General features: G+C 62.1%; 42 protein-coding genes and 1 pseudogene. 21 read left to right on the forward strand and 22 right to left on the reverse strand.

Annotated features, from left to right (window positions below):
- Together GOEFS_RS23440 and GOEFS_RS11595 are read left to right on the forward strand one after the other, a co-directional pair.
- Positions 1-418 (forward strand): annotated as a pseudogene (locus GOEFS_RS23440) (oxygenase MpaB family protein); the annotation flags it as partial.
- A gap of 111 nt (positions 419-529) precedes the next feature.
- Positions 530-1,756, forward strand: coding sequence for an alpha/beta hydrolase family protein (locus tag GOEFS_RS11595; RefSeq protein WP_007318099.1), 1,227 nt, complete (start codon positions 530-532; stop codon positions 1,754-1,756).
- A 3-nt stretch (positions 1,757-1,759) separates the two neighbouring features.
- On the opposite strand, the gene GOEFS_RS11600 is transcribed toward GOEFS_RS11595, so the two are convergent.
- Positions 1,760-2,134 (reverse strand): DUF5997 family protein, encoded by a 375-nt coding sequence (locus GOEFS_RS11600; protein ID WP_007318100.1) that lies wholly within the window; start codon positions 2,132-2,134, stop codon positions 1,760-1,762.
- A 33-nt stretch (positions 2,135-2,167) separates the two neighbouring features.
- Here GOEFS_RS11600 and GOEFS_RS11605 point away from each other — a divergent pair, with 33 nt between their 5' ends.
- From GOEFS_RS11605 to GOEFS_RS11625, 5 genes are all read left to right on the forward strand, one after another.
- Positions 2,168-2,887, forward strand: a complete 720-nt coding sequence (locus GOEFS_RS11605; RefSeq protein WP_007318101.1) for a LysR substrate-binding domain-containing protein — start codon at positions 2,168-2,170, stop codon at positions 2,885-2,887.
- A 68-nt stretch (positions 2,888-2,955) separates the two neighbouring features.
- Positions 2,956-4,413 carry a decaprenylphosphoryl-beta-D-ribose oxidase gene (gene dprE1, locus GOEFS_RS11610; protein ID WP_007318102.1) on the forward strand — a complete coding sequence of 486 codons (1,458 nt, stop codon included), beginning with the start codon at positions 2,956-2,958 and terminating at the stop codon, positions 4,411-4,413.
- Between the two features lie 30 nt (positions 4,414-4,443).
- Positions 4,444-5,205 (forward strand): decaprenylphospho-beta-D-erythro-pentofuranosid-2-ulose 2-reductase, encoded by a 762-nt coding sequence (dprE2, locus tag GOEFS_RS11615; RefSeq protein ID WP_007318103.1) that lies wholly within the window; start codon positions 4,444-4,446, stop codon positions 5,203-5,205.
- Between the two features lie 127 nt (positions 5,206-5,332).
- A complete protein-coding gene (locus tag GOEFS_RS11620; RefSeq protein WP_138917983.1) occupies positions 5,333-7,264 on the forward strand; it encodes a galactan 5-O-arabinofuranosyltransferase in 1,932 nt (643 codons plus the stop codon).
- Complete coding sequence (locus GOEFS_RS11625) at positions 7,261-8,049, forward strand: MBL fold metallo-hydrolase (RefSeq protein WP_007318105.1); 789 nt, start codon at positions 7,261-7,263, stop codon at positions 8,047-8,049. Before GOEFS_RS11620 ends, GOEFS_RS11625 begins: the two co-directional genes overlap by 4 nt.
- A gap of 11 nt (positions 8,050-8,060) precedes the next feature.
- Here the strand turns inward: GOEFS_RS11625 and aroQ are convergent, their stop codons facing one another.
- Positions 8,061-8,549 (reverse strand): type II 3-dehydroquinate dehydratase, encoded by a 489-nt coding sequence (aroQ, locus tag GOEFS_RS11630; RefSeq protein ID WP_007318106.1) that lies wholly within the window; start codon positions 8,547-8,549, stop codon positions 8,061-8,063.
- 23 nt (positions 8,550-8,572) lie between these two features.
- On the opposite strand from aroQ, the gene GOEFS_RS11635 reads away from it, so the two are divergent.
- Together GOEFS_RS11635 and GOEFS_RS11640 are read left to right on the forward strand one after the other, a co-directional pair.
- Positions 8,573-11,965: an arabinosyltransferase domain-containing protein gene (locus GOEFS_RS11635; protein ID WP_007318107.1), complete on the forward strand. Its 3,393-nt coding sequence runs from the start codon at positions 8,573-8,575 to the stop codon at positions 11,963-11,965.
- 9 nt (positions 11,966-11,974) lie between these two features.
- Entirely contained in the window at positions 11,975-12,619 is a 645-nt protein-coding gene (locus tag GOEFS_RS11640) for a hypothetical protein (protein ID WP_007318108.1), read from the forward strand.
- A 4-nt stretch (positions 12,620-12,623) separates the two neighbouring features.
- Here the strand turns inward: GOEFS_RS11640 and GOEFS_RS11645 are convergent, their stop codons facing one another.
- Positions 12,624-13,064, reverse strand: coding sequence for a nitroreductase/quinone reductase family protein (locus GOEFS_RS11645; protein ID WP_007318109.1), 441 nt, complete (start codon positions 13,062-13,064; stop codon positions 12,624-12,626).
- A 60-nt stretch (positions 13,065-13,124) separates the two neighbouring features.
- The gene (locus GOEFS_RS11650; RefSeq protein ID WP_007318110.1) at positions 13,125-14,186 is read right to left on the reverse strand and encodes a zinc-dependent dehydrogenase; all 1,062 of its coding nucleotides are present in this window, start codon (positions 14,184-14,186) and stop codon (positions 13,125-13,127) included.
- A gap of 175 nt (positions 14,187-14,361) precedes the next feature.
- Between GOEFS_RS11650 and GOEFS_RS11655 the strand changes: the two genes are divergently transcribed.
- A complete protein-coding gene (locus tag GOEFS_RS11655; RefSeq protein ID WP_040525002.1) occupies positions 14,362-16,359 on the forward strand; it encodes a PTS mannitol transporter subunit IICBA in 1,998 nt (665 codons plus the stop codon).
- 28 nt (positions 16,360-16,387) lie between these two features.
- On the opposite strand, the gene GOEFS_RS23445 is transcribed toward GOEFS_RS11655, so the two are convergent.
- Positions 16,388-16,789, reverse strand: coding sequence for a DUF2550 family protein (locus tag GOEFS_RS23445; RefSeq protein ID WP_007318112.1), 402 nt, complete (start codon positions 16,787-16,789; stop codon positions 16,388-16,390).
- A gap of 150 nt (positions 16,790-16,939) precedes the next feature.
- On the opposite strand from GOEFS_RS23445, the gene GOEFS_RS22890 reads away from it, so the two are divergent.
- The 3 genes from GOEFS_RS22890 (at position 16,940) to GOEFS_RS11675 (ending at position 19,305) form a co-directional block, all read left to right on the forward strand.
- Positions 16,940-18,214, forward strand: a complete 1,275-nt coding sequence (locus GOEFS_RS22890) for a hypothetical protein (protein WP_007318113.1) — start codon at positions 16,940-16,942, stop codon at positions 18,212-18,214.
- 103 nt (positions 18,215-18,317) lie between these two features.
- Positions 18,318-18,509 (forward strand): hypothetical protein, encoded by a 192-nt coding sequence (locus GOEFS_RS11670; protein WP_007318114.1) that lies wholly within the window; start codon positions 18,318-18,320, stop codon positions 18,507-18,509.
- A 37-nt stretch (positions 18,510-18,546) separates the two neighbouring features.
- On the forward strand, positions 18,547-19,305 hold the full coding sequence (locus GOEFS_RS11675; RefSeq protein WP_007318115.1) for a DeoR/GlpR family DNA-binding transcription regulator: 759 nt from the start codon (positions 18,547-18,549) through the stop codon (positions 19,303-19,305).
- A gap of 18 nt (positions 19,306-19,323) precedes the next feature.
- On the opposite strand, the gene GOEFS_RS11680 is transcribed toward GOEFS_RS11675, so the two are convergent.
- Positions 19,324-19,815, reverse strand: a complete 492-nt coding sequence (locus tag GOEFS_RS11680) for a hypothetical protein (RefSeq protein WP_007318116.1) — start codon at positions 19,813-19,815, stop codon at positions 19,324-19,326.
- Positions 19,816-19,936: 121 nt separating this feature from the next.
- Between GOEFS_RS11680 and GOEFS_RS11685 the strand changes: the two genes are divergently transcribed.
- Genes GOEFS_RS11685 through GOEFS_RS11695 form a run of 3 tightly spaced genes read left to right on the forward strand, consistent with a single transcriptional unit; the run spans position 19,937 to position 27,397 of the window.
- A complete protein-coding gene (locus tag GOEFS_RS11685) occupies positions 19,937-23,227 on the forward strand; it encodes an arabinosyltransferase domain-containing protein (protein WP_007318117.1) in 3,291 nt (1,096 codons plus the stop codon).
- Positions 23,224-26,514 (forward strand): arabinosyltransferase domain-containing protein, encoded by a 3,291-nt coding sequence (locus GOEFS_RS11690; RefSeq protein ID WP_007318118.1) that lies wholly within the window; start codon positions 23,224-23,226, stop codon positions 26,512-26,514. The genes GOEFS_RS11685 and GOEFS_RS11690 overlap by 4 nt, the downstream gene beginning before the upstream one ends.
- Before the next feature lie 4 nt (positions 26,515-26,518).
- Positions 26,519-27,397 carry an LLM class flavin-dependent oxidoreductase gene (locus tag GOEFS_RS11695; protein ID WP_007318119.1) on the forward strand — a complete coding sequence of 293 codons (879 nt, stop codon included), beginning with the start codon at positions 26,519-26,521 and terminating at the stop codon, positions 27,395-27,397.
- A 31-nt stretch (positions 27,398-27,428) separates the two neighbouring features.
- Here GOEFS_RS11695 and GOEFS_RS11700 read toward each other — a convergent pair whose 3' ends face one another.
- Both GOEFS_RS11700 and GOEFS_RS11705 read right to left on the reverse strand, forming a co-directional pair.
- A complete protein-coding gene (locus GOEFS_RS11700) occupies positions 27,429-28,088 on the reverse strand; it encodes a hypothetical protein (RefSeq protein WP_007318120.1) in 660 nt (219 codons plus the stop codon).
- 201 nt (positions 28,089-28,289) lie between these two features.
- Positions 28,290-28,772, reverse strand: coding sequence for a DUF2231 domain-containing protein (locus tag GOEFS_RS11705; protein WP_007318121.1), 483 nt, complete (start codon positions 28,770-28,772; stop codon positions 28,290-28,292).
- Between the two features lie 79 nt (positions 28,773-28,851).
- Here GOEFS_RS11705 and GOEFS_RS11710 point away from each other — a divergent pair, with 79 nt between their 5' ends.
- The 3 genes from GOEFS_RS11710 to GOEFS_RS11725 all read left to right on the forward strand — a co-directional run bounded on the left by GOEFS_RS11710 (position 28,852) and on the right by GOEFS_RS11725 (position 32,123).
- Positions 28,852-29,562, forward strand: a complete 711-nt coding sequence (locus GOEFS_RS11710) for a VIT1/CCC1 transporter family protein (protein WP_007318122.1) — start codon at positions 28,852-28,854, stop codon at positions 29,560-29,562.
- 13 nt (positions 29,563-29,575) lie between these two features.
- Positions 29,576-30,019, forward strand: coding sequence for an NUDIX hydrolase (locus GOEFS_RS22895; protein ID WP_083837310.1), 444 nt, complete (start codon positions 29,576-29,578; stop codon positions 30,017-30,019).
- A 583-nt stretch (positions 30,020-30,602) separates the two neighbouring features.
- Positions 30,603-32,123, forward strand: coding sequence for an HNH endonuclease signature motif containing protein (locus tag GOEFS_RS11725; RefSeq protein WP_170323165.1), 1,521 nt, complete (start codon positions 30,603-30,605; stop codon positions 32,121-32,123).
- 99 nt (positions 32,124-32,222) lie between these two features.
- Here GOEFS_RS11725 and GOEFS_RS11730 read toward each other — a convergent pair whose 3' ends face one another.
- The 14 genes from GOEFS_RS11730 to GOEFS_RS11795 all read right to left on the reverse strand — a co-directional run bounded on the left by GOEFS_RS11730 (position 32,223) and on the right by GOEFS_RS11795 (position 54,342).
- Positions 32,223-33,773, reverse strand: coding sequence for an acyl-CoA carboxylase subunit beta (locus tag GOEFS_RS11730; protein ID WP_007318126.1), 1,551 nt, complete (start codon positions 33,771-33,773; stop codon positions 32,223-32,225).
- Between the two features lie 4 nt (positions 33,774-33,777).
- Entirely contained in the window at positions 33,778-38,964 is a 5,187-nt protein-coding gene (gene pks13 / locus GOEFS_RS11735) for a polyketide synthase Pks13 (RefSeq protein WP_007318127.1), read from the reverse strand.
- Between the two features lie 11 nt (positions 38,965-38,975).
- On the reverse strand, positions 38,976-40,883 hold the full coding sequence (fadD32, locus tag GOEFS_RS11740) for a long-chain-fatty-acid--AMP ligase FadD32 (protein WP_007318128.1): 1,908 nt from the start codon (positions 40,881-40,883) through the stop codon (positions 38,976-38,978).
- A 170-nt stretch (positions 40,884-41,053) separates the two neighbouring features.
- Positions 41,054-42,025, reverse strand: coding sequence for an LLM class F420-dependent oxidoreductase (locus tag GOEFS_RS11745; protein WP_007318129.1), 972 nt, complete (start codon positions 42,023-42,025; stop codon positions 41,054-41,056).
- Positions 42,026-42,157: 132 nt separating this feature from the next.
- Complete coding sequence (locus GOEFS_RS11750; protein WP_007318130.1) at positions 42,158-43,159, reverse strand: cutinase family protein; 1,002 nt, start codon at positions 43,157-43,159, stop codon at positions 42,158-42,160.
- Between the two features lie 16 nt (positions 43,160-43,175).
- Entirely contained in the window at positions 43,176-43,715 is a 540-nt protein-coding gene (locus tag GOEFS_RS11755; protein WP_040524994.1) for a DUF732 domain-containing protein, read from the reverse strand.
- A gap of 157 nt (positions 43,716-43,872) precedes the next feature.
- Positions 43,873-45,309, reverse strand: a complete 1,437-nt coding sequence (locus GOEFS_RS11760) for an alpha/beta hydrolase-fold protein (RefSeq protein ID WP_373278204.1) — start codon at positions 45,307-45,309, stop codon at positions 43,873-43,875.
- 194 nt (positions 45,310-45,503) lie between these two features.
- Positions 45,504-46,490: an alpha/beta hydrolase gene (locus GOEFS_RS11765; protein WP_040524995.1), complete on the reverse strand. Its 987-nt coding sequence runs from the start codon at positions 46,488-46,490 to the stop codon at positions 45,504-45,506.
- A 254-nt stretch (positions 46,491-46,744) separates the two neighbouring features.
- Positions 46,745-48,757 (reverse strand): arabinofuranosyltransferase AftB family protein, encoded by a 2,013-nt coding sequence (locus GOEFS_RS11770; RefSeq protein ID WP_007318135.1) that lies wholly within the window; start codon positions 48,755-48,757, stop codon positions 46,745-46,747.
- Positions 48,744-49,667 carry a decaprenyl-phosphate phosphoribosyltransferase gene (locus tag GOEFS_RS11775; RefSeq protein ID WP_007318136.1) on the reverse strand — a complete coding sequence of 308 codons (924 nt, stop codon included), beginning with the start codon at positions 49,665-49,667 and terminating at the stop codon, positions 48,744-48,746. The genes GOEFS_RS11770 and GOEFS_RS11775 overlap by 14 nt, the downstream gene beginning before the upstream one ends.
- Positions 49,664-50,302 carry a phosphatase PAP2 family protein gene (locus GOEFS_RS11780; protein WP_007318137.1) on the reverse strand — a complete coding sequence of 213 codons (639 nt, stop codon included), beginning with the start codon at positions 50,300-50,302 and terminating at the stop codon, positions 49,664-49,666. The genes GOEFS_RS11775 and GOEFS_RS11780 overlap by 4 nt, the downstream gene beginning before the upstream one ends.
- Positions 50,283-52,220 (reverse strand): glycosyltransferase, encoded by a 1,938-nt coding sequence (locus GOEFS_RS11785; protein WP_007318138.1) that lies wholly within the window; start codon positions 52,218-52,220, stop codon positions 50,283-50,285. Before GOEFS_RS11785 ends, GOEFS_RS11780 begins: the two co-directional genes overlap by 20 nt.
- 3 nt (positions 52,221-52,223) lie before the next feature.
- On the reverse strand, positions 52,224-53,426 hold the full coding sequence (gene glf, locus GOEFS_RS11790; RefSeq protein WP_007318139.1) for a UDP-galactopyranose mutase: 1,203 nt from the start codon (positions 53,424-53,426) through the stop codon (positions 52,224-52,226).
- Positions 53,427-53,490: 64 nt separating this feature from the next.
- Complete coding sequence (locus GOEFS_RS11795; protein WP_007318140.1) at positions 53,491-54,342, reverse strand: alpha/beta fold hydrolase; 852 nt, start codon at positions 54,340-54,342, stop codon at positions 53,491-53,493.
- A 65-nt stretch (positions 54,343-54,407) separates the two neighbouring features.
- Here GOEFS_RS11795 and GOEFS_RS11800 point away from each other — a divergent pair, with 65 nt between their 5' ends.
- Both GOEFS_RS11800 and GOEFS_RS11805 read left to right on the forward strand, forming a co-directional pair.
- Positions 54,408-54,845 (forward strand): MarR family winged helix-turn-helix transcriptional regulator, encoded by a 438-nt coding sequence (locus GOEFS_RS11800; RefSeq protein WP_007318141.1) that lies wholly within the window; start codon positions 54,408-54,410, stop codon positions 54,843-54,845.
- Between the two features lie 176 nt (positions 54,846-55,021).
- A complete protein-coding gene (locus GOEFS_RS11805) occupies positions 55,022-56,224 on the forward strand; it encodes a DUF222 domain-containing protein (RefSeq protein WP_170323166.1) in 1,203 nt (400 codons plus the stop codon).
- Positions 56,225-56,989 lie beyond the last annotated feature (765 nt).

Below are 56,989 nucleotides of genomic sequence, written 5' to 3' on the forward strand. Positions count from 1 at the left end.
TGGCGGTTTCCGCGACTCGATCCGAGTGCTGGCACATACCTCGGCAGCATTGTCGACACCCGACGAGACGTCGCCGCAATTGGCACGACCGATGGTCGAGGACCCGCTGAGCTGGAACTATCGGCATTTTCCACAGCTACGTCGTCGGATCGCGCGATCACAGCACCTGTCGATGAGCGCATTCTTCCTCGGCTCACGAGCGATGGCGCAACTCGGCCTGCCGACCCGGGTGCTGCCCTGGTACCCGATGCTGCGCATCCCGGTCAACACGATCCGTTCCGCGGCAGCCCTATTGCCGGGCGGTCGGCTGCGAGCGAGTCGAGTGGGCCGACGCAGCCAGGAACGCTTCATGGTGACGATGCTCGAAGCACCCGCGACGATCGGCGAGTCGACGCAGTTGGCGCACCACGCCGCATAGCTGTCCCGCCGGGGCGTGAAAATCGTCCGAATAGTTGGTCACCAAGGGCAGTTTGCCCTCGCCGGGGTCCTATTCGGACGATTTTCCCGCCGGGGTTTAAGCTCACCAATCGTGAGTGTTGTTAGTTCGCGTCATTTCTTCCGGCTCGGCGCGCTCGGCGTCGTCGTCCTAAGCGCAACCGTCGCCGTCGCACTGACCACGGCGGTCGCCAACGCCGAAAAACTTCCACCGACCGGCACACCGCAGTGGTCGGGTATGGATGTCCGCCACTACGACGGTCCGGTGCCAGCCAAAGCCGGCACTTTGATCAACCACGTGCCACTGCCCACCCGACTGTCGGTGCCGGCCGCGGGGTCGGCCTACCGCATCCACTACTCGACGCCGAACCAACACGGCGCGATGGCCACCAGCACGGGAATTGTGTTGCTACCCAAGGGAAAAGCGCCGTCGGGAGGATGGCCGGTCCTCGCCTGGGCGCACGGTACCGTGGGGCTCGGCGACGACTGCACGCCGTCGGCGCAACCACGAACCCAACGCGACTCCGACTACCTCTCCCACTGGCTGCGTCGCGGCTACGCCATCGTCGGGACCGACTACGTTGGGCTCGGTACGCCGGGCCTGATGAGTTATCTCAACGGTCGATCAGAAGCTCATTCCATCGTCGATTCGGTGAAAGCGCTTGGGCAGCTTGATGTTCCAGTGGCCAAACGGTGGGCCATCGTCGGGCAATCACAGGGCGCCGGCGCCGCGCTGAACGGTGCGCGCTATGCCACTGAGCTGTCGCGGGGAACCGGGCTCGACTACCGCGGCGTCGTCGCCACCGGCACTCCCGCCAACATCGAGCAGATCATCGCACTCGGCTCGCCGACGTTCCCGCCGGTCACGTTGCCGGCCGGGCTCAACACTTACGCGGCGTACATCATGGCCGGCTTCATCGACGCCCGTCCAGATCTGCACCCCGAACAGGTACTTACGCCGTACGGCAAGCGGATAGTCGCCCAGGCCCGCGAACTCTGCTACCCCGAGATGAGCGAACTCATGGACGGCAAACAACTCACCAAACTGTTCGCGCGACCGATCACGTCGATCCCCGGTGTCCGCCAAGCGCTCGCGGACTACATGGGCACGCCGGCCAGCGGCTATGACCGACCCATCTTCCTCGGCCAGGGCCTGCGTGACATCGACGTCCCGGCGCCGTCGGCGCTATCTCTCTACGCGCAGATGAAGGCGAACAACCAACCCGTCGAACTACACGTCTACCCCAGCCAGGACCACTCCGGCACCGTTTACGCGTCGATGGCGGATTCGACACCGTTCCTCGGTCGAATCCTGCACTGACACTTAGTCTTCCGACGCAGCCTTACGTTTACGGTCCTCTTCGCGTACTCGCTTCGCGGTCTCCCGTTCGTGGGCGAGCCAGTCCGGCATCTGATCCAGGAGCGTCTTGATCTGCTCGGTCGTCAGTGCGTCGGTGATTTCGTTGCGGGCCAGCGCGGTCACCGAAATGCCCAACTTGGCGGCGACCAAGTTCTTGGGGTGCGGACCGTTGCGACGCAACTCCTGCAACCACTCCGGTGGTTCCAATTCCAGGGCGGCGAGTTCTTCGCGAGTGATCGCATTCGCCTGGAAATCCGGCGGGGTGGCCGGCAGGTACACATCTAGCTTCTTGGCCGCGGTGAGCGGCTTCATCGCTTGCGGTGAGGGCTGCGAACTCATCGCACCAGCGTATCCGGCGGTACGGTAACGGTCGTGACCGCGCCCGCACCTCAGCCATTCCGGCTCGCCTACGTTCCAGGCGTCACGCCGACGAAATGGGTGCGGGTCTGGTCGGAGCGACGCAGCGAACCGATCGAATTGGTGGCCTGCGACAACACTGATCAGGCGCTCACACAGCTATCCGACGGCGGTGCGCACGCCGCCCTGGTCCGCGAGCCTCCGACATCGGCCGGGCTGACAGCCATCCCGCTGTACTCAGAGACGACCGTCGCCGTCGTCGAGAAGGAGCACGTCTTCACGGCGGTCACCGAAGTGACCCGTGCCGACCTTGCCGACGAACCGCTGCTAATTCCGCTCGACGATCCGTTGACCTGGTCCGACCGACCCGGAGTGCCCGTTGCCCACCAGCCGCCGACGGTGGGCGATGCGATCCAATTGGTAGCCGCTGGCACTGGATTGCTGCTGGTCCCGCAGTCACTCGCCCGCCTCCATCACCGCCGCGACGTCACCTTTCGTCCGGTCGACAACGCACCTAAAACACCCGTAGCGCTGGTATGGCTGCATACGTCCCCGCAGGTGGAAGAGTTCGTCGGCATCGTGCGCGGTCGTCGACCGAACTCATCACGTGGTCTTACCGAACCCCAACCGAAACGCACCGCGCGCCAAAAGACGCTGGCCAAACAGGCGGCCCGAGAAGCGGCCGGAAAGCACCCACCGTCGCCGCGAAAGCCGCGCCGACCACGCGGTCGATAGGGTCGCGATAGTCACATCGCGCAAGACCACACCCGGTTCTCAGGTACCCACAGGTATTCTCAAGCCCGATGTCTACCACCGAACAGACCCCCGACGCTCCGCTCGACGCCGCGTCCGACCTCCCCATCGAGACACGCCGACTGGTCGGCTGGTCGCGCACCACACCCATCGATGGACAGGTTCTGGAGACCAACGATGTCGAGGTCATCGCGAAAGCAGTCGCCCGCGTCGCAGACGATAATGCCGATAAGCCGACCTACCTTCAGCGCGGCGTGATCGCGCGTGGCCTGGGCCGCTCCTACAACGAGTCCGCGCAGAACAGCGGTGGCCTCACCATCGATATGACGCGGATCAATCGCATCCACAACATCGACGGCGAGACCGGGATCGTCGACGTCGACGCCGGCGTCAGCCTCGATCAGTTGATGCAGGTCGCGCTGCCTTTCGGCCTGTGGGTCCCGGTGCTGCCGGGTACTCGTCAGGTCACCATCGGCGGCGCCATCGCACACGATATCCACGGCAAGAACCACCACAGCCAGGGCAGTTTCGGCAACCACGTCACCGAGCTGACGCTGCTGGTCGCCGACGGACGCATCCTGACGCTCAAGCCGGGCGGCAGCTCCGACGACGCCAACGGCGAATTGTTCTGGGCAACGGTCGCGGGTATCGGCCTGACCGGCATCATCCTGCGCGCCAAGATCCAGATGAAGCGCACCGAGAGTGCCTATTTCATCGCTGACACCGCGCAGACTCACACTCTTCAGGAAACCCTCGACCTGCATCTGGACGACGGTTTCGAGGACGGCTACGAGTACGCGTCGGGTTGGTTCGACACCATCAGCGCACCACCGAAGCTCGGCCGGGGTACCTTCTCGCGCGGCAATCTGGCCAAGGTCGACGAGCTGCCGGAGAAGTACCGCAAGGATCCGCTGAGCTTCAACAACAAGCCGTTGATCACCTTCCCCGACGTCTTCCCGCGTGGACTCGCCAACAAACTGAGCTTCTCGATCGTCGGCGAGGCGTACTACCGAATCGGCCCGCCCAGCGAGGGCAAGGTCAAAAATCTCGCGCAGTTCTATCACATGCTCGACGTATTCGGTGACTGGAACAACGCCTACGGTCGCGGCGGCGGCTTCGCGCAGTACCAATTCATCGTGCCGACCGGCAACGAAGATGAGTTCACTCGCCTGATCGAGGATATTCAGGCATCGGGTCACGTCAGCTTCCTCAACGTGATCAAGCTGTTCGGCGACGGCAATAAGGCGCCGCTGAGTTTCCCGTTCAAGGGCTGGAATGTTTGCCTCGATTTCCCGATCAAGAGCGGGCTCGGACCGTTCCTCAATGAACTCGACGCTCGCGTGATGTCGATGGGCGGACGGCTCTACACCGCGAAGGATTCGCGGACGTCGGCGGCCAACTTCCACAAGATGTACCCGCAGATCGACTCGTGGATCGCGACTCGCCGCGGCATCGACCCGACCGGGGTGTTCATGTCCGACATGGGCCGCCGCCTCGAACTGAACTGACCTGACTTCCCACGTAAGGACTTTGACGACATGATCAACGCCGTAGGCGTACCGCAATCCATCCTCGTGCTCGGTGGCAGCTCCGAGATCGGCCTGGCGATCACCACCGAGTACCTGTCGCAGGGCGCTTCGCGCGTCGTGCTCGCGACTGTACCGGGTGACCCGGCCGCTGCCGCCGCAGTCGAGAAGATGAAGGCTGCCGGTGCGGTCACCGTCGAGCAGATCGACTTCGACGCCCTCGACACCGATTCGCACGGTGCTGTCATCGACAAGGCATTCGCCGGCGGTGACATCGACGTCGCCATCGTTGCCTTCGGTATCCAGGGCGACGACGAACAAGCCTGGCAGGATCAGAAGCTGGCCGTTCTGGAGGCGAAGATCAATTACACCGCGGCGGTTTCCGTTGGTGTGTTGGTCGGCGAGAAGTTCCGGGCACAGGGTCATGGCCAGATCATCGCGATGAGTTCGGTTGCCGGAGAACGAGTGCGCCGCAGCAACTTTGTCTACGGGTCGACCAAAGCCGGCCTGGACGGTTTCTACCTCGGACTCGGAGAAGCCTTGCGGCCCTTCGGTTCTCGTGTTCTTGTTGTACGTCCCGGTCAGGTCCGCACGCGGCTGTCAGCACATGTCAAAGAGGCTCCGCTCACGGTCGAGAAGGAAGTCGTGGCGAAACTCGCCGTCAACGCGGCGGCCAAGGGTAAGGAAATCGTCTGGGTCCCCGGACCGTTCCGCTACATCATGATGGTGCTGCGGCATATCCCGCGGCCGATCTTCCGGAAACTGCCGGTCTAACCCGAGCTATCCCACGCTTAAACCGGGGTTCGCGACAATTATTGTCGTGAGCCCCGGTTTTTCTGTGGGGTAGGAAGTCGCGCGGGCGGGGCTTCGCGAGACATGCCCGTGCACTAACCTCGACCCGGTGACGGCAACGCAGAAACCCGCTCCGGTGTCCACCCGATCGCGCCTCATCGATGCCGCCGGACTGATCGTCGCCGTCGTAGTTGGGGCAATCGTCGCTTACGTCGCGTTACTCGTCATTGGCAAGGTCGGCTGGCCCGCCTTCAATTCGTCCAATGTCACCCGAGCGCTGACCACGGTCGGACAGGCAGCGGCGATCGCGGTGCTGGTCGTCGCCGTCATCGCCTATCGTCTCCGGCGCTGGACGCCGGCGCTGCCTGTACTTTCCGCGGCCGGAATGGCCGGATTGGTGACGATCACCCTTGGCATGCCGCTCGGCGCGACGAAGCTCTACCTCGGCGGGCTGTCGGTCGATCAGCAATTCCGCACCGAGTACCTGACCCGGCTCACTGACTCACCCCATCTGGCGGATATGACCTACCACGGTCTGGCCCCGTATTACCCAGCCGGCTGGTTCTGGATGGGCGGACGCTTCGCCCAACTCGACGGCCTGCCAGGTTGGGAGGCGTACAAACCCTGGTCGATTCTGTCGATCGCGGTAGCCGCGGCTTTGGCGACCGCACTGTGGAACCGGATGATCGGCACCGATCGCGGAATCGCCGTCTCGCTTGCCGTCACCGTCGTGACGCTGATGTACGCCGCACCCGAGCCGTACGGCGCGGTCCTGATTCTGCTGGGTGTGCCGATGCTCGTAGTATTCGTCCACGCCTTGCGCGGCCCCGCGACATCGTGGCCCGCGGTGATCGCGTCCGGTCTCTTCATCGGCCTCTCCGCCACCTTCTACACGCTATTCACCGGACTCCTCGCTGGCATCACCATCCTGTTGACCCTGTGGTTCCTGATAGCCGGATGGCTGGCCACGTCGAATAAGGCGATGCCCGACGCCGATATTCGGGCGTTGCGTCGGAAGCTGGTTACCGGAGTCGTGGGACGTCTGGTCGTCATGGGCGCTATTGCCGGCGTCATAGCGCTACTAGCCTGGGCGCCTTACCTTTCCGACCGACTGTCAGCCACGGCGGCCAGTGGCGGTTCAGCCGAGCACTATCTCCCCGAATCCGGCTCGCTCTTCCCGATGCCGATGTTCGATTTTTCTCTCGTCGGCGTCCTGACATTGATCGGTCTGGTGTGGGTACTGCTGCGATTCCGGCAGCGCACCATCGCCCTGGCTTTCGCGGCCGCGATCGTCGGCGTGTACGTGGTAGTCGCACTCTCGCTACTGCGCACCGCGACCGGCAGCACCCTACTGTCTTTCCGACTGGGCCCGGTGCTCATCGCAATCCTTTCCGCCGCAGGCATATTCGGCGTCGCGGAGCTGGCACGCGCCGCGGTCGGTAAATTCGGCGATGTGCGCTTTGTCGTCGGCGCGCTTGGCGCGATCGTCGCCGTCGCGATGGCGCAGAGTGTGCCCGGCATGCTTAGCTCCGACGTCACCACCGCTTACACCGACACCGACGGCACCGGGGTGCGCGCCGATAAGAAGCCGGCCGGCGCGGAATCGTACTTCCCCAAGATTCATCAGATAATTCGTGAGCAGACCGGCAAACCCGCTGACAAGACGATCGTGCTCACCGCCGACTACGGCTTCCTCTCCCTTTACCCCTACTGGGGATTCCAGGGTTTGACATCGCACTACGCCAACCCACTTGCCGAATTCGACAAGCGCGCCAAGACAATTGAGCGCTGGTCGACGATCACCACCCCGGACGAGATGATCGCCGCGCTCGACAAGTCCCCGTGGACCGCACCGACAGTCTTCCTATTCCGTTACAGCGCCGATGGCTACACGCTCAAACTCGCCGAAGACGTCTACCCCAACGATCCCAACGTCCGCCGGTATACGGTGACGTATCAAAAGTCTGCCTTCGCCGATCCACGTTTCCGGGTTACCGAGGTAGGACCGTTCATACTCGTCGTCAGGGAGGGACACACATGAACCCGAAGGACTCCGCATCACCAGGCTCACGGTGCCAGATCACCAGCATCGAATCTGATTCCGGTACAGCACATTTCGTGTACACCGAGGTCTCCAACTGGACGATCCTGCAATCCGGCGACGATCTGACACTGATCGACGGCGGCTATCCCGGACAGGCCGGCCTGGTCGTCGAATCCATCCGGAAGATCGGCGGACGACCGGAAGCGATCGTCGGCGCGCTACTCACTCACGCGCATGTCGACCATATCGGCGGGTTGGCGAAACTCGCCCCCAAGTACGGATTCCCGGTCTATGCGGACGAACTCGAAGTAGGACACGCACGCCGCGACTACCTTCAGCAAGCGACTCCAGCCGACGTCGTACCGCTGGCGATGCACGGCCGTGGACTGCGCTGGCTGTCGAAGATCATCCCCCTTGGCGCGCTCAGCAAGACCGGAGTGACTGCGACACAAGCGTTTCCGGCGGCGGCGAATCCGCCCGCGCTAGATTTACCTGGTCGACCCGCTCCCGTGCCCGCACACGGACATACCAACGGGCACAGCGGGTTTCTGGTCGCCGACGGCGACGCACTCGTCTCCGGTGACGCACTCGTCAGCGCCCATATGACGTCGCCGCTGACCGGCCCCCAATGCCTATCCAAACACTTTCAGCACGACGTCGAAGCCAATCGCGCTGCGGTGCAATCCTTTACGTCTCTCGACGCGCAGATTCTGATGCCGGGGCACGGACCGCTCCTTCGGACGAGTGTGGCGCAAGCGGCGCGAGAAGCGTTGGCGCGGTAGGCGCTAGGTAACTATCGAAGTCGATCCCCTTCGTCACCACCCGCCAGCACCTCCGTCAAGAACTGAATAGCGTAGTCGTACCCCGCCACCCCCAGGCCGGCGATGGTTCCGACCGCGATCGGCGACACATAGGAGTGGTGGCGAAACGGCTCGCGCTTGGCGACATTGCTGATATGCACTTCGACGATCGGCACCTCGGGGATCAGCAGCGCATCGGCCAGCGCCACGGAGGTGTGGGTCCAGCCGCCCGGATTGATCACTATTCCGCTGACCGCACCGCGCGCCTGGTGGATCCAGTCGATCATCTGCCCCTCGTCGTTGGTCTGGGCGGCCCGCAGACCAAAGCCTCGTTCAGCGGCCCGACGTTCGGCCGATTCGACGATCTGCGCCAGCGTCGTCGAGCCGTAGACCTCCGGCTGTCGGGTACCCAGGGTATTGAGGTTGGGTCCGTTCAGCAGAAGGATCGGTAGCGGCTCGGTGGCAGCAGAATCAGCGGTCATCTGATCACCTTAAGTCAGGTGCGATGGCGCAACCGATACCATTTCCCCTTGTGCCACCCCTGACAGCGAGAGCCAACACCGTAGGACGTGCCAAGCTAGTCGCCATCATCACGGGGTTACTCGGCCTCTTTATGGCATTGGCCACTCCACTCATGCCGGTATCGCAGACCACCGCCGAGCTGTCCTGGCCGCAAAACGGGATGATCCGCGGCGTCGAGGCCCCCCTGGTCAGCTACGTGCCCATCGACATGACCGCGTCGATTCCCTGCTCCGCGGTGAATCAGTTGGCCACTGGCTCCGCCGCCAGCGACTCGAAATCCGTCCTTCTGTCGACTCTGCCGAAACAAGCCGAGAAATCCTCTGACCGCGGCCTGTTCATCCGCACCACCGGCACCTCTGCCGATGCCCCCGACGCCCGATCTGTCGAAGTGGTCATCCGCAACACGCCCCTGGTCTCGGCGACCTTCGCCCAACTGCGCGCCCAGCCATGCACTCGCATCGACGTGAAAGCCAGCGCCGACGAGGTTCGCGCCGAATTTGTGGGGATGCGCACCGACGACGGCAAACCACTCGTGGGCAGCACCGTCGGTCGGGAGTCCGAACACTACGATTCCGACCAGCGGCCCCAGGTGACCGGCATCTTCACCGACCTGTCCGGACCGTCGAGTTCGCTCGCCGGACTAACCGCGCATGTCACCATCGATTCGCGCTACAACACCGCACCGACGATCCTGAAGTGGCTCGTCCTGATCGTCGGCGTGCTGGCCACCCTGCTGTCGTTGGCCTCGCTGGCGGTCTTGGACTCAACGGACGGCCGCAAACACCGTCGCATCTTCCCCGCACGCTGGTGGCGCCTGAACCCGCGTGACTACGCCGTCCTCGGCGCTCTGCTGATTTGGCATTTCATCGGCCCGAACACCTCCGACGACGGCTACCTGTTGACGATGTCGCGGGTGGCCCCCGACAGCGGCTACACCGCGAACTACTTCCGTTGGTTCGGAGCGCCCGAAGCACCGTTCGGTTGGTATTACCAAATATTCGGCTGGCTTTCGCATATCAGTCTGGCCAGCCCCTGGCTTCGACTACCCGCTTTGCTGTGCGGAATGATCTGCTGGCTGATCGTCAGCCATGAGGTACTGCCAAGGCTTGGCCGCGCTGCTGGTCGCGCATCGGTCGGCTGGACGTCGGCCTTCGTATTCCTCGCTATGTGGTTCCCGTTCAACAACGGTCTTCGCCCCGAGCCGATTATCTGTCTCGGCGCGTTGCTTACCTGGTGCTCGGTGGAACGCGCGATCGCGACCGGGCGACTGCTGCCGGCCGCACTCGCCTGCCTCATCGGTGCGTTTAGCCTCGCAGCGGGGCCGACCGGCCTCCTCGCCGTGGCCGCGCTCGTCGCCGGTGCCCGGCCGATGATCCTCTCAATTATCAAACGCGCCAAGGTAATCCATGGTGCGAGCGGTGGATCTATCTGGACGTCGTATCTCGCTTTGCTGGCCCCCATTCTCGCGGCGGGCACGTTCGTTATTTTCGTCGTATTCCAGAATTTGACTCTCACGTCCTTCCTGGACGCGTCGGCGATGAAGACAGCTCTCGGACCGTCGCTGCACTGGTATAACGAAATCGACCGCTACTCTTCGCTTTTCGCGTTCTCCGCCGACGGCTCCATCGCACGTCGATTTGCCGTGTTGGCCATGCTGCTGTCATTGGTCGCGTCGGGTCTGGTGATGATCCGACGTTCACGCATTCCGGGTACGGCACTGGGACCGTCGCGGCGAATCGTCGGAATCACGTTCGCCTCCTTGCTCTTTCTGATGTTCACGCCAACCAAGTGGACACATCACTTCGGCGTCTTCGCGGGTCTGGGTGCGGCGCTGGCCGCCATCGCCGCGGTCGCGATGGGGCACAGCGTGCTGCATTCACGACGCAATCGCACGATTTTCGCGGCGCTCACACTCTTCATCGCGGGACTCGCGTTCACCGCGCCCAATTCGTTCTATTACTCGTCGGCGTGGGGAATGCCTTGGGGCGTAGAACAAGTCGTGCTCGGCGTCAACCTGGCGAACCTATTCTTGTACGCCGCATTGCTTCTGCTGCTCCTCGCGCTGTGGTTCCACTTCCGCGAACCATTCACCGGACGCGACCCAGCCGACGTCGAATCCGGTCGGCCCGACGCCGAACCCGGTAGGCGCCACGCGCTCTGGACCACTTTGCGCAGTGCTCCGCTCGCTTATGTCGCGGCGGCGATCGTGCTGTTCGAAATGGTCACCGCATTATTCGCCGGTATCCAGCAGAGCAATTCCTATTCGGTGCCGCGGACAAACCTCGAAGCCTTGACGGGCAAGGAATGCGGCATGGCTGACAAGGTCTACGTCGAAACCGATCCGAGTAACTATCTGTTGTCACCGGTCGACAAGACGCTGCCCGACCCTCTGTTCGGGCCCAAAACTGGTGGATCGTCCAAGTCGTCGGGCTTTAGTGCCAACGGACTCCCCGAAGAACTCAGCGCTACCGCGTCGGCCGGCTCCCTCGGAGTGCTAGCCGGTGCGGCACAAGCCGATCCGGATATCTTGAACGCCAACACGGCCAACACCGGTGGTGGCGAAATCGCCAAGCCAGGAATCAATGGTTCGGTGGCGCAGCTCCCGTTCCTTCTCGATCCGGCGCGGACTCCGGTGCTGGGCAGCTATTCGGAGGATGCGCAGATGCCGGCGTATCTGACGACAGGCTGGTATGCCCTTCCGAAAGATTTTCGCTCGCATCAGTTGCTGACGTTCTCGGTGGCCGGCTGGTTCAACACACCCGACCTACAGCTGGAATACACCACCGGCACCGTCGGAGCGAACACTCGGGACGGTGACCTGACCAAGGCGGGCACGATTGACATGATCGATCCCGGCCCGCGACCGTCGTGGCGCAATGTACGGCTGACCACCGATCAGATCCCGGCTGACGCTACCGCCGTACGCATCGTGGCGAAGGACGAGAACCTGTCGAAGGATCAATTCATGGCGGTGACTCCGCCACGGCTACCCGACCTGCGCTCGCTGGAAGACGTTGTGGGACGGACAGATCCGGTCCACATCGACTGGACGTCGGGGCTGGTGTTCCCGTGTCAGCGCCCCTTCAACCACCACAACGGTGTGGCCGAGATTCCGAAGTGGCGGATCAAGCCGGGCGCCGATCTCGCGGCTGCGGTCTCCGCGTGGCAGGCAGCCGACGGCGGCGGCCCGATCGGTTGGCTTGAGGTGTCGCAACAGGCTGATTCGCTGGCCACGTACTTGATCGGCGACCTCGGCCGCGATTGGGGATCGTTGGAGAAATACACCCCGTACGGAGACGTCGGCACGCTGGCCGAAATCACCACCGGCACCGCGACGCGCAGCGGGCTGTGGGCCCCAGCACCGATCCGGTACTAGTCTCGGCACATGAGCTACGACCTCTGGCTGATACCCGAGCAGCACTGTGACACCGCGACATCCGCGCGTGATTACGCGCTTGCACAAGATGAGGCCAACGAGCCGGGAACCGACGTCGCCGAGGGCCTGGCCGCGGCAATCAGCGCGCTGGACGCACCCCTCGAGGAGGAGGCGGGGTTTCTGTCCCTGTTCCCGCTCGACGGTACCGGCGGCGCTGTCTTTGTTCCGTCGCCGTGGTCAGCTATCCAGCAAGCCCGCGATATCGTTGTGCCACAGGCATTTTCCGTCGGCTACGGCGTCTACGATCCGCAGCTCGACATTGTGCTCGATCCACGCGAGGCACGCGCCGGCCACCTGATGACCTCGAACGAGGGCACCTTCCCCACTCTTACCCGCGGGCTTGTCGAACACTTCGCACGCGCGATGAAGGTCAAGGATTTCGTGATCATCGAGACCGCCGACGAGGTCTATATACAGTCCCAGCGAACCGACGTCGGGGCATACGACCTCGAATACCGGGACGGATCGTCAGACCGTCATTTCGGCACCGAGGTCGCGAGCCCGGACGATGTGGTCGAGGCGATGCTCGAATGGCTGGCAGGCAATGTAGCTGCCTACCAACGACATTCGTGGCGCAAACTCGACTTGGGGTAGCTGACTACCGCGGCGTGCAGATCACCACCGGGATGTCCCGTTTGGTGTTGAGCTGATAACCCGCGTACATGCGGTACGCCTTGACAATCTGCGGCCAAAGCACCGCCTTCTCGTCGGCCGACGCGGTGCGCGCGGTCATCGGCCGGGTGTCTTTACCGATGGTCACCTCGACGTCGGGATTGACGGCCAAGTTCTTGTACCAGTCCGGGTGATCGGAGTGGCCGCCCTTCGACGCCACGACAACCAACCGATCGGGCGCATACAGCGGCGCGGTCAGCATGGTGCTGCGCCGAAGTTGGGATTTACGTCCGATCGTGTGCAACTCGAGCGTCTGCATTCGCGCCAACCGCTTGGGAAAGCGGCCGCCGGTCAGCTTGAGCACAATTCGATGCCCGGTCTCGAGCATCCACGCGCCGATTTCGATCGCGAAGTCGGGTATACGCATATCTTAGCCTCCTGAGGGTCTAACTGTCTGGGTCAGTATCCCTCACGAGGTCGCCGAGGGCTAGCCGGGCTCGACGGTGACCTTGATCGCCGAGCCCTCCTTCACCACCGCGAACGCTTCGAGCGCGTCATCGAGCGGGATATGCCGGGTGATGAGATCTTTCACCGGGACCTGGCCGGTGGAGATGTACTCCAGGGCGCGCTTGTTGTGTTCGGGCGCCGAGCCATTGGCGCCGTGGATATGCAACTGGCGGTAGTGAACGATATTCGAATCGCAGGTGATGGTCGGATCAGTTTTGGGCAACCCGCCGAAGAAGGAGATCCGGCCGTTTCGGGCGGCCATCGAAATCGCCTGCTCCTGAGCAACATTCGCGGCCGTCGCGGTGATGATTACGTCCGCGCCACGACCATCGGTCAGTTCCATGACGCGTTCGATCACATCGACTTTGGATCCGTCGATGATTTCGTCGGGAGACACGGCATCGGCCGACATCTGCAAGCGGCCGGCGTTGACATCCACCAGATAGACGGGCCCCGCTTTGTGGACGCCCCGCGCGATGCGAATATGCATACATCCGATGGGACCGGCGCCGAAAACCACGACCGTATCCCCCTCTTCGATTCCGAGTAGTTCCTGTGCGTTGATGGCACACGCGAACGGTTCGGCGGCAGATGCCTCGTCGAAACCGACATTGTCTGGGACACGGTTCAGACCGTCAACTTTGAGTACCTGCCGCGGGACGATCATGTACTCCGCGAACCCACCGTCGTACTGGTAGCCAATCGACGTCTGGTTCTGACAGACAGCCATCCAGCCCTTCCGGCATTCGTGACAGTCCCCGCAGGGCACCGCCGCGATCACCTGGACACGGTCACCAACCTGCCAGTTCGCCCCGAAGGTGCCGTTGACATCGGCGCCGATTTCGACGATCTCTCCGGCAACCTCGTGTCCGAGCGTGCGCGGCGGCGTGAGGTTCTGGTGGCCGTTCCCGTAGATCTTGACGTCGGTGCCGCATGTCGAACAGTTGCGGACCCGAATCTTGACCTCGTCGCGGCCGCATGTCGGTTCGGGTACATCTTCGAGGCGAACGTCCTCGGGTGCGTAGAACCGTAGTGCCTTCATAGTGATGTGCCTCTCATAGACGGATGCTGATGTGTGCACTCTATCGGTCATTCGGGCATAAATCCACTCCGATATGTGCCCATTTATAGCCGATTGCTTGCATTCCTGACCGTTTATGTGTCTACTTGAGTATGTGACCGGCATCACGGTCGTGGTTCAAGCGGAGGTAGCTCTCATGTCCGGAGTAGACAATCCGACGTCGCGCGGCGGTCTGCGCGTACGCGTCCAGAAGTTCGGCACGGCATTGTCGAATATGGTCATGCCCAATATCGGCGCGTTCATCGCGTGGGGCCTGCTGACCGCACTATTCATCGAGTCGGGCTGGTTGACCGGCATCTTTACCGGCTTGGACGATCCCAACGGGTGGGTCGCGAAGATCGGCGGTTGGGGTGCATACGACGGCGCCGGCATCGTGACGCCGATGATCACCTACCTGTTGCCCATCCTCATCGGATACTCCGGCGGGCGAATGGTCCACGGCAATCGCGGTGCCGTCGTCGGCGCGATCGCGACCGTCGGCGTCATCACCGGCTCTGACGTTCCGATGTTCATGGGTGCGATGATCATGGGTCCGCTCGGCGGCTGGCTGATGAAGAAGCTCGACGATCTGTGGTCAGGGAAAATCAAGCCGGGCTTCGAGATGCTGGTGGACAACTTCTCCGCTGGAATCCTCGGCCTCTTGCTTGCCATCGTGGGCTTCTTCGGCGTCGGGCCGATCGTTTCGGGATTCACCCGCGCGGCGGGCAACGCTGTCGACTTCCTCGTCAACCACGACCTTCTGCCGCTGACGTCGATCTTCATCGAACCGGCGAAAGTGCTGTTCCTCAACAACGCGATCAACCACGGCGTACTGACTCCACTGGGTACCGCGCAAGCCGCCGAAACCGGCAAATCCATCCTGTTCCTATTAGAGACCAATCCGGGCCCCGGTTTGGGAATCCTGTTGGCGTACACCTTCTTCGGCAAGGGCCCAGCGCGCGCGTCGGCACCCGGAGCCGCCATCATCCAGTTCTTCGGCGGCATCCACGAGATCTACTTCCCCTATGTCCTGATGAAGCCGCGACTGATCCTCGCCGCGATCCTCGGCGGCATGACCGGCGTTTTCATCAACGTGCTCTTCGGCTCCGGGTTGCGCGCACCGGCCGCGCCAGGATCGATTATCGCGATCTACGCGCAGACGCCGGCTGACAGTTTCCTCGGCGTGACGCTGTCGGTGATCGGGGCAACCGCGGTATCGCTGCTCACCGCGACCTTCCTATTGAAGATCGACCACTCCGAAGAGATGCCGGATCTCGCGGCGGCCACCGCCGGGATGGAGGCGATGAAGGGTAAGAAGTCCAGTGTGTCGGCAATGCTGACCGGCGACGGTTCACGTGGCCCGATCACCGATATCGTCTTCGCCTGCGACGCCGGGATGGGATCGTCGGCAATGGGCGCCTCGGTGTTGCGGCGCAAGATTCAGAAGGCCGGCTACGGCGATGTCACCGTGGTGAACCAGGCGATCTCCAACCTCGAAGACACTCACGATCTCATCGTCACGCATAAGGACCTCACCGACCGAGCGCGCCAATCCACGCCGTCGGCGTTGCACATCTCGGTGGATGACTTCATGTCCAGTCCACGATATGACGAGATCGTCGAACTACTCGGCAAGACGAACTCCCCGGGTTCTGAATCGGCTGCACCACAAGAGGATTCAGGATCTACTCCGCCGTCGACCGGTGGTGGCGTCGCCACCGCGACGGCTCCCGCGCAGCAGGCACTCGCCCTGGAATCTATCGTGCTGCACGGCACGGCGACTACCCGCGATGCTGCCATCGACGAGGCCGGGCGACTACTTGTGGAGTGCGGAGCGGTCGAGGAATCGTATGTCGCGGCGATGCATGAGCGGGAGAAGTCGGTGGCCACCTTTATGGGCAATGGCCTGGCGATCCCACATGGCACCAACGAGGCCAAGAGCGCGATCGTCCGCACCGGCTTGTCCTTCGTCCGCTACGACAACCCGATCGACTGGAAGGGTAAGCCGGCCGAGTTCGTTATCGGTATCGCCGGGGCGGGAAAGGACCACCTCGCGTTACTGAACAAGATTGCCAAGGCCTTCCTCAAGGCCGAGGACGTAGATCGGTTGCGTGCCGCGCAGACGGCAGACGAGATTCGCGACATCCTCTCCTGAGAGCGACGTATCGGCTTGTGCGTGCGTGTTACCGATTTCGAGAGTCCAGCCACGACTGCAACTCCGTGGCTGTACCAGGTTCCAATGCCAACTCGAACCCTAACGATCCCGAGCGCATACTTACGACAACGACCTCAATACCGGCGTGGAACATCGCCTGCTCGGTCTCACTCGCCTCGCGTCGACCAACCATCTCAAGCGAGAGTCGGTCGTAGGCCTGCCGGTTTCCATCAGTGTCATACAACTCGGCACGCTTTTCGGCTAAGGCGATCGCGCCGGGCTTCCAGCCCTCGTCTTGATCGACAGGCAGAGACCGAAATAGCACTGCGGCACTGCCGCGGATCCTGCGGATGCGGCGAATCACCATTGGCGCTAGGAGCGGCACGCAAATGACCAATCCAATGGCAAATACCAGCAGCGTAAGCAGCACATGGCCTCCTCGATAGACATCAGCCCTCCCCGATCGTCCCTTAGATCTTGAGCAGGTTGTAGTTCGCGTGAATGACGGACATGCCGCTGGCGCGTTTACGATAGCGAAATATAGGATGAGAGAGGACGTCGACTCAGAGAGATTTCGAGCATGAGACGATTTAATACCGAATATTCCGCACGCGATCAATGCTATGCGCTCGGAACCGAGTCCCCGACGAAGCAGTTCTATCTTGCCATTCCCGTCAGCACCGCAAGCGTAGAATACAACGAGTATTACACTCTGTCCGAAGGCGAATACCGACACTTTATGGACAGCCGTGAGGCGGCAATCACATTTGCGGACGAGTGCCGGATCCGTGAGCATGATGATCGATTAATCATCAAACCGGGAAGCAATCGTGGTGCACCAATCTGGCCGATTCGGCCGACTCGCGGGGGGGCGGTCAAGAATCATATAAACGCGGCCGAAGGTCATTCGTACACTTCAAACACTTCGTCAGTTTCCATTGTCCGCACCGGCCCCAAGTCGAACACGCCGCAAATCACCGACGCGGCACTCCTCACGATTGGACTGGTCGCCGGACTAATTCTCTATCTGATGAGCGTCGAATGGTGGTACTTAGTTGTTCTGATCGTTCTTGGCCTCGGTATCCTGCAGGGCATTTCACTGATTCGAGCCAGATCGGCAATCGGAGAGCCGCTGATTACTGTCGGCTCTCCGGGAATCCAATCGAAGGATTTTTTGCTGCCGTGGGACCGAGTAGTTGCGATGGAGTTCACCTTTACCAAGACTGAATACTTGCGCAACGACCCCACTAAGACCAAGGCCACTGATCGCGCCGTCAACTCTCTAGTTGTGACCTCGAAAGACCGCGACGACAACGGCCGCCCTCTTCAGTACGGCACCACCCTCCGTGGCAACTATTCTGACAACTACAACGAATTTCGCGACGCCGCCCAGCACTTTTCCCCTCGGATCCAGTTCAGAACCGAGATTGTCAGCGCTGACTACGCTGTCCATACCGGCCAGGTGGAAAAATTGTTGGAAGAACTGAAGCAAAGCGGACAGATCGTCATTCGAGATCGACGCTCCCGCCCTACGGGCGTAGCACTGAGCGCCGACGGTTTCACCAATGAAGGTTCAACTATCCGTTGGACGGATGCCTCGGCCGTTATCGCTTACACGTACGTGCACACCACCCAGACAAGTCTCGGCGACGCGACTTCGCGAAAGCCACGCCTGTCCATTCTGCAGACGAAGCAGGATTCGTCCGGAAAGCTCATTCCGTTCCGATTCGGGTTTCTCGGGTTCGATTACGTCAGCTACGGATCCGATTGGTTGCCCACGATCGAAGAACTCGCGGTAGTCGTGGAGCGGGTTGCGCCCCACATTCGATTCGTTGACCAGCGAACGAGCGGTTGAAGACCAGCGTGTCATTCGTTCAATGCAGCGCGCGCCTATAGCGGGCTATAATTGCCTTTGGTTCAGTAACGCGCGGCCGACAACAAACACGTGAGGGAGCGGCATGGACAGGGCAAGAGCTGAAAAAGTCAACCGGGGCATCAACTGGGTCTACATCGTGGTGGGGGTGATCGCTGGTGTCGCGCTTCTAGCCATGGGCAGCTACCTGTGGGGCGTAATCGCGTTCGCCGCGGGTGGCCTCTTGTTTCTGTTCAACCAGCGCAGCCTGAAGAGGACCAACACCACTGGGGAGTAGCGCGCTCAAACGCCCCTGCCGAGTAGCGTGATCTTCCGTGGATTCCGAGACGCGGCAACGTCAGATCGTCGAGTTCGCCCGAACTCGTGGGCGGGTCGAGGTGATCTCACTGGCCGACGAGTTGGATGTCGCGAGTGAGACGATCCGTCGGGATCTCAAAGCGCTCGCAACACGACGTCTACTCAAACGGGTACACGGCGGCGCGGTTCCGCTGGAGACAGCCGCATTCGAATCCGGTCTCGAATACCGCAGTCAGGTGGATCTGGCGCAGAAGCATCGGATCGCGGCGGCGGCCGCCGACCAGTTGCACGGCGCCGAAACGGTCTATCTCGACGAGGGATTCACACCACGCCTGATCGCCGAACAACTAGCCGATCAGCAACTGACAGTGGTCACGTCATCGCTACTCGCCGCCGAGGCACTGGCGCACAGCTCGACGGTGACAGTACTCATGCTCGGCGGACGGCTGCGCGGACGGACCCTCGCCACGGTCGACAACTGGGCGGTGGAACGACTGAGCGGACTCGTCGTCGATGTCGCCTATCTCGGTACCAACGCGATATCCCTGGACCACGGACTCACTACGTCAGACCCAGCGGTCGCCGCGATAAAAGGCACAGCCGTTCGAGTTGCGCACCGATCGATCCTGGTTGCCGCGCATTCGAAATTCGGACAGAACAATTTCTGCCGGTTCGCAGAGCTGGCCGATATCGAAACGATTGTCACCGGCTCCGAACTCGATGCCCAGATCGCGGCGAAATACGAGGCGACGGGTCCGTCGGTGCTGCGAGTGTGACGCGGCTTCGGCGGGTACTTACCGAAGCTGATAGCCATCCGATGACACGGTGAACGAGTGGGCACCAGATTCACATGTGACTCCGCGAACGACGTCCACGGTGCAGGAGACTCCGCCGGCGGTGAGCGTGGCACCGTAGGGCAAAACCTTGACCGATGCCGGATCGGACGAACTGACACTGGTGTCGCTGTAGAAGGTCAGTGCTCCTGGTTTCGCCGTCGACACCGAAACACCGTTTGGATGAATGGATTGGACTCCGCCGCCCTGGACCGACGGCGCATTCGCGGATATCGGTCCCTTACATCCCGCCCAGGCCGGTTGACCGGCAGAAGTGACGATCGCACAGCGCCACTGGCTTGACGGTGACACGAAGTAGTAGGAGCCCCCTTGCTGATAGGCATCGGCAGCGGGTGCGGCGCTCGCCGGCGCCGTGACCGATAGGCCAGCGAGAGCGGAAAAGGAAGTTAGCACCATGGCACCGAATACGCCGCGGCGAAGATTTGTAGTCATGCGGTAGTCCTCGCGGCAACCACGCCGAACGTCGATGGGCATAACTCCCCATCGACACTCCCACTTGCACACGCCGAATTCGCCCCTCGCACCAATTGCCATAACATCTACTGGCGTGCCCGTGACCTCGCAGACCCCCGTCTCCGCGCATACCGCCCGTCTCGTCGCGGTGATTGCTGGCGTCCTCGGCGTCATCCTCTGCGGGCTGACGCCACTGCTGCCGGTCAAGGCCACTGACGCGTCGTTCAGCTGGCCTAACACTGCGCAAGTCAACGCGACCACGTCTTCGGTGACTGCGCCGCTAGTCGCGCAGACACCGAAGTCGATGCAAATTCAACTCCCGTGCCGGGTACTCGCAAACCTTCCCGCTGACGCGAACACCATCGTGGCGACGATGCCAGCCAAAGCGACGCGCGCCGCGGCATCGATGTTGACGGTCAAGGCCGACCGATCGTCGGTTACGGTCACCACTCGCAACTCGGTCGTCGTGGCCGCCTCCCGCGCCGAAATAGCCTCTGGGCGTTGCGATGAACTGAGAATCTGGTCGAACGCAACCGGCGTCGGTGCCCAGTTCGTCGGTCTGGGGCCAGCGACGGTGCTGCCGTCGGACAAGCGCCCGCAGGTCGACGGCATCTTCAGCGACCTCACCGGACCGCAGGCAACGGCAGCGGCTGCGGCTGGCTTGCGGGCACAAATCGCCATCGACAATCGCTACGAAACCAGTCCGAGCATCCTGAAACTCTTGGTGATGATCCTCGGTGCGCTGTGCGTCGCGGCCTCGCTGGTCGCGCTCTACCTGCTCGACCGCATCGGTGGCTATCACCGCACCGTCGGGAATTCCCGTGCCCTGTTCTGGCGCAGCTTGAAGCCCCGCGCCACCGACCTGGTTGTCACCGCGGTACTGCTCCTCTGGGCGCTCATCGGTGCCGGGTCACCCGACGACGGTTACATCCTGAACATGGGCCGGGTCGCCGCCGACGCCGGATATCTGCCCAACTATTACCGCTACTATGGCATCGCCGAAACCCCATTCGACTGGTACTACAGCTTCTTGGCGCACTGGTCGTCGATCTCACCGTCGATCCTCTGGATGCATATCCCGTCCCTGTTGGCCGGCTTGGCATCGTGGTTCATTCTCACTCGAATCCTGTTGCCGCGCTTGGGCCCAGCGGTCCGCGGTAGTGTCTGGGCGCAGTGGGCAGCGGCAGCCACCTTCGTCGCCTTCTGGCTGCCATTCTGCAGTGGTCTGCGTTCCGAAGGCATCATCGTGCTGGGCTCATTGGTTACGTGGTGGGCCGTCGAACAAGCAATCGGCACCCGTCGCCTGTTGCCCGCCGCATGTGCGGCGATCGCCGCCGCCTTCACCTTCGCCCTTGCGCCCCACGGCATTATCGGCGGCGCGATCTTGTTGGTGGCCGCCCGTCCCATGCTGCGAGTCCTTATTCGACGTCGTAGCGAGGGCGGCCTGCTGCCACTGATCGCGCCGTTGGCCGCCGCTGGCTCCGTTGTCCTGCTCGTCGTATTCCGGGACCAAACGCTCGCGACGGTCGCAGAGGCCGTCAAGATCCGCTACCAGACCGGCCCGGCGATCATGTGGTACCAGGAGTATTTGCGCTACTACTTCATTGCCGTCACTACGCCGGACGGCGGACTACCCCGCCGCGTTCCGGTGCTGCTGCTATTGGCCGCGGTATTCGTGACGGTCGCGGTTATCTTGCGGCGCAGCAGGATTCGCGGTGTCGACAATGGTCCCACCTGGCGGCTGATCGGCGGGATCGGCGTCACCCTGGTGTTGCTGGCGTTCACCCCGACCAAGTGGACCATCCAATTCGGCATCTTCGCCGGACTGGCCGCGGCCGTCGCGGCAACAGCGACGCTCGCAATCGCCCAGACCGCGGCGACCTCGACGCGCAATATCACCGTATTCATCTCCGGGCTGTTCTTCGCCTTGGCCGCGGCGATGGCGGGCAAGAATGCCTGGCCATATGGATACAACCTGGGGATCGCGTGGTTCGACCGCGCGCCGGTATTCGCGGGCATCGCCATCTCGACGATCTTCCTTATCCTCGCGGTCGCGACCGGCGCCCTTGCCGCGTGGCAACATTTGCGGCAAGACTACGTCGAGAACCGAGGCCTTGCCCATGCGGCAGAAGCCAAAGCTAACCGACGTCGACTTGCACTGGCGTCGTCGCCCATTGCCGCGATTGCCGCGGTGATGGTCCTCGCCGAGGTGCTGGTGTTTATGAAGGCAGCCGTTACCCGCTACCCCACCTTCACTGTGTTCAGCGAGAATGTGAATACCCTGCGCGGCAAGCCCTGCGCACTCGCAGATCAAGTACTTGCCGAGCCAGATGCCAACACTGGCATGCTAATTCCCACTGGAAACCGAACCCCGTCACAGGCGCTTGCCGGCCGTGAGTCGATTGGTTTCTCTCCCAACGCTATTCCACTCGATTTGTATCCGGAGCCCGGTAGCGCACGGCCCGGCCAGATGAACGTCTCGGCGAGTTTCGCCAAACCGTTCGCGGTCGTCGGCGCACCGAGCGCGGGAACGACCGGCGGCGTGGGACCCACGACGGTCAATGGTTCGCATATGGCCTTGCCTTTCGGCCTGAACCCCAAGACGACGCCGGTACTCGGCAGTTATGGCTTTGGCGGCGAGGCCCGGCTGACGACCGATTGGTATCAGCTGCCCGAGCGCGCTAGTTCGCCACTGTTGGTGTTCAGCGCGGCGGGCGCCATCTCTACAATCGATGCCGAAGGTGCAGTGCAGTTTGGGCGCTCGGTGCGAATACAGTTCGGACGCCCCAGCGCCACAGGGGAATTCGAGGCACTCGGCCCAGGCGCGATTCCTATCGACCCGGGACCTGTCATCCCGAATATGCCGTGGCGCAACCTGCGGGTGCCGATGACAGCGGTACCGCCGGCAGCGACGGTGGCGCGAATCGTAGTGGTGGACAACAACTTGGGACCCAAACAGTTCGTCGCGGTCACTCCACTGCGCGCACCTCGGTTGGTTACCGTGCAAGAACTCGTGGGCAGCACCGCGCCGACACTCATCGATTTCACCGTCGCCAGCCATTTCCCCTGCCAACGGCCGCTGGGGATCACCCACGGTGTCGCCGAGATTCCCCGGTGGCGAATCCTGGGCGACTTCGTCACTACGACTTCTCAGTCGAAAACCTGGCAGGCAGCGGTCGACGGCGGTCTGTTGAGCATCTCTGAGTCGACGACATCGGCTTCGACGGTGCCGACATATCTGTCGCGGGACTGGCATCAGGATTGGGGCGCGCTCGAACGGCTGACGCCGCTAGTGAGCGAGGCGGTTCCAGCGAAAATTCAGACCGCACAACGTAGTCAGTGGGGCTGGTCGCGTACCGGCTCGATAAGGGTGGAGCCGGATACCGAATGACCACGAGCAAATTCGCGAAATGGGCCGCTGCCGTCTGCGGCGTCCTCGGCGTATTGATGGCGGTGCTCAGTCCGCTGTTGCCGGTCGACCGCACCACATCAGAACTCAACTGGCCGCAGGCCCGAGGCATCAACGACGTTGCCGCCCCGCTAGTTTCCTTCGTGCCGCTTACCGTTGACGTGTCTGTACCGTGTGCCCTGGCCAAGGATCTCCCCAGCGATGGAGGCGTGCTTCTCTCCACGATTCCGGCTGACGGGAAGCAGGCCAGCGCGCGCGGACTATTCATTCGCGCCACCGGTGATGCTCTAGTTGTGATCGACCGCGACGTTGTCATCTTGACCACCAAGCGAGCCGCAGCGCAGTCGAATCCCAACTGCCGCATAGTATTTACCGGAAACGGTGACGGCGTACACGCGCGATTCGACGGGATCGACGCACAACAGCCAGCAGCCGGCGAGGCGCTACGATTCGACCTGCCGGACCCTGACATGCGACCCCAGATCGTCGGCGTCTACACCGACCTGCCGTCGTCGGCGAACGCGACTGCCCTATCGCTCCACGCCGACATCGACACCCGATTCGCCACCACTCCATCGACCCTGAAATTCTGGGCGATCGTCTTCGGCATCCTGATGACCGTGCTGTCGCTGGTCGCACTGGGGATTATCGACGCCCGAGATGGCCGGGGACACAAGCGAATCCTGCCCGTCGGGTGGTGGCGCCCGAGGCCCCTCGATGCCGTGGTGTTCGCGATCCTCGCTTTCTGGTGGATCGCCGGCACCAATACCTCCGACGACGGCTACAACTTCACCGTCGGACGGATCACCGGTAACGCTGGCTATGCAGACAACTACTTCCGGTACTTCGGCGTCCCCCAGGATCCCTTCGGCTGGCATTTCCAGGTCATCTCCGCGATGAGCGAGGTGAGCCTCGCCGCACCCTGGATGCGCCTGCCCGCCTTCGCACTTGGTCTGCTCGGCTGGTGGCTCATCAGCCGCGAAGTCGTGCCGCGGCTGGGTCGCACCGTCCGCAACAGCACGCCGGCGATGTGGTCGGCGGCGTTCGTCTTTCTCGCGATCTGGTTGCCGTACAACAACGGATTACGTCCCGAACCCGCCGAAGCGGTTGGCGCATTGCTCACCTGGTGCTGTGTCGAACGCGCCATCGCCACCCGCCGCCTGCTCCCCTATGCTCTCGCCGCGCTGACCGCGGCATTCACGCTGGCGCTCGCACCGGGTGGTTTGATGGCCGCGGCCGCGCTACTCGCGGGGGTGCGTCCGATCATCAAAACCATTGTGTCGCGGCGCAAGCGGGACGGCCTCCTGCCGATGCTCGCACCTATCGCGGCCGCTGGCTTCGCGGTGCTCTATCAAATCGGCGCGGATCAGAGCGTCATGCCGCTCGTCGATGCGTACAAGGTGGCCGCCGACGTAGGCCCAACCTTGGAGTGGTGGGAAGAGCCCGTTCGTTACTACTACCTGATTTTGCCGACCGCCGACGGAACAGTGGCCCGACGCTTCGGCATCCTGGCGATGATCCTGTGCCTGTTCGTGGTGATGTTCCGACTCATGCGGCGCGAGCACCCCAATGCCATTGCGCGCGCACCGATTTGGCGTCTCATTGCGGTGACTCTAGGCACGATGTTCTTTATCTCGTTCACGCCAACCAAGTGGACTCATCACTTCGGGGTGTACGCGGGTATCGCGGGCGGTCTGGCAGCGGCAGCCGGAGCGATGATGTCACCGATCATCTTGCGGTCCCGCCGCAATCGCACCTTCTTCGCGTCGGCGATGCTGACGATCACCGGCCTCGCCTTTGCCGGCCCCAACGGCTGGTGGTTCGTCGGCAGCTACGGCATCCCGTGGTGGGATCGTCCGCCGGCGGTAGCCGGTCTGCAATTCAGCTGGATCTTCTTGGCACTGGCGGTAATCACCGCCTTCGTCGGATTGTGGTACCACTTCCGCGACGACTACACCGACGAGCAGACCCGCAGCGTTGGTTCGTCCCGGCTCTCGCGCCTGAAGATCGCGCCGCTCCCGGTCCTATCAGCATTCGTCGTGATATTCATGGTCGTGTCCTTCGCCAAGGCGGCCTACGTACAACGCGATAGCTGGTCGTGGCTCAATTCGAATGCCCGTGCGCTGCAAGGCAATGAGTGTGCGCTGGCGAATGACGTCATGGTCGACGCCGACCCCAACGTATCGATGTTGCGCCCAGCGCGCGTCGATGCCACCACACCATCGATCGCGGCGGCCCTCGCCGGCAAGAATTCGACCGGTTTCACGCCAGAGGGTGTGCCAACCAAGTTGTCCATCGACGCAACCGAGAGTGATGACTCATCGGACTCGTCGTCCGCTAGTTCCACCAGCGGTGGCGGCACCGAGCCTGCCGACGCTAACGACGACTCATCTGATTCGGCCAGCGGCGACGCGGCCGGTGGACGCGGCGAGAAAGGCGTCAACGGCTCAACGGTGCGTCTACCGTTCGGCCTGACTCCAGCCACAACCCCCGTACTGGGCAGCAATGGATCACCAAGCGGCACAGGGTCATTCACTTCCGACTGGTATCAGATGCCGTTCTCGACGTCGAAACTCGATCCCGACGCACCACTACTCACGGTGGCAGCGGCTGGTTCCGTTGACGCCGTCGACGGCATTGGCGTTCGTCATCCCGGCCAGCAGGTGACCGTGCAATTCGGTCGTCGCGGCGCAAACGGCACTATTACGCCGTTGCGTCAGATGACTCCGATCGACATCGCCAAGACAGAGATCTGGCGCGATCTGCGCTTCCCACTAGCCGACGCACCGAAGGGTGCCGACGTGGTGCGGATCATCGCGAAGGACACCTCGGGCGCGCCCACCCAGTGGGTTGCGGTAACGCCGCCCCGCATCGCGAAGCTGCGTACCCTCAACGATGTTGTGGGACAAACTGACCCGGTATTCATCGACTGGCTGCCCGGCATGGTCTTTCCGTGCCAACAGCCGATGGTCGTCCGCAACGGCGTGCTCGAGGTGCCCAAGTGGCGCATCCTGCCCGACGCCGAGGCTACTGAGAAGAACAGTCAGACGTGGATGGCCGGCAAATCCGGTGGCCCCCTTGGGATTACCGAAGCAATGCTGATCCCCACCATCGTGCCGTCGTACCTGCGCAATAATTGGGGTCGCGACTGGGGCAGCCTACAGAGTTTTACCGAGATAGCCCCGGCACCACCGGCCAAGCTGACGTTGGGCACCACACGCGAATCGGGCCTATGGGATTTGGGACCGATGCGATCGACGGGATACTGAACCGATGCGACTAAGTACCGCAATCCTGCCGGTCTTCGGCGCCGCCGAAACCCGTGAGCGTTGGAGAGAGGCCGAGGAGCTCGGTTTCGCGAGCGCTTACACCTACGACCATCAGACGTGGCGGATGTTTCGCGACAAGCCTTGGTATGACGCTCTTTTGACCCTTGCGCTCGGCGCGGCGGTCACCTCCGATATTCGGCTTGGCACCCTGGTGACAACTCCCAACTTCCGGCATCCGGTGACCCTTGCCAAAGATCTGATGACGCTCGATGCGATCTGCGACGGTCGCCTCACCCTCGGACTCGGCGCTGGCACACCGTCATTCGACGCCGAAGTTCTTGGCGACCCGCCGCTGACCCCCCGTCGTCGACACGATCGCTTCGAAGAATTCACTCGTGGACTCGCCGAGCTACTGACCAACGACGTGACCTCCTTCAACGGCGAGTGGTACACCGCGGTGGAAGCCCGCACCATACCGGGATGCATTCAGCGCCCGCGTATTCCATTCGCCATCGCCGGCGGTGGCCCGCGCGGGATGAAGCTAACAGCCGACCTCGGCGCGGCATGGGTCTGCGACCTGGCGGTCTTTGACGCTGACTACGAGGTGCCGACGGAATTGGTGAATCAACTTGCCCGCCTGGGTGATACCTTGCGCGCCGCCGGCCGCGCACCGGAGTCACTGGAGCGAATCCTGTTGGTGGGCGCGAATTCGCCCGCGTTCGCGCAGGACGTGGATTCGTTGATCGGTGCGGCCGCAGAATATGCCGCGGCGGGTTTCACCGAGTTGGTCATTCACGCGCCCATCCACGACGTCGGTCTGGGCACGCGACCGTCGGTCTATGGAGCAGCGAGCGACATCGCGAAGGCGATCGCCGAGTTCTGATCCCAAGTGGGGCTTCGTCAACGATGGATCGTCATCGTGCCCCGAGCACTCGGGCGATGATCGCGGGTCGGGCCTGGTAGTCGCTCCATAGATACGCCATACGGTCCCGAGTCCACGCCTGACCTGAAAGTTTGTCGTAGGTAGACGGCATCTTCACTCCACTCGGAGCATAGGCGCTGAGACCATTGGCCACTGATGTGTACACCGCCCGCCACAGGTGATCGGAGAAGGCGATGACACCGGCGCGGTCGCTTCGTATTGTCTCTGCTCTCGCCTTGGCGACCACGGCTGCCACCCCGTCAGTCGACAGATATTCCAACGTGCCATCCGGCTTGACTCGCGATGTGATCACAATGATGTTCTCCGCGCCGTATTTCTCTGTGAGAACATCAGCAATAGGTTTCTGCGCGTAGATCGGGATGTTCCGCGTGCCACGCACTCTGATCAAAGTGTCAGCAAGTGCCTCATTGACCGGACCGGGCAATCCTTCGGCGCGATCCGGATCGGCACCTTCGGGCAACCGATTACCGAACGCATAGCCGACCAGAAGGGTGAAAGTATCAACTTTCGCGGTCGGCACCCGGCACAGATCGAATGGGGTGGTCGGCTTCGCCGCGGCGGGAGCGGCGACGGCAGATAGTGAGATAAACGCCGTGGCAAGCGTCAGAACAACGATGAGTAACTTCTTCACGGCTCCCCATTCTGCAATTTGTCGCGTCCGCGCGCCAGTTTGAGAGGTATCCGACAGTATTCAATTTTATTGTGCGACAGTCTATTTGAAGCTCATGAGGATTACCGACACTGTTCGCGGGATCCGAATCGCAAAGATTCGCTGGGACTCCCGTCTTTCACCACCTGCCGGGTGTACCGAGACCAGGCAACCGAACGCGCATCACCGACGTCCCCAAACCGATTCCGCGCCAAGCTCTCCGACGCTGACGACAATCGCAATCGACCCGAGTGCCACAATCACCGTCACGATCCCGACGATGACAGTCGTCCACCGCAACACTCCGGCACCGAGATATCGGTCACGCGCGTCGGCAACTCGCGGCGAGGTGAGCAGCCACCACAGCGCGGCCAGTCCGAACAGTGGGCCGACCCATAGGATCACCATGTCGCCGTAGTGAATATGGTTGGCAAGCGTCTCGCTCGGTTCGGCTCCAAGGGATTTCTCTAGTGCCTCACCCGCGCTCGTGGCGATTGGGACCGCGATGAGCGCCAGCAGCGTGAGGATCGCGGGCGTGGGGCCAAGCCACGCGCGGGCGCGGGGCCACAACACCGAGACAATGACGGTAAGCGCGGCGACGGGGACCGCGATTACGACGATATGCACAAGCAGCGGGTGCGCGGGCAGGCCGTTGATGGTGTCCATGAATCGAGCCTAGGTTGCCACGCGCCGCGTCACCGGATATTGCCCAGATGTTCCGCGGATACGCGGCTATGGTGGCCACATGTCCACGGGCGCACACGAAGACGAACCGCATACCGGAACACTGGCAAATCGGCTCAATTGGTTGAGAGCGGGCGTCCTCGGCGCTAACGACGGCATCGTGTCCACCGCTGGCATCGTGGTCGGCGTCGCAGCTGCGACGACAACACGACAGCCGGTTTTCATGGCTGGTATCGCTGGGCTCGCCGCAGGCGCGGTATCGATGGCGCTGGGCGAGTACGTCTCGGTGAGTACGCAGCGCGACACTGAACGGTCGCTGCTGGAGAAGGAACGTCAAGAACTGCGCGAGCAACCACGAGAAGAGTTGGATGAACTCACCGGACTCTACGAAGCGAAGGGGCTGAGCCCAGCCACTGCCCGCCAAGTCGCCGAAGAATTGACCGCGCACAACGCATTTGAGGCGCATGTCGACGCCGAGTTGGGTTTCGACCCCCACGAGTTGACCAATCCGTGGCAGGCCGCGGCGTCGTCGGCCGTGTCCTTTACCGTCGGAGCGCTTCTTCCGCTAATCGCGATCCTCGTACCGCCCGTGTCGGCTCGAGTTCCGGTGACGTTCGTTGCCGTTCTGGTAGCGCTAGCCCTGACCGGGGCGATTAGTGCCCGCCTGGGCGGCTCGCCTATGAGTAGGCCTATCGCGCGCGTGGTTATCGGCGGCGCGATCGCGATGTTGGTCACCTTCGGCCTGGGACACCTGACGAATGGGATTACGTGAGCGGGTGAAGTGAATGTCCAAGCAACCTGAAGTACTGGTGCGAGGCATCATCGAAGACCGTGAAGGTCGCATCCTCCTCGTCCGGCATGACAGTCGTCAATGGTGGTTCTTTCCCGGCGGTCACCTTGAGCGCGGTGAGAGCATCGCCGAATGCCTGCGGCGAGAACTGCGCGAGGAAGCTGAACTCGACGTGCACCCAACCGGATTGAGCGCGGTCATCGAACATCGCTATCGAGAAGGCGGTGAAGATCGTGTGGAGCTAAATATCCTCCTCAGAGCACGGTCGGCAAGCGCCATCGGCACCGTCGAGAAAAGACTCGCGTACCGGTGGGTCTCGGTTGCTGAACTCGAAGGTGTCGAAGTACTCCCGGAGACCTTGAAGCAGGTCGCGCTGACGGCCAACCATTCCGTCGTGACCGCCATACTCGACGGACTAGACACCGACCTGCCGTTCTGAACGGGGCCGCAGGCCGCGATAGTTGGCATCTCACCAGGGGCTCGATACACGCGCGTCTCGCTTCGCTCGGCGAGCGCACTCGACCACCTGAAATTGCCGAGCCACCAACGCTGGTCGAGTACCCGGCGAGGCGCCAGCCGAGCCGGGTGTATCGAGACCACGCAACCCAAACCCACAGCAGCGCAACGAGTTACGTCCCACTTCACAATGGTGTTCACGAAAGAAGACGGTGACTGGTTCTTCTGCGGGTTCACGTTTTGAATGCCGCCGACTCGATTGTCAGTCCCGAATGCCGTTGACTTGGTGAGTTATTGGGGTATAATCGAACGTAGTAACGATCAAGGCCATGAACGCAGGTGGCCGCTCGAATGTGGGAAGCACTGTTGATTAGACGCGTTGGCGTCTGGATATCTGTTGACTTGTTCTGTTCTCGCGTTTTGGAGTCGTCGTTATGTTTCGGTCTACCTCATCACCGTCGCCGCGGTCGACGCGATCACGCTATGCGTGGGCTACCGCTGATCCTGCAGTGATCGGGGTGGACTTCGATGCAGCACCAGTTGGGAATTCGGATCTGGTGGACCATGTGAATGATCTTCTTGATGTGATCACCACCTGCCGAGCCGGCCAATCAATGTTGCTGTGGCAGCAATACCGAGCACTAGCAGCGATGCACGACCAACTCACCCCAGGCACCGGCGATGCCGATGCCCGCCTCATCGCTGAACACAATCAAGTCGCCGCACGGTATGCGGTAACTGGATCCATCTCCCAAGCTGCGGCGATGCGGCAACTGAACGAAGCCCTGGCGATGGTCTACCGGTTGCCGTTGGTCGGTGAACGATTGCGCGACGGCGTGATCGCGCCCTGGCAATTCTCCCGCATCGTGACCCGCTCGGATTTGATTGATGGACAGGGTTACCGAAGTGAGGTCGATGCCGAAGTCGCCAACCAGCTCGACCGGAAAGGATCCTGGTCCGCCAGACGCCTCGACGCCCTAGTAGATTCAGCGATCTTCCGCCACGACCCCGACGCCATCAGACAACGCCACCACACCGCCAACCAACACCGCAACGCATCCGTCGATCCTTTGGCCGATGGGATGGCCGAACTACGCGTCACCACCACCGCAGAGGACGCACGAGTCGCGTTAGCCGCCATCAACCAGTTGATCACACATGTGTGCTGCCCCAACGACCCCCGCCGACGTGGTGCGCAACGCTCCGACGCCATCATCGCCCGACTCAACGGCCTGCCCTTTGAATGCGACTGCACTCCAACCGAAACCGGCATCGCCTGCACCGGACAACCCGACACCATCGAACTCTCCCACGCCAACGTCCAGATCGCGTTGCACGTCATCACCGAACAGACAACACTCGCCGACAATGACAACGACGGTATGGGTTACATCGACGGACACGGCATCATCACCAGCGAACACGTCCGCAACATCGCCGCACGACCCGACTGCCACCAAACGACGATGCCACCCAAACCCGTACAACCACAATCGAATTCGGGCAAACCTAACCTTCCAATGCCGTGCCTGCCCTCAAACCCCTACCGATTCAGCACCGCCTTCGACACCTACATCCGCGCCCGAGACCTGGGGTGCACCATGCCCGGGTGTGACCGCTCTGCCTGGACAACGCAGTTAGATCACTGCCGCGAATACAACACCAATGATCCCGCCGCCGGCGGGCGCACCGAAGCAGCAAACATCCACGCACTATGCGTGTTTCACCACTTGTTGAAGACCGGCGAACACGGCTGGCTCGACGATATGACCGCAGACACCAACGGCCACACCCACTACCAGGTACGCACACCCGAAGGCATCTGGATCACCGGACCCACCTTCACCGGCACCGACATCTTCGAAACACTCAGCACCATCCGATTCGCCGACCCACCACCCGCGCGGGCCAACAATGCGACACCACGACAACAACGCACCATCGACAAACACCAACGCCGACAACACGAACGCGAACAAAACCGCCAGGCACGGGAAGCAGCCGAACAGGCGGCACCCACCATCAGATCCGTTGGGCGTCAGCCACATACAGAGACGTCAGACACCGACGGCGACCCACCCTTCTAACACCACCAGTTGTTGTCGCCATCCGAGATCACCTCACCACGGTCTCGATACACGCGCGTCTCGCTTCGCTCGGCGAGCGCACTCGACCACCAACGACGATCAGACAGGCATCAGGAAATGCTTGCGGCTGGTCCGCAAGACATGCTTATCACGTAACTGCGCCAACGCTTTTCGTAGTTGGAGCCTCGTCTGCGACGGCTCGATGACCGCGTCGATATAACCACGCTCGGCCGCCAGATAGGGGGTCGCCATCATGACGTTGTAGAAGTCGATGAAGTCGCGGCGTACCTTGTCCGCGTCGGCCGCCGACATTCCTTCTGTCTGACGTCGCGTCAGTACTGCGGCAGCCGACTCCGCACCCATCACCGCGATCTTGGCGCTCGGCCACGCGAAGTTGATGTCTGCGCCGAGTTGTTTGGAACCCATCACCGCGTATGCGCCGCCATATGCCTTGCGCAGCACCACCGTTATCTTCGGAACGTCGGCTTCGACATAGGCGTAGAGGAATTTTCCCGACCGCCGAATGGTGCCCTTCTGCTCCTCGACCAATCCAGGCAAAATGCCGGGCGTATCCACGAGGAACACCAGCGGCACATTGAAAGCGTCGCAAATACGCACAAACCGCGTCGCCTTCTCCGACGAATCGGTATCGATCGTCCCGGCCATCACATTCGGCTGATTGGCCACGACGCCGACACTTCGGCCATCGATCCGTGCGAAGCCGGTCAAGATATTCGGCGCGAAAAGTTCGGCCACCTCATGGAAGGCACCATCGTCGAAGAGTCGAATGATGATGTCGCGCATGTCATATCCGGCGTTGTCGTTATCCGGCATAAATGTATCGAGGGACAGATCCGATTCGGTGACCTCAGGCTCCAACCCAGGATTGACGATGGGCGGCCACTCGTGCGCACTCGACGGCATGTACTGCAAGTACTCACGTACCCACTCGAACGCGGCTTTTTCATCGGGGGCGATGTGGTGGATATTGCCCCAGCGCGCCTGATTGTGTGCGCTACCAAGGTCTTCCGCCGAGATTTCCTCGCCGGTCGTCTGCTTGATGACATCGGGTCCGGTAACGAACATGTAGCTCTTGTCCTCGACCGCGACGAGAATATCCGTATTCGCCGGGGTGTAGACGGCACCGCCCGCACACTTTCCGAGGATGACCGAGATCTGCGGAGCAAGACCCGACAGCAAGTCATTACGACGGCCCATTTCCGCGTACCACGCGAGTGAGGTGACCGCGTCCTGGATACGCGCACCGGCCGAGTCGTTAATACCGACCATCGGACAGCCGATCTTGGCAGCCCACTCCATCAAGCCGGAAACCTTGCGGCCGAACATCTCTCCGACCGTTCCACCGAGGACCGTCTGATCGTGGCTGAAGGCGGCGACCGGCCGTCCGAACACAAGGCCGTGGCCGGTAACCACACCGTCGCCGTATCCGGTCTGAGCGGCGCCTGGCATCTTAGCCAGCGCACCAATCTCGACGAAGGTGCCCGGATCGAACAGCATCGCCAACCGCTCACGGGGAGAGCAGATTCCCTTGGCCGCCCGCTTGGCGATAGCCTTCTCGCCACCGGGTTCTTTTGCGGCTTCGAGTTTCTCGCGCAGATCAGAGAGCTTTGCGGCGGTTGTTTCAGTCACTCATTCACTCTTTCAGATCGTTCATCCGCTTAGTGAGATCCGCGCCGATCTTCGCGACATACGGCTCATCGACTATTGACAGATGATCACCACCGATGTGAACGATTTCCAGATCGTCCACAACTTCACCCCAACGTCCGTCTTCGTCGATCTCGGCCCACTTGGGTTCGAGTTCGATCGCACCGTCATGCATCTTGTCCGCGCGGTAGAGGACCACCTTGCGGTCGTACACGGTCGGCTGAATCTGGTCGAGGATACGGTTCTCGACGAACGATGTCCGCTGATGTTCGATGATTCCGCCGGGAATCTTGGTGTCGCTCATCGCCATCATCTCCATGATGATCTGGAACTGGCCCGCGTCATCGGCGTCGACAAGGCGATCCATCGGGATCGGAATGTCGGGGTCGAGGTCGTAGTTCCGTACGGCGAAGTTCTTCCATCGCTCCAGGCGGTCCCGCTTGGAGTCCGGCGTCTCGATCATGTCGGCCTTCGGCCGTACCACGTCGATCAACCCGATGAACGCGACTTCCTCGCCGGCTTCGCGCAACACCTGCGCGACACCATAGGCGAGCGCGCCGCCAAATGACCAGCCCACCAACACATATGGGCCCTGCGGCTGAATTTCCCGAAGCTTCGGGATGTATTCGCGCACTCGCTCTTCGATCGAGCCTTCGACGCCACGATCGAAGCCGATCACCGGCTGGTCGTCCGGAAGTCGTTTCAGCAGAGCCTCATACGCCACCGTGTTACCACCGGCCGGATGGAACAGCAGGACGGGAGTCGGATCTCCGGCGGCCGGGTCATAGGTCTTCTTGCCCTCTGGCGCCAGGCGGAGATACCGCACAAAACCATCGGTGTCGGCGCTGTCGTCCATATGCTGACGCACGTAATCCGACAGTTCCTCAATGGTTTCCGAATCCAGCACGTCTTCGACGTCGAGTTCGCCACCGGCCCGCTCCGAAAGACGATCGGTGAGTTTTTGGGCGGTTTCTTCGTCGAGTACCGGCAACTTATTGAAGATGCCGCCGGCCGACTTCCCGGTCACCACCGCGTAGACACCGAAGGTCAACCGCTCGGCCGCATCACGCGGCGGCACGTCGGCACCGGCAGCCTCGGCTACGGCTGCCCGATCGGAGAGGTCGACGGGAGCGCTCGGAGCTTTGGGCTCCGCAGCCACTTTCGGCTCTTCGACGTTGGGCTCCTCAACCTTCGGCTCCTCGACCTTCGGCTTCTGAGCTTCAAGGGCAGTCTGCTCGTCGATGTAGGCGTTGAGCGCTGCGGTATCGAGTTCTCCACCGCCAGCGGCATTCTCATTCAGATCGGCCAACTGATCGCGGTGCGTAACCGCGAACTGGACGAACTTCTCCACGTCGGCAAGAGTTGCCTGCCGCATCGCCTGCAGCTGCAGCTGCGGAATGTCGAACTCAAACTCGACGCGGTTCTTGATACGCACCGCCATCAACGAATCCAGGCCGAGTTCGATCAGGGCGATCTCGCGCGGCAGGTCTTCGGGGTCGTAGCCCATCGACTCGCCGACGATGATCGCGAGCCGATCGCCCACCGGCTCACCGGAATTCGCATCCCACTTGTTGCCGATGTCGTCGACGATCTCGTCTTCGGCGACAACCTCTTCCGGCGGCTTGACCGGCTGGGCCACCGCCGCAGCGGGAGTCGCCGTCGCACTGACACCGGTAACCACCGCGTCGAATAGCAGCCGGAAATGTTTGCCGTCACGCGCGTGGATCGAGACCGACGCACCACCGGGATGCGGACTCAACGTCGTGGTCAGCGTCCCGTCGGTCGGCAGCTCCGCATACGCCTCGCTCGCGCCGACCTGAACATCCGAAATTACTTCTGCCGCAGCAGATCTCACCAGTTCTCGAGGATCAGTAACCGCGGCGGCGTTAACCTCCCAGGCATGACGTCCGTCGGGCAGTGCCACATGTGAACCGGGCGCCCGGCCAGCCGAACCGCCACCGGAGATCTGCGCCTGTAGCCAATACGGCTTACGTTCGAACCGGGTGCGCGGAATGTCGGCGAAGTCGCCCGCACCGAACAGACTCGCAATATCCGCGGCATGCCCGTGCACGTAGAGCTTCATCACGGCGTTGATGAAGCCATAGTTCTCATCTTCTTTGCGACGCAGCGTCTCGATAAGTTCGGCATCATGGAGTCCAGCCGAAAAGGTCACCGCCGCAACGGAAATCAGTACCGCGGGATTGGGTGACAATTCCAGGAAGGTACGGTGTCCGTTCTCCACCGACTTGGCGATCGCCTGGCTGAACCACACACTGTGGCGCAACCCCTTGATGAAGTAGTCGATGGTATGCACCGGATCGGAACCGGGACGGTAGAACGTCTCCCGATCGATCGAGCTGTAGAACCCGACCTTCGGCTTCAACGCCTCGATACCCGTTAGTTCATAAGACAATTCGCCAAGTAGCGGGTCCATCTGCGAGGTGTGGCTCGCGCCCTTGGTCTGCAGTTTGCGACCAAGCTTGCCCTCGGATTCGGCGCGCGACACAATCGCGTCGACCTGGGACTCGGGACCGCCGATCACCGTGTGAGTCGGTGCGGCGTATACGCAGATCTCCAGATCCGGGTAGTCGGCGAGCACGCCGGTGATGTCATCGGCGCTGTACTCGACGAGCGCCATCAGGCGGATATCGTCGCCCTGCAGCATCGACTCGCCTTCACCCATAAGGCGTGATCGCTGGCAGATGACGCGGGTCGCATCGGCAAGCGACAGGCCGCCGCTGATGAAGGCGGCCGACGCCTCACCCATCGAATGCGGTACCAGCACACCGGGTTCCGCGCCGTGATGACGTAGCAACTGGGCCAGCGCGACCTGGATGGTGTAGATACCGACCTGCGATGTCTCGATACCGTAGGTCTGCTCGTCGTCGACGAACATCTCGGCAATCGAGTAGCCGAGTTCGTTGACCACGTAGCCGTCGACCTCGTCGACATACTTGCGGAAAACCGGATTTTCCAAGTACAGCTGCTTGGCCATCTTGCGATGCTGACTGCCGAAGCCCGACAGCAACCACACCGCCGACGCCGGGTCGGGTGAATCAGCGCTGTACACAAGGGGATTCGCTTTGCCCTCGGCGACGGCGCGAACACCCTTGACGGCATCTTCATGCGTGCGCGCCATCACGACGGCGCGCGAACGGCCATGATTGCGATGCGCAAGCGCACGACCGACGTCGGCAAGTGGCGTCGCCTGTCCCTCGTCGGATTCCAGCCAGTCGAGCAAATCCTCAGCCGCCTTGCGACGACGCGACGGCAGGAAAGCTGAAATGACCAGCGGCACAACCGATCCCTCGACTGCCGCTGGCGCGAAGCCATCCGACGGGTCGACTTCAACCTCGGCGACTACGACATCGTCGGCTTTCTTCGACGCCGCGAGCACTGCCCGCTCCGCATCGGTCAGATACTCGTCGTCATCATCGAAGTCGTCGTCGACCAAGTCCGCCGCGATCTCCGACGTCGACTCCGCCTCGTCCGGAGCCGGCGCCACGGTCAGATCCGACGGCAACACCTCACGCACCACCAGATGCGCATTGGTCCCACCGAAACCGAAGCCGGAGATACCGGCAATCGCATGACCGCTGTAGCGCGGCCAATCGACGCTCTCCTCGACAACCTTGAGATTGGTGGCCTCGAACTGGATATACGGGTTGGGCCCGGCATAGTTCAGTGACGCGGGGAGCTTGTTATTCTGCAGTGCCAGAATAACTTTCGCGATGGCGCCAGCACCGGCCGCCGACTCCATATGCCCGAAGTTAGTCTTCGCCGAGCCGAGGAGCATCGGATTCTCCGACGTACGCCCCCTGCCCACGACGCGACCAAGTGCATCGGCTTCGATCGGATCACCCAAAATCGTGCCGGTACCGTGCGCCTCGACATAGTCGACCTCACGCGGGTCAAGCGCGGCGTCGGTGTAGGCATCACGCAGAACATCAACCTGCGCTTCGGGATTCGGTGCGAAAATGCCATTGGAGCGGCCATCGGAGTTGACCGCCGAGCCGGCGATAATCGCCAACACCTGATCGCCGTCGCGGCGGGCATCGGCGATCCGCTTGAGCACTACCAATCCGCCGCCCTCGGACCGGACCATTCCGTCCGCGTCCTTCGAAAAGGCTTTGATATGACCGTCTTTCGCGACCGCACCGATGGTGTCGAAACCGACCGTAGCGGCTGGCGTCAGCAACATATTGACGCCGCCGGCCACCGCGACCTCGGACTCGCCCGAGCGCAGTGATCGCACCGCCTGATGGATGGCCACCAGCGAGGACGAACATGCGGTATCGAGGGCGACCGACGGGCCGTGGAAGTCGAAGAAATAGGAGACGCGGTTGGCGATAATCGACGTCGACGTTCCGGTGAGCGCGTAGGCGGCGGTCTCATCGGATCCTTCGCCGAGGCCCATCGCGGCCATCAACTGGTAGTCGTTGGTCGAGGTCCCGACGAAGACGCCGACCGGACGCCCCTTCAGGTCACTCGGCGGGATATGTGCGTGTTCGAGTGCTTCCCAGGTGAGTTCGAGCGCGAGCCGCTGTTGGGGATCGACCATCTCGACCTCGCGCGGTGACATCTGGAAGAAGTCGGCGTCGAAGCCTTTGACTTCGTCGAGGTAACCACCGCGCAGATTCGCCTTGTCCAGTACCTCGGCGAGACGAGGGTCCGACCTGAACTCCGACCACCGGCCGTCGGGCAGTTCCGAGATTCCGTCGACCTCGCCGATCAGCGCGGCCCAAGTGGACTCCGGGGTATCACCGGCACCGGGGAACCGCGTCGACAACCCGACGATCGCGATGTCGTCGTCGGCGTCGCGGTCGCGTTGCCAGAACGGCTCGGCATCCGCGTCGTCATCAACGTCGGGGTCGCCTTCGATGATCCGCTTGGCCAGCGACGCGATGGTCGGGTGCTGGTACGCGACCGTCGCAGTCAGAATGACACCGGTCTCGTCCTCGATATCGCCGGCCAATGCGACGGCATCGCGCGAGGACAGACCGAACTCTTCCATCGGCCGGTCATCGGAGATCGTGTCCGCCGATACCCCGGTAGCGTTGGCGATCCAGTTGCGCAACCAGTCACGCAACTCGGCGACGGTCATCTCGCCCACGGTCTCGCCGGGGGTCGCTTGCGTGGGCTCGCCGCTCTGGTCGTTATTCAGTTCAGACATCGTTTCTCAGACTACTGGTTAGGCGCGTCAGGGAAGGCGGTCTGCTGGTAGCCGCCGCGTAGCGTGCCGTCGATGTATGCGGCTTTCGCCGCGCGACGTGCGATCTTGCCACTGGATGTCCGCGGAATCGAACCCGCCGGAACCAACAGCACATCGCGTGTCATCACGCCGTGCCGCTGCGCGATCGCCGCGCGTACAGTGTCGGCGACCTCTTGCGGATCGGTCCGACGGCCAACGCCGCGCTCGCCGACGATCACCAACTGTTCCGACGCGTCGTCGGCGTCGAAGGTCAGACCGCTGGCCGAATTCTCGAAGACCACGGCCGGTAGCTGATTGGCTGGAACCGAGAACGCCGCGATGAAGCCCGGGCGCAGTGCGGTACTCGAGTTCTCCGCGCTGTGTTCGAGGTCCTGCGGATAGTGGTTACGACCGTCGACGATGACGAGATCCTTGACGCGACCGGTGATATACAGCTCGCCGTCGAGCCAGACGCCGTAGTCGCCGGTACGCATCCACTGCGCGTCGGCCGGTGCACCCTCACTGTGGCTGCCCTGCGGCAACGGGGTGGTCAGCTTGTTATGGAACGTCTCGACCGTCTCGTCGGGCTTATTCCAATACCCGACACCGATGTTGAGGCCGTGCAGCCAAATCTCGCCGACGTTGCCGTCAATGAGCTCGGTGCCGGTATCCGAATCGACGATAGTGGCCCACTGGCTAATCGCGACCTGTCCACACGAGACCTGTGCGATGGCGTTGGGCGAGTCGGCATCGACCACGACCATGCGTCCGGCGTTCAACTCGTCGCGGTCGACGTAGATGACCTTCGCTTCGTTCTCACGCTGTGTCGCGGAGACGAACAGTGTTGCCTCGGCCATGCCGTAACACGGCTTGATCGCGGTCTTGGGCAGTCCGTAGGGCGCGAAAGCGTCGTTGAATTTCTTCATCGAGCTGACCGTCACCGGCTCGGAGCCGTTGATCAGACCGATGACATTGGACAGGTCGAGGCTTTCACCCTCTTTGGGCAGGCCGCGCGCGGCGGCGTGTTCGAAAGCGAAGTTCGGGGCGGCGGCATAGGTCTCGGCACCGTCGGCCGCAGCGGCAAGTTCTTTTATCCAGCGACCCGGGCGGCGAACAAATGCCTGCGGGCTCATGATTGTGATGTAGCGTCCGCCGAGTGCGGGGAGGATGACTGTCAGCAGGCCCATGTCGTGGAACATCGGGAGCCAGGTCACGCCGCGTGCGTTGCGATCGATCTCGATGGTCGAGTAGATCTGCAGGACATTCGCGGCGACCGCCTGATAGGTGATCTCGACGCCGGCCGGGATGCGAGTCGACCCGGAGGTGTACTGCAGGTATGCGACCGTGTCGCGGTTGTGGTCCTTGCCCGCGACCGGGGCGACCCAGCTCGAACCGACCGAGTCGGGTACCGCGTCGACGGCGATCACGCGCGGGCGTTCCTTGGCCGGACGATCGGAGAAGAAGTCGCGCACCGCTTCGGCGGATTTGGTCGAGGTCAGAATCGCGGTCGGCTTGCAATCGTTAAGCACCGCATGCAGTCGATCGGTGTGGCCCGGCTCGTCGGGCGAGAACAGCGGCACGGCGACGTTGCTGGCATAAAGCGCGGAGAAGAAGCCGATGACATATTCCAGCGACTGCGGAGCCAAGATGGCCACCCGGTCGCCCGGCTTGGTCACCTGTTGCAGCCGCGCGGCGACCGCGCGCAACCGTTTACCGAACTGAGCCCACGTCAGATCCTGCGCCTCACCATCGCGTTCCCGCGAGTAGTCGATGTAGCGGTAGGCCAACGTGTCGGCCTCGTCGCGTACATTGCGCTCGACGTAGTCGACGAGCGTCGCGTCCTCGGTGAAGTGGAGGTTTCCCGACTCGTCGAGAAACTGCTCGAATTCAGTCTTCAGCATTCGTACTCCTGCGCTGCCCGCTAGTTACTTCGGCAGCCGTTCCATTTCGATGCGAACTTTTCGCTATTTCGTATTCCGTATTAAATGTTTTGCAACATGCGTGCGTTGCGCATTTATCCAACCGTTACCTTGAGATGGTAGTCGGACATGTGCGCCAAACCGTGGATATCTTACTCTCCACGAAGCAACGGGATGACCGGAGCGAACGCATCCATCTGAGTGGGAAACACTCCGACATATGACATCGACGTCCGGCGGCGAACTTCTCTGATCTGATCCGCGATCTGGTCAAACGTCCCGAAGGCCAGGTATGGCGATTGCAGAATGTCGTCGACGGTCAACGTGACATCCCGGGCGATATTGGGCGGATACCCCTGGTCGAGCGCCTTTAGCGCCATCTCCGCGGTCGCCTCACGGTCGTCGGTGATGACGATGGTCGCGATAGTCCAATTCAATTCGATGTCGTCGAAGCGATCGCCGGCCGCCTGCCGGATCACGTCGACACGTTCGATGGTCTTTTCGATAGTCATGTCGGACAACCGCAATTGCCCCTCACGAGTGGTGCCCGTTGCGACCGAGATGACGTCGGCGTATTTCGCGGCCAACGCGAGCATCTTGGGTCCACCACCGCCGACGGCAAGCGGCGGCCGAGGCCCCTGCCGTGGACGAGGACTGCCGACCAAGCCGTTGATCTTGTAGAACTCGCCGTCGAAGTTGACTTCCTCGCCGCGCAATAGGCCATCGAGGATGATCAGGGCTTCTTCTAACCGCCGGATTCGAGCGCCGGGTGACTCGAATTCGATGCCGGCTTTGTCGAATTCCTCTTTCATCCACCCGGCGCCGATGCCCAGTTCCAGTCGGCCCTTCGACAACACGTCAATGGTGGTCGCCTCTTTGGCGAGCAACGCGGGGTGCCGCCAACCGTTGGCGAGCACCGAAGTGGCCAGCCGAATCGTGCTGGTGGCCTGAGTCAACGCGCCCAGAGCGGCGAGCGGCCCCACCTGATTGCCCAGATGATCTGGGATAGCGAAGGTGTCGAACCCGTACTCTTCGGCGGTCTGCGCGAGCTGTACGAACTTACGAGCGCCGCCCTCGTCCTTATTGCCCTCGCCGCCTGCGCCGAAGCGGAACTTGCGGGTCATTCACGTCTCCTCGCCGATTGCACAAAAATTTCGCCGCAACCACGGGTCCCCGACAAACCCGGATGCGGCACGCGACCACCCACGTTACGTTGGCGATCGCGGTGCGACCAAATATCGGACGTGACCTTGCGGTCAACTATGTTTCGGCCGGGGCGCGGCGGTGATGAGGTCGGCCGACCAGCCGTACATCCACTGGGTCGCGGTACTGCCATCCACTTGCCAGTACTTCGGGGTCGCGTACATCGCGTGCACCGGATTATTTATCGCGCCGGCGAGTTGAGTCACCGCGCGGAGCGGGTTAGCGACCGTCGGCGAATCACAGATGAGATCGCCTGGCGCACATATGCTTTGCACACGCTCTTGCAGCGAACCGAAACCCTGCTGACGCGGTCCGTTGAACTTGATGCCGGGCACCAGGCCGCCAATTCCGGCCAACGCGATCTCGGCTCCGACGCCGTCGGGGTTTGGCCCGATGTCGTGTTGCTTACCCGCTTCGCGCCGACCGTCGGCGATCATCCCGATGCCGAGAACGAGATCTTCATTACCCTTCGGCAAGACGCCGCGCTCAGTGCCGATAATGCTGGCCAGATCACCCGCGATCACCGCACCCTGCGAGAAGCCCATGATCACAAAACGCGTCAGCGGGCATTTCTCGTTGACCGACGAAATGCGGCCCGCGGCGCGTTTGTATCCCTGCGAACGCGAGGTGTTGTAGTCCGCCTGCCTATCGGCGAGATTCGTCGGATTACGGAACTGCGCCATATAGGGCACCGTGTACACCTCGGTACGCGACGTCGGAAACTGCTCCTGCAATGCCTTGGACACTCGCAGCATCAGTGACCGTGGATTCGCGTGGGGGCGGAACGGATCGTCGGAGGCCGACGATTCCCACGTACCGGGGATCACGACCGTTTCCACGTCCGGACAACTCGCTGGCTGGCTGTCCGGACGCTGCGCGCCCGGAGTCGACGGCGGCGGCGAACTACCCGGCGGGATGATCGGCGTGGGACCGAAACTGTTGATTATCAGCAGGATGACCAACACGATGGCGATGATCGCCAACCCGACGATGAGCAGCAGCCATCGGGTAAGTCTACGGTTTCGCTTGCGCCGCACCGCTTTTGGAGAATTCATTCGCTAGCGTTCGCGGTTAGCAATAGTTCTCGACGGCGGCCTTGATGACTTTGTCCGCCTTAGCGTTGGCATCGGCAGCCGACTTGGTTCCCGGACTCGTGGCCGCGAGCACAAATGCCTTCCAGGTGTTCTGATCGCCGCCCTTGCTGCGTTGCGTGCAGACATACTCGGCCATCGTCAGCGCGATGGTGTTGTCGGTGTCGCCCATGAATGTGACATTCATGCCCTTGAGTGCGGCGAGATACTTCTTACCCTTATCCGAAACCGGTGCCGTCGACCCGCCCGGGAACTCCCGGGGCTGCGACGTCGCCGAGTTGGGATTGGTAGCCGGCATTCCGGGCTTAGAGGTGTCGGTGCCATTGGGCGACTGAATCGTCGTAGACGGCGAGCCGCTGTCATTCGACGACTGCGGCGCACCCGAGTACATCGACGTCGTGGTAACCGGTTGCGTAATCGGAGCGGTAGCGGTCGAGTCGTCGCCGCAGGCGCTGAGGGTCGCTATCGTGAGAGCACCGGCTCCCGCGATGAGTGCCCAGCGAAACATCCGTTTCGTCATGTGTGTACTGCTGCCTTTCACCCGATCATTCGCCCGACACTGAGTTACGCTACCTGCCCGCGTGACCATTCTTGCGCCATGAAACCACCCGACCTGCGATAACACCAGAATTCCTCAGCCAGAATTTAGGCATCGCATGTCTGCCGATCAGGCTGGCCTACTTGGTTACCCGCGCACCATCGCGTGCGGTCCAGACGATCTTGCCGCGCTGGAAGGTATTGAAGCGTCCTTTGCCGTCCCTAGTCGGCAATTCGTCGCTCGTCGGCAGGCCCAGTTTGCCGCCGGTGGCACCCACGCTCGCGTAGAGACCACCGATGCCGCCGGCCACGATTTTCGGACCCTTGGGACCGGTGAAGATCCGGCCACCGCGGAAGTCTTGCGCACGACCACCAGGCACGGCGTATTCCGGCGTCAGGCACTCGCCAAGCGACTTACGGTTGCGGTCGTACACCTTCTTGATCTTCCCGGCGGTACGGCATGCCGGCCGATCGCCGGACAGACCGAGCGCGCCGGCCGCTTGCGGCCACGCCTGGGACATCTCGAACTGCCAGTAGGCCCAGGTGTGCGTGCCCGACGGTCGATAGACCGCCTGTCCCGGCACGCCGGACTGATTGAGTTTGGTGGCGAACTGCTGCGAGGTCACCCGCGACAGCAACTCAAGTCCGACGCCGCTGTAGTTGGTCGCCAGCATCGGGATATCCGACGGTTTGTCATGCGGACCGACCATTCCGTTGCCCGACGAGATGTAGAGGCTCGTGCCCTGCAGTTTGTCGACCAACAGATACGGGTCGTGTTCCTTCCACGCTGGGTTACTCGGGGCGCCAAACATCTTGCCCGAGTCGTAGCCGCCGCCGTCGCGCAACGCGAACTGGATCGCCTGCGGCATCCCCATCGACGTCATCTGCAAAATGCCGGAGAACGACGCTGCGAACTTGTAGAAGCCCGGGTTGCGCGCGGCCAAGGTCATCGCGGCGGTGCCACCCATCGACAATCCCTCGACGCCGCGCACATCGGTTGAGCGCCAATCCTTTTCGAGGATCGGTGGCAGTTCGTGGATGAGGAAGGTCTCCCACTGGTAGTTCTTGCCGCGGTCAGGCTGCAGCCAGTTCGTGTAGAAACTCGACTCGCCGCCGACCGGCAAGATCACGTTGACGTTCTTGTCCTTGTAGAACTCTTCGGCGTTGGTCTCCAGGAGCCAGCCATTTTGGTCATCGCGCGCACGCAGGCCATCGAGCATGGTCAGTTGCGGGAACTTGGCGTTCGGCTTGGCCCACCAGTCGCGGGCGAGAAGCATCTGCACCTGGACGTCGGTGTTCATCGCGGGCGAGTGGACCCACACGGCGACGTGCCGATCAGTCAGCCACGACACCTTGGTCACTTTGGCGTCCTGCGCAGGGGCGGCGGCAGGCGTCGTCGACGACGGCGCCGGGGCTGGCGCGGGTGCGGGTGCGGACGGCGATGCTGGCGCTGGTGCGGGCGCAGGGGCTGCCGACCCGACGCCGAGGCTGGTAACCGCCAGAACTCCGCTGACGCCAACCGCGGCCACCATCAGTCCGGCCTTGCGTCCGAACCCGCGCGTGCCTGTTTTTCTCATCGCCACGTTCTCCCTTTCCCAACTGCCTACGCGTGTTTTCTACACGCCGGACGTCGAGTTTTGGGGTTGCCACGCTGTGACTGATGGGATTTCTGTGATTTTTGTGATTACTGTGACTCGTCGGTCCAGCCGTCAGATACACGAAAACGGCGCGTGAGGAGTCCTCACGCGCCGTTTCGGCTATCGAGTTGGTACTAGTGGAAGAACCCGCGGGCCTTCGCGTTCCAGACCATGTCCTGCCAGTAGCCCCATGCGTGGGTGCCGACGGCGTCGTAGGTCATCACCGGGAGTCCCTGCAGGGCAGCGGCGGCTTCGAATGCCTTGGCCTGAGTGAAGGCGAGGAACTCCAGCGTCGAACCCTTAAACAAGTCGTCGAAGACATTCGGCAAGGCGTTGTACTTGCCGAATAGTCCATTACCGGACCCGACGAAGATCTTCATGCCGTGCATACGGTTGATGTTGAGGAACGGGTCGTTCTGATACCAGCGGGCGTCCCACGGCGGGCCCCACATGGAGTCGGAGTTCCACGGCTTGGGATCGACGTCGAGCATGGCCAGACGGATCATCGTGTGCATACCGGGAGCGGAGAGGAAGTTGTAACCCGACAGCGAAGCCGCACGGTCGAAGTTACGACGGTTCTGCGCACCGATCACCAGCGCCGCGTTACCACCCATGGACAGACCCATGATGGCGTACTTGCGATTACCAACCCGGAAACCGCGGGCGTCCAGGCCACGGATGAGCGTGTTGGTGATGACACAGTTCCACCGGTAGCGGTAGCGCTGGTTATTGAAGTTGCTGGGGGCGTTCCAGTCGGTGTAGAAGCTGGCCGGGCCACCAATCGGCTCAACGACGTTGACGCCGGAGCGGACCATCTCCTGGATGTTGGTGTTGATTTCCCAGCCGCTGTAGTCGTACTGAGCGCGCATGCCGTCGAGCATGATCACGGTCTTGTAGTTGCCAGGCCGCTTCCACGCGCGAACCTTGACGTTCGGCATGCCGCAACCGTTCACGTAGAACTGCTGCCGACCGACCTGAGTAGCGCCGATGCGGGCATTTGCCTGTCCGGAGCCGACCACGACACTGGCCAGCCCAACCACGGTGAGCACGGCCACCAACATGGCCGTCAACCGATGTCGTCGTTTACCGACCGACGGCGGCGTAGAAGCGTTTTCGCGCATTCGCCTGAACTCTCTCTCATTCTCGGACCCTGGTCACCCGACCTTATGAACCCAGCCTCATATGCATGAGGCGGGGGCCACATCGGAGTGAGCCTATTGCACAGCCTGGGGAACTGACAAACCCTGCAGTTGGTCATCCCGACGGGGATGACGCGTTTCCGCAGGCACGGGCGATTTAAAATACATCACGTTAGTTATCGCAGTTGCCACACCGGGCGTTACCGTTCTGAGATCAAATCGGGCAATCTGGCCGGTCAGCGTTGATGGATCCGCGGCGGCATCACCAGACCGCACCGCTGGATTTCGTATTCCGGATTGCGCTGGATCCGGTAGCTGGTGAAGCCAAACGCTTGCTTCAGGCTGCTCTTGAACCGATGCAATGTCCACGGCTCAGCCTTATAGGACGCGATACGGTCTTCAGTATCCGGGCAGGTCAGCGCCACTTTCGCCTGTCGGACCACATCCTCGTCAAGGTAACCCGGAAGCACCGGGCGACGTGGATAGGCACCCGACTCGGCGATAACCCATTCCGACTGCAACACCTTGTCGTGGCCGATGCGGCCGTCCTCCAGACGATCGGTGTGTGCGGCGATCGGATAGGCCAGTCCCATCTGATCGATCACCCGTACGTCGAGTGGAGCGTTCATACTCGTCATACCCAGGTTGAGGAAGTACACGGTGACCTGGCGTTTGCTGCCCTCGGGCAGTTTGCCACCGGGCAACTGCGCCACGTACCACTCGTCGTAGTTCGACGACGGCAGGATCACACCACCGGTGGTGTGGAATTCGTCGATCTTCTCTACCATCGCCCGCATCCGCGGATAGTTCAGATAATCCTCGGCGGTCACCGGATTCTCATTACCCATATTGGTCACGTAGAACCGGCGTTCGTCGACGATGCCGCTGCGGCCGATATCGATACCCGCGTTGGGCAGGATGTTCTGATACGAATTGACTGCCCAGACCAGCGTGGTGATCCACAGGCCCGCCATTAACACCGCTCCACCGAGTTGCCACCGCGCCACCCGCGACCGAACTTCGGCGGGGATCGTCAACGGGACCACGATCACCGGCAACAAGATGATGAACAGCGGCACCAGTAGCACGCGCGCGTGCATAAAATCGCCGCCCTGCCGCAACCAGTAAACGGCGTCGATGAAGCCGGCCACCACCACCACCGCGACGACCATCGACGGCGATCGCAGTCGGGTGACGAATGCCGCCCAGCGACCACGCGGACTCGAATCATCTTGTGCGGGTTCATCTTCGACGACGTCGGCCCGGAGCTTACGACCGACGAGGATCCAGATCGCGGCCACCAGAGCCAGAATCACCGGCAGGAGCAGCGTGTACGGTCCGAACATATTGGACAGGTAGATAAAGCCCTGTTTCCACTTGGAACCGCTCGCATCTTTGGCGATGGCCGGATTGGGTACCAGGACCGCGTAGTAACCCATCCGGAAAATCTGGTAGCCGACCGGCAGCGTGCCCGCGACGACGACGATCGCCAGTCGCGTCCACCACGACTGCGGCACGACGAAAACGAGCAACAATGCCAAACCGCCGAGGATGGTCAACTCGGGGCGAATCAGCGGCGCGAGACCGGCGGTGAATGCCAGCGCGAGGTCGGCCGCAACCCCGCGCCTCGACTTGGTCGCCGCGCCCGCGGTCCCCCGCCGCGCCCAGCCAATCAGCAGCACCCACAACGTTGCCACCCACAACAGGGCGAGGCCGTTCTCCAGGCCGCTAGTCGCGAAATCACGCGCCGGCGGAAGGGCGATATAGACGATGGCGCCGAGCGGCAACAAGAGTGTGAAACCGACTGTGTTACGGCCAGTGAGCGACGGCCAATAAAGACGTGCCGTTCCATACATGGCCAACGGCACAGCGGCCACCGAACACACCAGGGCGACCCACAACGCGACGTATTCGAGCTGGCCACCGGTTACCCAGGACCAGAACCACAGCACATAGGTCCAGGCGGTCGACGTATTCGCCTCGACGCGTTCACCGGCGTTGAACACCGGGCCGTTGCCGGCGAAAAGGTTGCGCAGCGTGCGCAACACGATCAGGCCGTCGTCGGCGATCCACCGGCGTTGCCACGCACCGATAGAGAAGAAGACGCTAACGGTGACCGCCCCGACAAACCAGCTCAGCGCTGGCGTCCACTGCCGTGCACCCCAGCTTCGCACGCCGCGGCGTGCACTTCGCTCATCGGAATTATCGGTGGATTCAGCCTGTTCGACAGCGGAATCAGAGGTGGGCATAGACGGCGACACCAACGCATACTATCCAGCTCACCGCGAGGAGTTGCAGGACCCGGTCGCCAAGCGCGATCTCCTCTGGTTCACCCGCCGCGCCACCGTCGACGTCGACGGCATACCGCAGGATCGCCACCGTGAACGGGACGATTGAGATGGAGTAAAAGACGTTGTCACCGTGAATATCGGTATCGAGTGCCCAGAGGCCGTAGCAAAGCACCACCGCGGTAGCCGACAAAGTCCAGACGAACCGCAGGTAGGTAGTGGTGTAGTACTCAAGCGATTTGCGGATCTTGGCGCCGGTGCGCTCAGCGAGCTGCAATTCGGCATACCGCTTACCAGCGGCCATGAATAGCGATCCGAACGCCATCACCAGCAGGAACCACTTAGACAATGCCAGTTCGGCTGCCACGCCACCGGCGATCGCGCGCAGCAGGAAGCCGGACGACACGATGCAGATGTCGATAACGGCCTGGTGTTTGAGACCGAAGCAGTAGCCGAGCTGGATCGCCAGATAGACCGCGATGGTTGTGGCGGTCTGCCAATTGGCGATGAATGCCACGCCGATCGAGGCGGCCGCGAGAACCACTGCCAGGCCGAAGGCGAGATTCCGTGGCACCACGCCGGCGGCGATCGGCCGGAACCGCTTGGTCGGATGGTTGCGGTCGGCCTCGACGTCGAGTGCGTCGTTGATGAGATAGACCGACGATGCCACCAGGCAGAAGGCGACGAAGGCGATGCCGACACGCAACATCATGTTGCCGTCGGTCAGTACGTCGGTACCCGCCGCCAGCGGCGCGGCCAGTACGAGGACGTTCTTCACCCACTGCCGTGGGCGAACCGCCTTGATCAGACCAGTCGCCAAGTTCTTGGGCGGACCCAGAACCTTGCCGTGTTCGATCGGCTCCTCGCTCATCTCACATCCGCTCTTCTACTGCTATTGCGCCCCCTGAAGAGACGACTGCCAAGGATCTTGTCACCGAACAGTTTGTCACCTGCGATGACCGCACCCGCGCTCGCCGCACCGATAGCGGCTCCCGCGGCCACATCGGTCGGATAGTGCACGCCCAGCACCAGCCGCGACAGCAGCATCGGCGGAACGAGTACGGCCGGCACGACGGCGGGCGGCAGGCCAGCTGCCCGACCGATCAGAATCGCCGCCGCGGTCGTCGACGTCGCATGCGACGACGGGAAGCTCAGCTTGCTCGGCGTCGAAACGCCGACGCGGATCGCCGGATGGTTGGGCCGACGTCGGCGCACGACGCGTTTGATGATGACCGACGCGGCGTGCGCGCCGAAGGCGCCGGCTCCGGCCTGCGCCCAAGTGAGTTCACCGCGAGCGTCACCACGACGATAGGCGAGCGCTGCTCCCACGCCCGCGATCGCGAGCCAGCCGAGCGAATGTTCGCCGAAATGCGATAGTCCCCGAGCTGCGGGGATAACGCCGGGCCGGTCAACCAGCGCAGACTGCACCGCGACCAAAATAGCGGCTTCCCCCGTTGGGGCAGTTACGGTTTCATGTCCGTTGATCTCAATCGATTCCGAAGACACGGGCCCAACTCTCTTTGCTCGTAAGATCATCGTGTGCGCCGCGGTATTGTTCGCGCATTTCCGGGAACCGTGCCTTGAGTTCTTTGATGAGCGCCGCCGACTCACGGGCAAGCGCGATCATCTTGTCACGGTCACGCTGGCGGTACACCACGCCGCGCCCGTCAGCGGTGGTCACCGTTACGCCGTCGACCCGGCCGAGGCTGTACCACCGCGCCTCGATCGGCGGGTAATTCGCTTGTGGCACTTCATAATGCCGAGGATCGGCTGGCCGAATATTATTGAGCACTGCGGCGGCGAGTGACCGCACCTTGGCGATCGGGTTGGCCGGCTCGTTGACGCCGAGCGCAGTAGCCTCGCCGGTGGTCTTGGGCAACGACTGCGCCGACTCCAGGACCACGGCGTCGGGGAACTGCTTGCGCATCGCGGCGACTTTGGGCAGCGCCGTCGGGAGCAGTGAACGAATATGGTCGGGGCCGGCGAGGAAGTCGCGGATCGCTTCGTTCTGGATCGCGACGGTCGAATACTCAAGGCACAGAAGATGTTTCGCGGTGGCCTTACCCATCGACTTGAGGATGCCGCCAATCGGGCCATCGTGGTGGATGGATGCGACGACCAGCCGGTTGCGCAGGTGGAAATACGCCTGCCAATCGATGGCGTCGTCTTTGTCACTCCAGGCCATATGCCAGATCGCGATCCCAGGCACGGTAGCGGTCGGATAACCGGCCTTGGCCGCGCGTAACGCGAACTCCCAGTCATCCCACTTGATGAAGAGCGGCATCGGCAGGCCGATGGTCTCCGCGCACTCACGGGGAATCATGCACATCCACCAACCGTTGCCCTCGACGTCGATACGCCGATGCAGGTTCTTGGAGTTATCCCGGTCGCGCAGTGGATATTTGGCGAAATCGTGGTCGTATTCGACGAATGGTGCCGCGGTCCACATGAAGTTGCCGCGGTTGATCACTTCACCCATGCAATGCAGATGACTGCGGTCCTGCAGGTTGAGCATCTGTCCGCCGACCAGCATCGGCGACTTAGCGAATCGCGACATCGCGAGCGCGCGCAGGATCGAATCCGGCTCGATGGCGATGTCGTCGTCCATGTACAGCACGTACGGGCTGTCGGTGAGTCGTAGCGCCTCGTACATGATGCGCGCATAGCCACCCGAGCCACCGAGGTTGCCCTGGCTGAACATATGCAACCGATCACCAAGTGCCGCAGCGGCTTCGGTGTATCCCGGCTCGTCGACGACGTTGCGTGTGCCCTGGTCGGGCATGATGACCGCGTCGATGACCTCGTCGACGAGCGGGTCGCTGGTCAGTGCGGCCAGCGCGGCAACGGCGTCGGTCGGCCGGTTGAAGGTCGGTATGCCGACGGTGACGCGTTTGGTATCCGGATCGAGTTTTGCGGCCGCGTCAGCGTTGGCGTACCAACCAGCGGCGACGATCTCGGTATCGGTGTCGGTTGTGACGTCGAACCAGATCCAGCCACCGTCTTCGAACGGCCCCAGGTCAAGTTCGAATTCGATTGTGCCGCGGCCGGATTCATCGGTGGGGATCAAGTCTCCGCCGATGCCGATCCGGGAGCCGTCGATCTTGGAGCGATAGAGGTCGACGCGCGCCGTGCCGATGACCTCGAGTTTGAGGACGACGGACTTCAGCACGCTCCACCGTCGCCAGTAGGCCGCCGCGAAAGCGTTGAAATAGGTCTCGAAACTGACCTCGGATTCGGCGCCGATCAGCACCGACGTCCGGCTCGGCGAGTGTGCCCGGCGGCTATTGCTCTCGGACTCAACGAGATAGAGCGAGCGGACGTCGAGCGGCTCGCCGGGTCGCGGGAAGATTACCCGCTGCAGCAGCGACGCCGCTTTGCTCGGCGTCGCGGGCTGCGATTGGGCGGTGCTGGTACTTACCGTCATCTACTATGCCTCTGCTGAATCAGCCAGCGGCACACCGTCTTTGAGGTGTGGCGCGAGCGTATTGTCGAACATGGTCAACGCGCTGGCAATGGCCATATGCATGTCCAGGTATTGATAGGTACCCAGACGACCACCGAAAAGCACCTTGGCACTGGCGGTTTCGGCCTTCGCCCGATCGCGGTAACGCGCGACCATCGCCCGGTCATCGGGGGTGTTGATGGGGTAATAGGGTTCGTCGTCATCATTGGCGAACCGGCTGAACTCGCGCATGATGACGGTTTGGTCGGCCGGGTAGCTGTCCCGTTCCGGGTGGAAATGCCGGAACTCGTGAATGCGGGTGAAGGGCACATCGGCGTCGTTGTAGTTCATCACCGGAGTGCCCTGGAAGTCACCGGTTTCCAGTACTTCGGTTTCGAAATCCAGTGTGCGCCAGCCCAATCGGCCCTCGGAATAGTCGAAGTAGCGGTCCAGCGGACCGGTGTAGACGACGGGTGCGTCGGGATTAGCCGCCCGCAGTTCGTCGCGCACGTCGAACCAATCGGTATCCAGCCGCACCTCGATACGGTCGTCGTCGGCCATCTTCTCCAGCCACGCGGTGTAGCCGTCGACCGGCAACCCCTCGTAGGTGTCGTTGAAATAGCGGTTGTCGAAGTTGTAGCGCACCGGAAGCCGGGTGATATTGCCGGCGGGCAGGTTCTTCGGGTCGGTCTGCCACTGCTTGGCGGTGTATCCCTTGAAGAATGCTTCGTAGAGGGGCCGCCCGATCAGGCTGATTGCCTTCTCCTCGAAGTTGGCCGCTTCCTTGCTATCGAACTCGGTGGCCTGCTTGGCGATCAACGCACGGGCCTCATCGGGGGTGTGCGACCGACCGAAGAACTGGTTGATCAATCCCAACCCCACCGGCAGTGGATACGCCTGGCCGTCGTAGAGACCGAACACCCGATGCCGGTAGTCGGTGAACTTGGTGAACTGGCTGACGTAATCCCAGACGCGCTTATTCGACGTGTGGAACAGATGTGCGCCGTACTTATGCACTTCGATGCCGGTCGTCGGCTCCGCCTCGGAATAGGCATTGCCGCCGATGTGATGACGCCGGTCGAGCACCAGCACCCGCTTGTCGAGTTGGGTCGCCGCACGCTCAGCGACGGTAAGTCCGTAGAAACCCGAGCCAACGACGATCAGGTCGTAAGTACTAATGCCTGCCACGGGTGTTCAGGGTATCCGAAACTACCTGAGTGTTTCCCGCTCGTCGCCCCATCGGTGCGCCGGGTCACTGTCGGAGCAGGGCATCGACGATGGCGTCGGTGACCGGAGCAGCCGGTGACGTCGGCACGGAATGGTGTGACGCGACTGCGATCGAGGCTACGTCGATGTCCGAAAAGCGTCGTTTGATCAGCGTGGCGACTCGGCGTGGATTGTGTACCCGACTCTCGGCGGCAAGTATCACCGAGATCGGCATCGGAAGCTCATCGATGGACGCGGCTTTGGGCCGCCGCGGGATCGTCAGCGCACGCACCGGAAACAGCGGCGCGGCCAGTTGCGACAACCGCACCCAGTTGACGTCGGGCGATTGGCCACGCGCTGTCTCCCAATTAATTAGCCGCGCGGTACGTCGGGCGGAGGGCGCGATCAATCCCGGCATCGCGCGCAGCAGATAGCGCGGATTGATTCCGGTGAAGCAACCGTTTGGGTCAAGGAGAACGAGGCTCGCGATGCGGTCCGAATGGCGTAGGGCATAAGTGAGCGCACATTGTGCCCCATAGGAATGGCCGACGATCCTTACCGCGCGACCCGCGGAAACCTGCCGAATTGCCTGATCACAGGCATCGACAAGTTCGTCGGGGCTCAGCCGCTTTCCGTCGACGGTGCTCAAACCGGCATCACCCGGGATGTCGACGGCGATCACCCGGTTCGATTGTGCGAGCCGAGCCGCATTCGCGAACCAGACAGTAGATGTCGCTCCCGCCCCAGCGAATAGGGCGACCGGTGGGGCGTCCACAGGCCCGCAGACATTCATGTGGACCCGGACTCGACCGACCGGAGCACAGACCGATTCGACCGGCACCGGCCAGCGGCTGAGCATGTCGTCGTACGCACGTCTGAAGAGATCGGGTGTCGTCATGACGAGTAATATTACTCGATGTATCGAGATACTTGTTAGAACGAGATAGTTGTTAGGCTAGTTAGATGACTGACGACAACTCAGAGAAGATCGTTCACGCGCTGCGAGCGGTGGTCGTGAGACTTCATCTGGCCGCTAGCGAGTTCGGTCAAACCACCGGTTTACATCCGACCGACATTCGAGCGCTCATCCTTCTGCTCGATGACGAGCGCGGTGGACGTGTCAGCACCCCGAGCGATCTCGCGGGGCGACTCGGGCTGAACTCGGCCTCGACGACCGCGCTCCTCGATCGACTGGAAGGCTCGGACTTCATTCGACGGAATCCGCATGCCACCGACCGACGCAAGGTCGTAGTTTCGATTACCCCACACGCCGTGAACGTCGGGCAGGAGTTTTTCGGCCCGACGATCACGCGTTTGACCGCTGCGCTCGGCGACTACTCGGCGGATGAGACTGCCGCGGTGGCAAGGTTTCTCGGTGATGTCGACTCCATAATTGGTTAAGTGCCTTATTCGGATGGTGTTGTTTAACAGATGATTTGGTGTATAATCGAATGTAGTAGCGATTGAGGCCGTGAACTCGGGTGGCCGTTCGAATGTGGGAAGCACTGTTGATCAGACGCGTTGGTGTCTGAATGCCTGTTGGCGTGTTCTGTTCCCACCGTTTTCGGAGTCTTTCGATGGTTACCTCTTCTGCACCACCACTGCGGTCGACGCAGTCGCGGTATGCGTGGGCTACCGCTGATGCTGCAGTGATCGGGGTGGACTTCGACGCGGCACCAGTTGAGGATTCTTTGCTTGTCGAGCATGTGAACGACCTTCTTGATGTGATCACCACCTGCCGAGCCGGACAATCCATGCTGCTCTGGCAGCAATACCGAGCACTAGCAGCAATGCACGACCAACTCACCCCAGGCACCGGCGATGCTGATGCCCGCCTCATCGCCGAACACAACCAAGTCGCCGCACGGTATGCGGTGACTGGCTCTATTTCGCAGGCTGCGGCGATGCGACAACTCAACGAGGCCCTGGCGATGGTCTATCGGTTGCCGTTGGTCGGGGAACGCTTGCGGGACGGTGTGATCGCGCCGTGGCAATTCTCCCGCATCGTGACCCGTTCGGATTTGATTGATGGACAGGGTTACCGCCGAGAGGTCGATGCTGAACTCGCCACACAGCTCGACCGGAAAGGATCCTGGTCAGCTCGGCGCCTAGACGCCCTGGTCGATTCGGCGATCTTCCGCCACGACCCCGACGCCGTCCGACAACGCCACACCGACGCGAAAGCCAGTCGCAACGCGAGTGTGGACCCCCTCGCTGATGGGATGGCCGAACTGAGGGTTACCACCACCGCAGAGGACGCACGAGTCGCGTTGACCGGCATCAACCAGTTGATCACCTTGGTGTGCTGCCCCAACGACCCCCGCCGACGCGGTGCGCAACGCTCCGACGCCATCATCGCCCGACTCAACGGCCTGCCATTCGAATGCGACTGCACCCCAACAGACACCGGCCTCCCCTGCACCGGACAACCCGACACTGTTGAACTCTCCCACGCCAACGTGCAGATCGCGTTGCATGTCATCACCGACCACGCCACCCTCACCAACGGCAGCGACGATGGTGTGGGTTATATCGATGGACACGGCATCATCAGCGGCGACCACGTCCGCGACATCGCCGCACGAACTGATTGCCGACAAACAGCGGTGCCACCCAAAGCAGCACGACCACAATCGAATTCGGGTGCACCCAATCTCCCGCTACCGTGTCTACCGTCGGATCCGTACCGGTTCAGCACTGCCTTCGACACCTACATCCGTGCCCGCGACCTGGGGTGCACCATGCCCGGCTGCGACCGCCCCGCCTGGACCACCCAGTAAGATCACTGCCGCGAATACAACACCAAAAACCCGACTGCCGGTGGACGCACCGAAGCAGCAAACATCCACGCACTCTGCGTGTTTCACCACTTGTTGAAGACCGGCGAACACGGCTGGCTCGACGATATGACCGCAGACACCAACGGCCACACCGAGTACCGAGTACGCACACCCGAAGCCCCATTCGCTGGTCGAGTGCCCGGCGAGGCGCCAGCCGAGCCGGGTGTATCGAGACCACGCACACCCCTCCTGGTCTCGATACACGCGCGTCTCGCTGCGCTCGTCGAGCGCACTCGACCAACTACGAAACACCAACGCCGACAACACGAACGCGAACAAAACCGCGCCGCACGAGAAGCAGCCGAACAGGCGGCACCCACCATCAGATCCGTTGGGCGTCAGCCACATACAGAGACGTCAGACACCGACGACGACCCACCCTTCTAACACCACAACCGTCTCGATACACGCACCCACACGCGCATAACAGTTTTCGGCCCGGTGCGAGGTGGGTTTGGACCCATCCCCGGCATACCGCTGTGGCTTTATCGAGGTACCCAGAGGGCGCCTTCGACAGCGCGATCGTAATCGCATTGAACGCTGCCTCTTGCCAGTACGGGTACTCATGAGTACCCTCACGTTTCAATTGGGTACTCGCGAGTACCCGTGCGTCACCTGACATTGGAGTGGTCTGGATGGACTCATCGGAATACGGCGATCGGCGTGCTACCGGCGATATCGTCAGCGCCTTCGCCGATGACGCAC

This window comes from Gordonia effusa NBRC 100432 (genome assembly GCF_000241305.1).
Classification (GTDB): Bacteria; Actinomycetota; Actinomycetes; order Mycobacteriales; family Mycobacteriaceae; genus Gordonia; species Gordonia effusa.

Coding starts and splice junctions, on each gene's coding strand:
- GOEFS_RS11625 (WP_007318105.1), top strand. CDS start 7,261: ATGAACCCGAAGGACTCCGCATCACCAGGCTCACGGTGCCAGATCACC.
- GOEFS_RS11800 (WP_007318141.1), top strand. CDS start 54,408: ATGACTGACGACAACTCAGAGAAGATCGTTCACGCGCTGCGAGCGGTG.
- GOEFS_RS11795 (WP_007318140.1), bottom strand. CDS start 54,342: ATGACGACACCCGATCTCTTCAGACGTGCGTACGACGACATGCTCAGC.
- GOEFS_RS22895 (WP_083837310.1), top strand. CDS start 29,576: ATGTCCAAGCAACCTGAAGTACTGGTGCGAGGCATCATCGAAGACCGT.
- GOEFS_RS11705 (WP_007318121.1), bottom strand. CDS start 28,772: ATGGACACCATCAACGGCCTGCCCGCGCACCCGCTGCTTGTGCATATC.
- GOEFS_RS11755 (WP_040524994.1), bottom strand. CDS start 43,715: ATGACGAAACGGATGTTTCGCTGGGCACTCATCGCGGGAGCCGGTGCT.
- GOEFS_RS11690 (WP_007318118.1), top strand. CDS start 23,224: ATGACCACGAGCAAATTCGCGAAATGGGCCGCTGCCGTCTGCGGCGTC.
- GOEFS_RS11765 (WP_040524995.1), bottom strand. CDS start 46,490: ATGCGCGAAAACGCTTCTACGCCGCCGTCGGTCGGTAAACGACGACAT.
- GOEFS_RS11635 (WP_007318107.1), top strand. CDS start 8,573: ATGGCGCAACCGATACCATTTCCCCTTGTGCCACCCCTGACAGCGAGA.
- aroQ (WP_007318106.1), bottom strand. CDS start 8,549: ATGACCGCTGATTCTGCTGCCACCGAGCCGCTACCGATCCTTCTGCTG.
- GOEFS_RS11600 (WP_007318100.1), bottom strand. CDS start 2,134: ATGAGTTCGCAGCCCTCACCGCAAGCGATGAAGCCGCTCACCGCGGCC.
- GOEFS_RS11695 (WP_007318119.1), top strand. CDS start 26,519: ATGCGACTAAGTACCGCAATCCTGCCGGTCTTCGGCGCCGCCGAAACC.
- GOEFS_RS11785 (WP_007318138.1), bottom strand. CDS start 52,220: ATGACGGTAAGTACCAGCACCGCCCAATCGCAGCCCGCGACGCCGAGC.
- GOEFS_RS11650 (WP_007318110.1), bottom strand. CDS start 14,186: ATGAAGGCACTACGGTTCTACGCACCCGAGGACGTTCGCCTCGAAGAT.
- GOEFS_RS11655 (WP_040525002.1), top strand. CDS start 14,362: ATGTCCGGAGTAGACAATCCGACGTCGCGCGGCGGTCTGCGCGTACGC.
- GOEFS_RS11645 (WP_007318109.1), bottom strand. CDS start 13,064: ATGCGTATACCCGACTTCGCGATCGAAATCGGCGCGTGGATGCTCGAG.
- dprE1 (WP_007318102.1), top strand. CDS start 2,956: ATGTCTACCACCGAACAGACCCCCGACGCTCCGCTCGACGCCGCGTCC.
- GOEFS_RS11710 (WP_007318122.1), top strand. CDS start 28,852: ATGTCCACGGGCGCACACGAAGACGAACCGCATACCGGAACACTGGCA.
- GOEFS_RS11760 (WP_373278204.1), bottom strand. CDS start 45,309: ATGAGAAAAACAGGCACGCGCGGGTTCGGACGCAAGGCCGGACTGATG.
- GOEFS_RS11775 (WP_007318136.1), bottom strand. CDS start 49,667: ATGAGCGAGGAGCCGATCGAACACGGCAAGGTTCTGGGTCCGCCCAAG.
- GOEFS_RS11640 (WP_007318108.1), top strand. CDS start 11,975: ATGAGCTACGACCTCTGGCTGATACCCGAGCAGCACTGTGACACCGCG.
- GOEFS_RS11745 (WP_007318129.1), bottom strand. CDS start 42,025: ATGACCCGCAAGTTCCGCTTCGGCGCAGGCGGCGAGGGCAATAAGGAC.
- fadD32 (WP_007318128.1), bottom strand. CDS start 40,883: ATGCTGAAGACTGAATTCGAGCAGTTTCTCGACGAGTCGGGAAACCTC.
- GOEFS_RS11770 (WP_007318135.1), bottom strand. CDS start 48,757: ATGCCCACCTCTGATTCCGCTGTCGAACAGGCTGAATCCACCGATAAT.
- pks13 (WP_007318127.1), bottom strand. CDS start 38,964: ATGTCTGAACTGAATAACGACCAGAGCGGCGAGCCCACGCAAGCGACC.
- GOEFS_RS22890 (WP_007318113.1), top strand. CDS start 16,940: ATGAGACGATTTAATACCGAATATTCCGCACGCGATCAATGCTATGCG.
- GOEFS_RS11750 (WP_007318130.1), bottom strand. CDS start 43,159: ATGAATTCTCCAAAAGCGGTGCGGCGCAAGCGAAACCGTAGACTTACC.
- GOEFS_RS11680 (WP_007318116.1), bottom strand. CDS start 19,815: ATGACTACAAATCTTCGCCGCGGCGTATTCGGTGCCATGGTGCTAACT.
- GOEFS_RS11805 (WP_170323166.1), top strand. CDS start 55,022: ATGGTTACCTCTTCTGCACCACCACTGCGGTCGACGCAGTCGCGGTAT.
- dprE2 (WP_007318103.1), top strand. CDS start 4,444: ATGATCAACGCCGTAGGCGTACCGCAATCCATCCTCGTGCTCGGTGGC.
- GOEFS_RS11670 (WP_007318114.1), top strand. CDS start 18,318: ATGGACAGGGCAAGAGCTGAAAAAGTCAACCGGGGCATCAACTGGGTC.